At 37.0% G+C, this 57,671-nt stretch carries 51 protein-coding genes and 2 riboswitches (2 of these 53 running past the window's edge); of the genes, 17 read left to right on the top strand and 34 right to left on the bottom strand.

Annotated features, from left to right (window positions below; all coding sequences use genetic code 11):
• The 5 genes from AAJG31_RS16395 to AAJG31_RS16375 all read right to left on the bottom strand — a co-directional run.
• Window positions 1-571, bottom strand: partial view of a NosD domain-containing protein gene (locus tag AAJG31_RS16395; RefSeq protein ID WP_279496294.1) — the beginning only. 701 nt of this gene lie to the left of the window's left edge; 571 of the gene's 1,272 nt are visible here — the first part of the coding sequence; it begins with the start codon at window positions 569-571; the stop codon falls past the left edge of the window.
• Window positions 572-629: 58 nt separating this feature from the next.
• Window positions 630-1,253, bottom strand: coding sequence for a hypothetical protein (locus AAJG31_RS16390; protein ID WP_279496296.1), 624 nt, complete (start codon window positions 1,251-1,253; stop codon window positions 630-632).
• A gap of 205 nt (window positions 1,254-1,458) precedes the next feature.
• Window positions 1,459-1,779, bottom strand: coding sequence for a hypothetical protein (locus tag AAJG31_RS16385; RefSeq protein WP_048395004.1), 321 nt, complete (start codon window positions 1,777-1,779; stop codon window positions 1,459-1,461).
• A 159-nt stretch (window positions 1,780-1,938) separates the two neighbouring features.
• Entirely contained in the window at window positions 1,939-2,763 is an 825-nt protein-coding gene (nadE, locus tag AAJG31_RS16380) for an ammonia-dependent NAD(+) synthetase (RefSeq protein ID WP_048395002.1), read from the bottom strand.
• An 18-nt stretch (window positions 2,764-2,781) separates the two neighbouring features.
• Entirely contained in the window at window positions 2,782-4,242 is a 1,461-nt protein-coding gene (locus AAJG31_RS16375; protein WP_082148178.1) for a nicotinate phosphoribosyltransferase, read from the bottom strand.
• A gap of 312 nt (window positions 4,243-4,554) precedes the next feature.
• On the opposite strand from AAJG31_RS16375, the gene AAJG31_RS16370 reads away from it, so the two are divergent.
• Both AAJG31_RS16370 and AAJG31_RS16365 read left to right on the top strand, forming a co-directional pair.
• A complete protein-coding gene (locus AAJG31_RS16370) occupies window positions 4,555-4,896 on the top strand; it encodes a P-II family nitrogen regulator (RefSeq protein ID WP_016995352.1) in 342 nt (113 codons plus the stop codon).
• A gap of 14 nt (window positions 4,897-4,910) precedes the next feature.
• A complete protein-coding gene (locus AAJG31_RS16365; RefSeq protein WP_279496301.1) occupies window positions 4,911-6,209 on the top strand; it encodes an ammonium transporter in 1,299 nt (432 codons plus the stop codon).
• A 179-nt stretch (window positions 6,210-6,388) separates the two neighbouring features.
• Here AAJG31_RS16365 and AAJG31_RS16360 read toward each other — a convergent pair whose 3' ends face one another.
• On the bottom strand, window positions 6,389-6,889 hold the full coding sequence (locus tag AAJG31_RS16360; protein ID WP_279496303.1) for a methylated-DNA--[protein]-cysteine S-methyltransferase: 501 nt from the start codon (window positions 6,887-6,889) through the stop codon (window positions 6,389-6,391).
• 94 nt (window positions 6,890-6,983) lie between these two features.
• On the opposite strand from AAJG31_RS16360, the gene AAJG31_RS16355 reads away from it, so the two are divergent.
• The 3 genes from AAJG31_RS16355 (at window position 6,984) to AAJG31_RS16345 (ending at window position 9,513) form a co-directional block, all read left to right on the top strand.
• Window positions 6,984-7,715 (top strand): phosphate ABC transporter ATP-binding protein, encoded by a 732-nt coding sequence (locus AAJG31_RS16355; RefSeq protein ID WP_016995349.1) that lies wholly within the window; start codon window positions 6,984-6,986, stop codon window positions 7,713-7,715.
• The gene (gene fetB, locus AAJG31_RS16350) at window positions 7,712-8,464 is read left to right on the top strand and encodes an iron export ABC transporter permease subunit FetB (RefSeq protein WP_279496304.1); all 753 of its coding nucleotides are present in this window, start codon (window positions 7,712-7,714) and stop codon (window positions 8,462-8,464) included. Before AAJG31_RS16355 ends, fetB begins: the two co-directional genes overlap by 4 nt.
• 74 nt (window positions 8,465-8,538) lie before the next feature.
• Window positions 8,539-9,513 carry a proline dehydrogenase family protein gene (locus AAJG31_RS16345; protein ID WP_279496305.1) on the top strand — a complete coding sequence of 325 codons (975 nt, stop codon included), beginning with the start codon at window positions 8,539-8,541 and terminating at the stop codon, window positions 9,511-9,513.
• A 44-nt stretch (window positions 9,514-9,557) separates the two neighbouring features.
• Here the strand turns inward: AAJG31_RS16345 and AAJG31_RS16340 are convergent, their stop codons facing one another.
• The 10 genes from AAJG31_RS16340 to AAJG31_RS16295 form a co-directional block, all read right to left on the bottom strand.
• Window positions 9,558-10,169: a response regulator transcription factor gene (locus AAJG31_RS16340; protein WP_048394990.1), complete on the bottom strand. Its 612-nt coding sequence runs from the start codon at window positions 10,167-10,169 to the stop codon at window positions 9,558-9,560.
• Between the two features lie 16 nt (window positions 10,170-10,185).
• Window positions 10,186-11,193 carry a sensor histidine kinase gene (locus AAJG31_RS16335; protein WP_175400777.1) on the bottom strand — a complete coding sequence of 336 codons (1,008 nt, stop codon included), beginning with the start codon at window positions 11,191-11,193 and terminating at the stop codon, window positions 10,186-10,188.
• A 271-nt stretch (window positions 11,194-11,464) separates the two neighbouring features.
• Window positions 11,465-12,496 (bottom strand): fatty acid desaturase, encoded by a 1,032-nt coding sequence (locus tag AAJG31_RS16330; protein ID WP_279496308.1) that lies wholly within the window; start codon window positions 12,494-12,496, stop codon window positions 11,465-11,467.
• A 109-nt stretch (window positions 12,497-12,605) separates the two neighbouring features.
• A complete protein-coding gene (locus tag AAJG31_RS16325) occupies window positions 12,606-13,106 on the bottom strand; it encodes a GNAT family N-acetyltransferase (RefSeq protein ID WP_112116726.1) in 501 nt (166 codons plus the stop codon).
• Between the two features lie 94 nt (window positions 13,107-13,200).
• Window positions 13,201-16,632 carry a methionine synthase gene (gene metH / locus AAJG31_RS16320; RefSeq protein WP_279496309.1) on the bottom strand — a complete coding sequence of 1,144 codons (3,432 nt, stop codon included), beginning with the start codon at window positions 16,630-16,632 and terminating at the stop codon, window positions 13,201-13,203.
• Window positions 16,625-18,472 (bottom strand): bifunctional homocysteine S-methyltransferase/methylenetetrahydrofolate reductase, encoded by a 1,848-nt coding sequence (locus AAJG31_RS16315; RefSeq protein ID WP_279496311.1) that lies wholly within the window; start codon window positions 18,470-18,472, stop codon window positions 16,625-16,627. Before AAJG31_RS16315 ends, metH begins: the two co-directional genes overlap by 8 nt.
• A gap of 89 nt (window positions 18,473-18,561) precedes the next feature.
• Window positions 18,562-18,662: riboswitch (SAM riboswitch) on the bottom strand.
• Window positions 18,663-18,761: 99 nt separating this feature from the next.
• Window positions 18,762-20,156: a protoporphyrinogen oxidase gene (locus tag AAJG31_RS16310; RefSeq protein WP_279496313.1), complete on the bottom strand. Its 1,395-nt coding sequence runs from the start codon at window positions 20,154-20,156 to the stop codon at window positions 18,762-18,764.
• 239 nt (window positions 20,157-20,395) lie between these two features.
• Window positions 20,396-21,688, bottom strand: coding sequence for a globin-coupled sensor protein (locus tag AAJG31_RS16305; protein WP_054548863.1), 1,293 nt, complete (start codon window positions 21,686-21,688; stop codon window positions 20,396-20,398).
• Window positions 21,689-22,318: 630 nt separating this feature from the next.
• Window positions 22,319-23,605: a tetratricopeptide repeat protein gene (locus tag AAJG31_RS16300; RefSeq protein WP_066038129.1), complete on the bottom strand. Its 1,287-nt coding sequence runs from the start codon at window positions 23,603-23,605 to the stop codon at window positions 22,319-22,321.
• A 72-nt stretch (window positions 23,606-23,677) separates the two neighbouring features.
• Window positions 23,678-24,694: a YdcF family protein gene (locus AAJG31_RS16295; protein ID WP_054548865.1), complete on the bottom strand. Its 1,017-nt coding sequence runs from the start codon at window positions 24,692-24,694 to the stop codon at window positions 23,678-23,680.
• Between the two features lie 184 nt (window positions 24,695-24,878).
• Here AAJG31_RS16295 and AAJG31_RS16290 point away from each other — a divergent pair, with 184 nt between their 5' ends.
• Complete coding sequence (locus AAJG31_RS16290; protein ID WP_048394976.1) at window positions 24,879-25,340, top strand: hypothetical protein; 462 nt, start codon at window positions 24,879-24,881, stop codon at window positions 25,338-25,340.
• Entirely contained in the window at window positions 25,328-25,615 is a 288-nt protein-coding gene (locus AAJG31_RS16285; RefSeq protein ID WP_004224435.1) for a DUF2653 family protein, read from the top strand. Before AAJG31_RS16290 ends, AAJG31_RS16285 begins: the two co-directional genes overlap by 13 nt.
• 49 nt (window positions 25,616-25,664) lie before the next feature.
• Here the strand turns inward: AAJG31_RS16285 and AAJG31_RS16280 are convergent, their stop codons facing one another.
• From AAJG31_RS16280 to AAJG31_RS16265, 4 genes are all read right to left on the bottom strand, one after another.
• Window positions 25,665-26,033 carry an ion channel gene (locus AAJG31_RS16280; protein WP_048394973.1) on the bottom strand — a complete coding sequence of 123 codons (369 nt, stop codon included), beginning with the start codon at window positions 26,031-26,033 and terminating at the stop codon, window positions 25,665-25,667.
• Between the two features lie 88 nt (window positions 26,034-26,121).
• Entirely contained in the window at window positions 26,122-27,747 is a 1,626-nt protein-coding gene (locus tag AAJG31_RS16275; RefSeq protein WP_048394971.1) for an S-layer homology domain-containing protein, read from the bottom strand.
• A 109-nt stretch (window positions 27,748-27,856) separates the two neighbouring features.
• Window positions 27,857-29,023 carry an endonuclease Q family protein gene (locus AAJG31_RS16270; protein WP_279493176.1) on the bottom strand — a complete coding sequence of 389 codons (1,167 nt, stop codon included), beginning with the start codon at window positions 29,021-29,023 and terminating at the stop codon, window positions 27,857-27,859.
• A gap of 72 nt (window positions 29,024-29,095) precedes the next feature.
• Window positions 29,096-29,266, bottom strand: coding sequence for a hypothetical protein (locus AAJG31_RS16265; RefSeq protein ID WP_175400775.1), 171 nt, complete (start codon window positions 29,264-29,266; stop codon window positions 29,096-29,098).
• A gap of 181 nt (window positions 29,267-29,447) precedes the next feature.
• Here AAJG31_RS16265 and AAJG31_RS16260 point away from each other — a divergent pair, with 181 nt between their 5' ends.
• The 3 genes from AAJG31_RS16260 (at window position 29,448) to AAJG31_RS16250 (ending at window position 30,768) form a co-directional block, all read left to right on the top strand.
• A complete protein-coding gene (locus AAJG31_RS16260) occupies window positions 29,448-30,026 on the top strand; it encodes a TetR family transcriptional regulator (protein WP_048394966.1) in 579 nt (192 codons plus the stop codon).
• A 74-nt stretch (window positions 30,027-30,100) separates the two neighbouring features.
• Complete coding sequence (locus AAJG31_RS16255; RefSeq protein ID WP_048394965.1) at window positions 30,101-30,454, top strand: SMR family transporter; 354 nt, start codon at window positions 30,101-30,103, stop codon at window positions 30,452-30,454.
• Complete coding sequence (locus AAJG31_RS16250) at window positions 30,454-30,768, top strand: SMR family transporter (protein ID WP_259951111.1); 315 nt, start codon at window positions 30,454-30,456, stop codon at window positions 30,766-30,768. The genes AAJG31_RS16255 and AAJG31_RS16250 overlap by 1 nt, the downstream gene beginning before the upstream one ends.
• An 81-nt stretch (window positions 30,769-30,849) precedes the next feature.
• Here the strand turns inward: AAJG31_RS16250 and dapF are convergent, their stop codons facing one another.
• The 3 genes from dapF to AAJG31_RS16235 are packed head-to-tail and all read right to left on the bottom strand — an operon-like array spanning window position 30,850 to window position 33,603.
• A complete protein-coding gene (gene dapF, locus AAJG31_RS16245) occupies window positions 30,850-31,707 on the bottom strand; it encodes a diaminopimelate epimerase (protein ID WP_259951110.1) in 858 nt (285 codons plus the stop codon).
• Window positions 31,708-31,759: 52 nt separating this feature from the next.
• Window positions 31,760-32,551, bottom strand: a complete 792-nt coding sequence (locus AAJG31_RS16240; RefSeq protein WP_279493185.1) for a heme ABC transporter ATP-binding protein — start codon at window positions 32,549-32,551, stop codon at window positions 31,760-31,762.
• A gap of 5 nt (window positions 32,552-32,556) precedes the next feature.
• Window positions 32,557-33,603 carry an iron chelate uptake ABC transporter family permease subunit gene (locus AAJG31_RS16235; protein ID WP_048394957.1) on the bottom strand — a complete coding sequence of 349 codons (1,047 nt, stop codon included), beginning with the start codon at window positions 33,601-33,603 and terminating at the stop codon, window positions 32,557-32,559.
• Between the two features lie 145 nt (window positions 33,604-33,748).
• Window positions 33,749-33,936: riboswitch (cobalamin riboswitch) on the bottom strand.
• Window positions 33,937-34,089: 153 nt separating this feature from the next.
• On the opposite strand from AAJG31_RS16235, the gene AAJG31_RS16230 reads away from it, so the two are divergent.
• Complete coding sequence (locus AAJG31_RS16230; protein WP_048394956.1) at window positions 34,090-34,686, top strand: biotin transporter BioY; 597 nt, start codon at window positions 34,090-34,092, stop codon at window positions 34,684-34,686.
• Window positions 34,687-34,789: 103 nt separating this feature from the next.
• The gene (locus AAJG31_RS16225; RefSeq protein ID WP_048394955.1) at window positions 34,790-35,359 is read left to right on the top strand and encodes a YdhK family protein; all 570 of its coding nucleotides are present in this window, start codon (window positions 34,790-34,792) and stop codon (window positions 35,357-35,359) included.
• Window positions 35,360-35,401: 42 nt separating this feature from the next.
• Here the strand turns inward: AAJG31_RS16225 and AAJG31_RS16220 are convergent, their stop codons facing one another.
• The 6 genes from AAJG31_RS16220 to AAJG31_RS16195 all read right to left on the bottom strand — a co-directional run bounded on the left by AAJG31_RS16220 (window position 35,402) and on the right by AAJG31_RS16195 (window position 40,721).
• The gene (locus AAJG31_RS16220) at window positions 35,402-36,103 is read right to left on the bottom strand and encodes a response regulator transcription factor (protein WP_048394952.1); all 702 of its coding nucleotides are present in this window, start codon (window positions 36,101-36,103) and stop codon (window positions 35,402-35,404) included.
• Window positions 36,081-37,475: an ATP-binding protein gene (locus AAJG31_RS16215; RefSeq protein WP_175400776.1), complete on the bottom strand. Its 1,395-nt coding sequence runs from the start codon at window positions 37,473-37,475 to the stop codon at window positions 36,081-36,083. Before AAJG31_RS16215 ends, AAJG31_RS16220 begins: the two co-directional genes overlap by 23 nt.
• A gap of 483 nt (window positions 37,476-37,958) precedes the next feature.
• Complete coding sequence (locus AAJG31_RS16210) at window positions 37,959-38,501, bottom strand: NADPH-dependent FMN reductase (RefSeq protein ID WP_048394950.1); 543 nt, start codon at window positions 38,499-38,501, stop codon at window positions 37,959-37,961.
• A 63-nt stretch (window positions 38,502-38,564) separates the two neighbouring features.
• The gene (locus tag AAJG31_RS16205; protein ID WP_004224402.1) at window positions 38,565-39,182 is read right to left on the bottom strand and encodes a nitroreductase family protein; all 618 of its coding nucleotides are present in this window, start codon (window positions 39,180-39,182) and stop codon (window positions 38,565-38,567) included.
• Window positions 39,183-39,252: 70 nt separating this feature from the next.
• On the bottom strand, window positions 39,253-40,236 hold the full coding sequence (locus tag AAJG31_RS16200) for a ring-cleaving dioxygenase (protein ID WP_048394949.1): 984 nt from the start codon (window positions 40,234-40,236) through the stop codon (window positions 39,253-39,255).
• A gap of 50 nt (window positions 40,237-40,286) precedes the next feature.
• The gene (locus AAJG31_RS16195) at window positions 40,287-40,721 is read right to left on the bottom strand and encodes a MarR family transcriptional regulator (RefSeq protein ID WP_004224400.1); all 435 of its coding nucleotides are present in this window, start codon (window positions 40,719-40,721) and stop codon (window positions 40,287-40,289) included.
• 152 nt (window positions 40,722-40,873) lie between these two features.
• Here AAJG31_RS16195 and AAJG31_RS16190 point away from each other — a divergent pair, with 152 nt between their 5' ends.
• Entirely contained in the window at window positions 40,874-42,868 is a 1,995-nt protein-coding gene (locus AAJG31_RS16190) for a catalase (protein WP_048394948.1), read from the top strand.
• 47 nt (window positions 42,869-42,915) lie between these two features.
• Here AAJG31_RS16190 and AAJG31_RS16185 read toward each other — a convergent pair whose 3' ends face one another.
• The 3 genes from AAJG31_RS16185 to AAJG31_RS16175 form a co-directional block, all read right to left on the bottom strand.
• Entirely contained in the window at window positions 42,916-43,389 is a 474-nt protein-coding gene (locus AAJG31_RS16185; protein ID WP_231595732.1) for a YusW family protein, read from the bottom strand.
• Between the two features lie 96 nt (window positions 43,390-43,485).
• The gene (locus AAJG31_RS16180) at window positions 43,486-45,693 is read right to left on the bottom strand and encodes a YcdB/YcdC domain-containing protein (RefSeq protein WP_279493198.1); all 2,208 of its coding nucleotides are present in this window, start codon (window positions 45,691-45,693) and stop codon (window positions 43,486-43,488) included.
• A gap of 128 nt (window positions 45,694-45,821) precedes the next feature.
• Window positions 45,822-47,111 (bottom strand): glycoside hydrolase family 18 protein, encoded by a 1,290-nt coding sequence (locus AAJG31_RS16175; protein WP_269899053.1) that lies wholly within the window; start codon window positions 47,109-47,111, stop codon window positions 45,822-45,824.
• A gap of 487 nt (window positions 47,112-47,598) precedes the next feature.
• Here AAJG31_RS16175 and AAJG31_RS16170 point away from each other — a divergent pair, with 487 nt between their 5' ends.
• Both AAJG31_RS16170 and AAJG31_RS16165 read left to right on the top strand, forming a co-directional pair.
• The gene (locus AAJG31_RS16170; RefSeq protein WP_048394944.1) at window positions 47,599-48,018 is read left to right on the top strand and encodes a hypothetical protein; all 420 of its coding nucleotides are present in this window, start codon (window positions 47,599-47,601) and stop codon (window positions 48,016-48,018) included.
• 12 nt (window positions 48,019-48,030) lie between these two features.
• Window positions 48,031-53,121, top strand: a complete 5,091-nt coding sequence (locus tag AAJG31_RS16165) for a DUF4132 domain-containing protein (RefSeq protein ID WP_279493200.1) — start codon at window positions 48,031-48,033, stop codon at window positions 53,119-53,121.
• 43 nt (window positions 53,122-53,164) lie between these two features.
• Here AAJG31_RS16165 and AAJG31_RS16160 read toward each other — a convergent pair whose 3' ends face one another.
• Together AAJG31_RS16160 and AAJG31_RS16155 are read right to left on the bottom strand one after the other, a co-directional pair.
• A complete protein-coding gene (locus AAJG31_RS16160; RefSeq protein WP_279493201.1) occupies window positions 53,165-53,896 on the bottom strand; it encodes a hypothetical protein in 732 nt (243 codons plus the stop codon).
• Window positions 53,889-55,226: an ATP-binding protein gene (locus AAJG31_RS16155; protein ID WP_259951103.1), complete on the bottom strand. Its 1,338-nt coding sequence runs from the start codon at window positions 55,224-55,226 to the stop codon at window positions 53,889-53,891. The genes AAJG31_RS16160 and AAJG31_RS16155 overlap by 8 nt, the downstream gene beginning before the upstream one ends.
• A 149-nt stretch (window positions 55,227-55,375) precedes the next feature.
• On the opposite strand from AAJG31_RS16155, the gene AAJG31_RS16150 reads away from it, so the two are divergent.
• Entirely contained in the window at window positions 55,376-55,837 is a 462-nt protein-coding gene (locus AAJG31_RS16150) for a hypothetical protein (protein ID WP_009374122.1), read from the top strand.
• A 524-nt stretch (window positions 55,838-56,361) separates the two neighbouring features.
• On the top strand, window positions 56,362-57,671 hold the 5' portion of the coding sequence (locus AAJG31_RS16145; RefSeq protein WP_054548886.1) for a methyl-accepting chemotaxis protein. The gene runs 439 nt beyond the window's last position; 1,310 of the gene's 1,749 nt are visible here — the first part of the coding sequence; its start codon is at window positions 56,362-56,364; its stop codon lies off the right edge, out of view.

Here is a 57,671-nt window from a genome sequence, read left to right as displayed (position 1 = left end):
GTGTTCCATAACGGCTATTTGTTACCTTGTTTCGCTGTACATCTATTCGCGTCCCTTCTTCAACATATATACCATCCTGGACTTGTTCGATCGTATTTTGATCGATCACGACATCTTCACTTTTAAAAATCGCAATTCCATTTCCTTTTTCAGCAAAGTGAGATTCATTTCCAATGATCCTATTTTCTAAAATTCGAATATGCCTTGATTGTTGAAGATATATACCAACTCGGATATCTTTTAGTTCAATAGCTCTTAGCTCTAAATTATCCGTCTCATTAGCAACAATTCCTTTATTTTTTGCTGTTATCCTTATATTTTCTATAGAAACATTCGATACATGTTCAATTTTTAATACAGGTTCATCATTTTGAGCATAAAGCTCAGTCCCTTTTTGTCCGTACAGTTTGATCGGTTTCTTCACCGTGAAATTCCCTTGGTAACGACCAGCAGGAATATGAATACTATCTCCAGCTTTTGCTTGATCGATAGCATATTGAATATCAAATTCTGCATACGCCGTTTGACTTGTCATGAGAAAAAATAAAAAGAACAACATGATTTGCTTCATCACTTTCCACCTCCTCATTCAGCAAGAAAAGACTAGAGGATTTCCCCTAGTCTATGATTTAATGACCGTGCCCTTCTTGATTCATCTCATTCGAATGCATAGAACCGGATGCATCTTTTTCATCCTCAGCCTTTTTTTGCATCATTTTCTTACGTCTCTCCAATGCATCATCTTTAATTTTTTGTAGTTCCTCCACATAAGCTTTCGAATTTTCTTGCATATATTTATCTGCTTCAGCCTTGTCCACGAAATAAATATAGCCCCAGTTCATCGGAGATTTCAGCTCTGTTTTTATAATTGTTACATCTTCAATCTTTGCCCAATCTTTCGACACAAAATCACGTACAAATTTTTCGTTTTTTTCTTCATTAGCAACCTCTGCATTTAATAAACAGCCAATATCGTCATAAAAAGCGATTGTTCCATCTTCTTTTATTGCCTGTGCTGAAAATACACCCATATCATGGTCTTTCATATAAACTTTCATATTACACATTTCACAAGTTGTCTCTTCTTCTGGCTCTTGTAACCGTGTATCTACTAATGAAGCAACTTGCACGGTTTCTGATTCATTTTTCGTAACTTCGTGCTCAATTTCCGTTTCTTCTACCTGTTTTTTTTCGCTACCACAAGCTGCAAGTACAAATAATAATATTAGTGCAGGTAACCATAATTTTTTCACAACTTTATCCTCCAAGTTTAGTTTTTTGTTGCCACCTCCTACATTACAGATTAGTTGTGAAATTAGTTAAAAATCGCTGTGAAGAAATGGAAAAATTACCTTGAACATTCCATGAACATCTTCACTTCAAATATTTTGAATTTAGTACTTTCATTTACTTCCCCTCAAAAATAAAAACTCTCCACACTGATGTGGAGAGTTTGGCTTATATGGAAGAACGGTAACTATTGAGACGCTTCTTTTGTTTGTTTAAACGACTGAGCTTTAATGCCGTCTCATTTAATTCACGGCGAATTTCCAAATCACTAGCGCTATCTATATGGATAGGTGTAATCGGTTGCTGCTGTTGTGAATTAACAGAAATAGTTGTTGAATTGTACGTCTTCTCTTTATTTTTTTGTAATCTATTCCGAAATTGCTTTTGTGGATTTTGCCCAAAGTTATGGCTGAGATCACCAGCATGTAAATACTGTTGTTCCTGCCGAAAAACACTACTTGTCGTTGCACTCACTCTAGAAGTCCTCATAAAAAGTTACCCTCCCCTACATTTTATTATCCTTATAGGTAATTATATCGACATTATATGCCGACAATTAACAACATAGAACCATAATACATAAAAAAAGAGCGAAAAGAGCTATTTTTAAAAGTGAAACCACTTTCTTTATAACCCTTTTCGCTCATCTTACTTCCAAAAATCATCAAATATTGTAATTGGCATATGACGTTTATGTTGGGAACGCAAATAATACCCTTCTAATCTTTGGCGAGGTTCTTCTGGAATTTCTTTCCCCTCTAAATAATCATCTATTTGATCATACGACACACCTAGCGCCACTTCGTCTGGCAATGAGGGACGATCTTCTTCTAAGTCTGCTGTAGGCACCTTTTTATAAAGATGCTCAGGGCATTGAAGTTCTGCTAACAATTGCTTTCCTTGTCGTTTATTTAAACGAAAGATTGGCATTAAGTCTGCTCCACCATCCCCGAACTTTGTATAGAAGCCTGTAATAGCTTCCGCAGCATGATCTGTTCCTAATACAACCGCTCCATTCATTGCAGCAATTGAATATTGGACCTTCATACGCTCACGAGCCTTTTCATTCCCTTTCACAAAGTCATTCAGCTCAACCCCCGCATTTGTTAGAGCTCTCACACTAGCATCCACTGCGTCTTTTATATTTACTGTATAAACCTTCGTTGGCTTTATATAATCAATGGCATCTTGGCAATCCTGTTCATCAGCTTGTACGCCATATGGTAATCGTACAGCGAAAAACGAATACTTCATTTCTCCCTCTTCTGCATTTAATTCATCAATAGCCAACTGCGCTAGTTTTCCTGTTAATGTTGAATCTTGACCACCAGAAATACCAAGAACAAAACCTTTTACAAAACTATAGCGTTTTGCATATTCCTTTAAAAAATCAATTGATTTACGTATTTCCCTCTGTACATCAATGTTAGGCAGTACGCGTAATTCCTCAATAATTTGTTGCTGTAAAGTCATTGCACCCGTCACTCCTTTTTACATTCGTTTAACCATCGCATGCACTTCTTCAATATTACGCATCTTATTATCCCAGCATTTTTGACTGAGATCGACCGGATATTCTTCAGGATTCATCGCACGCTTATATTCATCCCACAACAGCTCTAAATTCTCCGCCGCGTAATCACGCATTTCCTCTAATGTAGGGTTTTGATAATTGATCGCTCCATTTTTAATAACATGCTGATGTAAATTTTTTGCTTCAAAATTTGTGACAAACTTTGAGACAAACGTATGAATCGGATGGAACATTTTGATACGTTCCTCAGCTTGAGGATTTTCATCGTGCATTGTGATGTAGTCTCCTTCTGCCTTTCCATTCTTTTTATCGATAATACGATAGACATTTTTCAAGCCTGGCGTTGATACCTTTTCCGCATTAGCTGAGATTTTTATTGTATCTTCAAGTTGCCCTTCGCTATTCTCGATAGCCACCATTTTATATACTGCACCTAACGCAGGCTGGTCGTAAGCTGTAATAAGCTTTGTACCAATTCCCCAAACATCCACTTTTGCTCCTTGAGCTTTTAAATTTAAGATGGTGTATTCATCTAAATCGTTTGAGACAATGATTTTGGCATCATGGAAGCCTGCAGCATCCAACATACGACGAGCTTCTTTTGATAAGAAAGCAATATCGCCGCTATCTAAGCGTATGCCAATAAAGTTAATTTTGTCTCCTAGCTCTTTAGCTACTTTAATTGCAGTTGGCACCCCTGATTTCAATGTATTATAAGTATCTACCAAAAACACACAATCGCGATGACGTTTTGCATAAGCATGGAATGCATCGTAATCATTTTTATAAGCTTGTACTAATGCATGGGCATGTGTACCAGAGACAGGAATTTTAAAAAGTTTACCTGCTCGAACATTACTTGTGGAAGCAAAACCACCGATAAACGCGGCACGTGTTCCCCAAATAGCAGCATCCATCTCTTGTGCACGCCTTGTACCAAATTCCATCGCCACTTCATTTTTAATAATTTGCTTGATACGGCTAGCCTTTGTAGCAATTAATGTTTGATAGTTAACAATATTAAGTAAGGCTGTTTCAATTAGCTGCGCCTCTACTAATGGAGCTTCAATTCGGACGATTGGTTCATTAGCGAAAACCAGTTCCCCTTCTACCATGGAATACATTTCTCCAGTAAATCGGATGTTCTTTAAATACTGGATAAAGTCATCTTTATAACCTACTTCATCACGTAAATACGCAATATCCGATTCACTAAAATGAAAATCACGTAGATAATCAAGCATTCGCTCTAACCCAGCAAATATGGCATAGCCATTACCAAAAGGTAATTTTCTAAAATACAATTCAAAAACCGCTTTTTTATTATGTATGCCATCCGCCCAGTAGGATTCTGCCATATTGATTTGATATAAGTCTGTGTGTAGCGCTAAGCTATCATCTGCATAGTTCGATCTCAAAAGAAACCCCTTCTTCCGCTTTGATAATTAGTCCTAGTATACACTATATACCCAAATTCTTGCGTATTACATTCCCTCTTGTAGATGTTAGGTTTTCTAACATAAATAGTCAGAAAATTTAGAACCGTACACATTTTAGACACAAATTTTAGTACCGCTTTCATTCCCTTTATAAAAACCTTTTTTCTAAAATACTTCGAGACTAGAAATATTCTATGTAAACTAACCTTACATAGAATTCAAAAAAACAATTGCACTGTTTTTAATACCGTTTTAACATGTAAATTAAATTTACGCAAGGAGCTGGTACTCATGAAAAAAATTGAAGCAATCATTCGTCCTGAAGTTTTTGGAGCTGTTCGGGATGGTCTTGCACAGGAAGGAATTGCAGGGTTAAGCGTTTCTGAAATCGCTGGTTGTGGTCGTCAGCTAGGTCGAACAGGACTCTTCCGCGGCAATACGTATGAAATTGAATTTTTACCTAAATTAAAATTAGAAATGATTGTAGACGATGGCAAAGTTGATGCCATTGTAGAGATTTTATTGCGTGAAGCAGCAACCGGTAAAGTTGGGGACGGGAAGATTTTCATTTATCCAGTAGAACAAGCAATTCGTATCCGAACAAAAGAAGTCGGATCGATTGCAGTAGAATAAAGGGGGCGATATAGATGGATGAGGTACTATTATCTGTTAATTTAATTTGGGTGATGCTTGGCACTATTTTAGTATTCTTTATGCATGCAGGTTTTGCTATGGTTGAGGCTGGATTTACCCGCTCAAAAAATGCAGTCAATATCATCATGAAGAATTTTCTTACCATTTCTCTTGGTGGGATCGTCTATTTTTTATGTGGCTATGCCATTATGTTCGGAGACTCAGTAGGTGGCATTTTCGGCACAAGTGGCTTTGCTTTAAAAGGAGTAGATGATCTTTCTTTCTTTATCTTCCAAACGATGTTTGCTGCAACTGGTGCAACTATTTTATCGGGGGCTGTTGCAGAACGTACTAATATTTTCGCTTATGTTGGAGTTATTATACTTATGTCTTTAGTTGTTTATCCTGTAGTAGGCCACTGGGTTTGGAGTGGTCAAGGTTGGTTAACAGATTTAGGTTTTGTTGATTTTGCTGGCTCGACAGTTGTCCACTTAACAGGGGCTGTTGCAGCATTTGTCGCAGCAGTTATGGTTGGACCTCGACTAGGCAAATATGAAAATGGTCGAGTAAATGTTATTACAGGACACAGCATTCCATTAGGTGCATTAGGCGTATTTTTACTTTGGTTTGGTTGGTTCGGCTTCAATGGCGCTTCTACATTAGCTGCTGATCCAGAGCTAGTTCCTAGTGTTATTGCTAATACGTTTTTTGCAGCTGCAGCTGGTGTCGTTGCCACTGCTTTCTATACAAAATTTCGATACGGACATATCGATGGCTCTCTTACATTAAATGGTGCATTAGCTGGGCTTGTAGGGATTACTGCTGGTGCAGCGAATGTCAGCATTTTTGGCTCACTTATCATTGGTTTAATTGCTGCCCCTTTACTTGTGGAAGGTGTACGCTTCCTAGAGTGGAAGCTAAAAGTTGATGATCCTGTTGGAGCAATTGCTGTTCATGGTATTTGTGGTATTTGGGGAACACTGGCAGTTGGCCTATTTGATATTGGTGGGCAAGGCTTATTTTATGGTGGGGGTTTTGGTCTATTAAGTATTCAAGCAATCGGCGTTATTGCAACTATTGCTTGGGTTAGTGTATCTGTAGCTGCAGGTTTATTGATCATCAAAGCATTTGTCCCATTACGAGTAACAGCTGAAGAAGAAATTGCTGGATTAGATGTAATGGAACACGGAACGCCTGCCTACGAATACCAAGATATTTTCAAAAGCTCCGCTGTACGAGGCGAAACCTTCGCTCATCGTTTAACACATTTCGGTAAAACGCAGAACAATGTTCAAGAAGAACAACATGTATAGCTAGTTCATCTGCTCCTTTATCTCTGGATAATGGGGCAGATTTCTTTTGGTGCACTCCTACATGTGAAACTGTTCGTTTACAGAGAAAGAAGGTTACTTTGTTTGAAGTGATCCAATCCATAGAAAAAGCGCTCTTTCCATTATTTCGCAAGAGACTAACATTTACCGCTTCACTCGTTCTATTCCTTCTCTAACTCAAGTAAAAATTGTTTCATAGCTAAGCCGCTTCTGAAGCCTGTTAATTGACCATTTTTGCCAATAACCCGATGACATGGAATAATTGCCAGGATTGGGTTTGCTCCAATAGCAGTCCCCACCGCTCGAACCGCTTTGGGATTACCAATGCGTTGAGCAATATTTCCATAAGTTGTTGTTGTACCATAGGGTAATTCTTTTAATGCATCCCACACTGCTAATTGAAATGCTGTCCCTTTCACATGGATTGGAAGATTAAATTCAATAAGTTCCTTCTTAAAATAGGCTGTTAACTGCTCTTTATATGGGAGCAACTTTTCTGAATTCTCTTCAAAACAATATCCTTTAAATGGTTTTATAGCCCACTCCTTTACTTCATCGAATGGTGCATTTGGTGTACCTATATAAACAAGTCCTTTGTCTGAAGCCACAACATACATATCGCCTTGTTCATATGTTAATGTATCGAAATACAATATTTCCATTCCCAAATCCCCTTCTTTCTTTTATTTCAACACCATCTTCCAGTCATTTCATGCTACAGTTATTTTACTGACTAAAGTAAAGGAGTTTCAATAGATGAATATGTTATATGAACCTGCCATTCACTTTCAACAAGTTCATTTTTCAGTAAATGACAAAATGATATTAAAGTCAATTACTGGGTCATTTCCGAAAGGGCAAATCACCACTCTCGTTGGCCCCTCTGGCGCTGGTAAAACAACATTACTTAAATTATGTAATGGCCTTCTCTCACCATCAAATGGGCATATACTCGTCGATAATCAACCTATTTCTACATATGATCCAACAGCTTTAAGAAGGCATGTTGGTATTGCTTTACAGGCAGCTCCTATGATAGCAGGTACAGTGTTAGAGAATCTTGCACTTCCCCGTACACTGCAAGGACAAAAACTTTTGCAGCAGGAGGCTATTCAATATTTAGAGGACGTTGGGTTAAACGAAAGCTTCCTGCATCAATCTACAAATGATCTATCAGGCGGACAACGTCAAAAGGTATCCATCGCTCGAACACTTATCAATAAATCCTCTATTTTATTATTAGACGAAATAACGTCTGCCTTGGATCGTCAATCCGTACAGGATATTGAAAAATTGATTGTCACCATTAACAAAAAATACAATGTTACCATGATTTGGATTACCCATAATTTGCAACAAGCGCTAACGATTGGTCACTATACATGGGTTATGATGAATGGGGAGCTCGTTGAAACTGGTAAAAGTTCATTACTCGATGCACCAACAAATCCACGTGTTGCCGAGTTTGTACAGGGGGTAAACAAATGACATATACAGCCTTATCCCTGACATTAATTTTTGTTTGTATCCCTTTACTATTATCCAAAATATTAAAATTAGACCTTGAAAAAGATACGCTTATTGCAACATTACGCTCCATCATTCAATTGCTTGCTGTCGGCTATATATTAAAATTTGTGTTTGATGCAAATAGTTATAGCTATATTTTACTGATGGTAGCACTAATGATTATCGTAGCCACGTTAAATGCACGAAAAAAAGGAGCAGGTATTAAAGGAATCACCTGGAAGATAGCACTGACTCTTGTCATGATAGAAATAATTACACAAGGTGTTTTGCTAGGCTTTCATATTGTTCCAGCAACCGCTCAGTATATCATTCCCATTAGCGGGATGCTAATTGGTAATTCCATGGTGCTATCCATTTTATTCTTAAATCGTTTTACAGCTGAAATTATTAACCATAAGTATCAAATGGAACTAATACTATCCCTGGGTGGCACACCAAAACAGGCTATTCATCGCCAATTAATTAATGCCATAAAAGCTAGTATGATTCCTACGATTGAGAGTCAAAAAACAATCGGGCTAGTACAGTTACCAGGTATGATGAGTGGTCAAATTATTGGGGGAGCCGACCCTATTCATGCAGTCCAATTTCAACTTTTAATTATCTTTGCTCTCTTAACTACTGCAACATTATCCAGCGTTATGATTGGCTTTTTAAGTTATCCTGCACTATTTAATGAACGTATGCAATTACTCGAAATGAAATAATTGTTAGGCTGAATATAATATAGTTTAAAAAATTTATGTTATACTAAAAAGAAAATGCAGTTAGGAGAATGACCATGTTATTACGCGATTTTTTCATCCACTTATCTGAGAACCAACTATTAAATAGTGCTGCAAAGAAATATGGCCTAAAATTAGGAGCACAAAGTGTAGTAGCTGGTACAAATATCGAAGAAACAATTGCAAGCATCAAAGAACTAAATGCACATAATATTTCTTGTACAGTAGATAACCTAGGTGAATTTGTTTCAAGTAAAGAAGAAGCGACTGCTGCTAAAGAAAAAATCCTTACTGTGATCGAAGCTATTCACGAAAATGGTGTAGCGGCACATATTTCATTAAAGCCATCTCAATTAGGCTTAGATATTGATGTTGATTTTTGTTATGACAATCTGTATGAGATTGTAGAAAAAGCCGCTTCATACGATATCTTTGTTAACTTTGATATGGAAGACTATGGACGTCTACAAACTTCCTTCGATATGGTGGAAGAATTATCGAAAACATTTAATAATGTTGGTACAGTCATCCAATCATACTTTTACCGTGCAAAAGATGATATTGAAAAATTTAAGAACTACCGTTTACGTATCGTAAAAGGTGCTTATAAAGAGCCAGTTGAAGTAGCCTATCAAGACAAATTAGATATTGATTTAAACTTTATTGAGTTGATTGAATATCACCTACTAAATGGTAAATTTACATCAATCGCAACTCACGATCACAATATTATTGCGCACGTAAAACGCTTTGTAGCTGATCATAATATTCCGCTTGATAAATTTGAATTCCAAATGCTATATGGTTTCCGTACAGATATGCAAAAAGAACTTGCAAAAGAGGGCTATAACTTCTGTGTGTACGTTCCATTCGGTGAAGATTGGTACGGCTATTTCATGCGCCGTTTAGCTGAGCGTCCTCAAAACCTTAATCTTGTCACAAAACAAGTATTTACGAAAAAAACGAATACTTTTCTTGCAGTAGCAGCAGGTGCATTCGTTCTTGGCCGTTTAACTAAACGTAATAAGTAAAAAAAAGAGAACCTTTTTGCTTATGATGCAAAAAGGTTCTCATTTTATTTATTCCATCCTTTTTCTTTAAAGCGTGCAATGGCCTCAATTCGATTGCCGACGTTTAGTTTTTCTAAAATCGTCGAAATATAGTTACGAACTGTGCCAGCAGACAAAAACAGCTCAGCAGCAATTTCCTTTGTCGTCTTGCCCTCTGCTACAAGTGTCAGAACTTGACTCTCTCGCTCCGTTAAAGGATTTTCACTATCATCTTCATAGACAAAATCAACGAGCTCTGGCGCATAAATGCGTTTACCGTCCATGATTGTACGGATTGCGCTCACTAACTCCTCTATAGGGCTATCCTTTAATAAATAGCCTCTGACACTCGCTTTTCTAGCACGTTCGAAATAACCAGGTCTAGCAAATGTAGTTAAAATAATGACTTTACAACCTGAGCCAGTGCTATGCATTTCTTCTGCTGCATCTAGTCCCGTTTTCACTGGCATTTCAATATCCATAATACAAATATCAGGCTGATGCTCTTCCACAAGCATCAATGCTTCCTCACCATTTTTTGCTAAGCCAACAACCTCCATATCCTCCTCCATACTAAGTAAAGAGCGAAGCGCGCCTAATAGCATCCCCTGATCTTCAGCAATCACAATTCGTATCATGTCACAATCCTCTTTTCTATATATTCTTCAGATTGTCTTTGACATTCTGATGCGTAATAGCTACTGGGATAGTTACCGTTAATGTGGTGCCCTCAACACTTTCAATTTTGAAGGACCCATTAATAAACTCTAAACGTTCCCGCATTCCTTTCAATCCATTACCAGTTCTCCAGGCTTGTTTTTTCGTAATGCCCTGTCCGTTATCTCGCACTACTAAGTAAACTTCTTTAAAATTTTGATGGAAGGCAATTTCACATTTTGTTGCTCCACTATGTTTGACAACATTATTAACCGCCTCTTTTAAGCACATAGATAAAACATTCTCTACAAGTGGTGGAACTTGCAGTGCGTTTTTATCCCCCTCAAAGACAAACTCCATTTCAGCTGCCTTTAGTATTTGTGAAATACGCATGATCTCATCTTCAAATTTTGCCGTGCGCATATCTGAAACTAATTCCCGAACCTCTTTTAAAGCAATACTAGCCGTCTGGCGTATATCCTTAATCTCAATCAAGGCCTGCTGGGGATTTCGTTCAATCAGCCTAGAAGCTAGATCACTCTTCAAACCAATCATGGACAATTTTTGTCCTAATGTATCATGCAAATCTCGAGCTATTCTTTGTCGTTCTTCAAAAACAATTAACTCAGCAATACGTTCATTGGCTGTTTCTAACTGTCCCTCTAAATTTTCACGTTTATTTTTGGAATAAAGCGTTAGCGGTAAAAGGACAACAGCTAAAATAGTTAATACAACGAAAGGCAACTGCGATAAAAATAGGTTGAGCTCTACAAAGAATCCAGCACCAGTTGAAATAACTGTAAAGCCAATATGTAGACCATACATAATATAAAAGCCGACGGGTCTTCGGATATTCCCAATAAAAAATGCTGTAAAAATGGACAAATAGACATAGCCATACAAGATGGTCATAATAATGTTTATGACCATTTCAAAGCTAATCCACATATAAACTAAACCGCTTTTCGAATTCATGGCAAATCGATAGAAGATAAAATAGAGCATTAAAAATGTAATGCCTATCGATATTTCGATATAAGATGATTTCCTAAAAATGAAGAAAAACGGTAGGAAACAAAAAATTATCCACAAATATACACTGAGCATCGGACTATTCGGAATAATACTATGCCATTTCCTCAACATAATCTCACGCTCTTTCCTACTTTTCCCTTATTATAACAAGAAAATTAAATTTATGCCTGTACATGCTTTGACCCATATTCTTCTCTTTACATAAAACAGCCATCTCTCTTGCAGAGATGGCTGTTATCAACTAAGCGGCAATACTGCCTCTTTCTTTACGTTTTATAATTTCATTTACTTCTTTAAACGTTACAAATTTACCTTGATCTTCATCATATAACTTGTAACGTAGTGATTCTAAACTCGTACGTAAAGTAATCGTTGTTGCCATGTGTAATGGCGGTGTCTCATTGTGTGCCTTTTCAAGATTATAATTAGGTACACGAGGAGCTAAGTGATGAACATGATGGAAACCAATATTCCCTGTTACCCATTGTAAAAGTTTTGGCAATTTATAATAGGAGCTTCCTTCAACTGCGGCTTTCACATAATCCCACTCTGAATCGTGTTCAAAATAAGAATCTTCATACGTGTGCTGGATATAAAATAACCAAATTCCTAAAGAACCTGCAATAAATAAAGTAACGCCTTGCACTAATAAAAACGCTTGCAAGCCCATGAAGAAAATTAAAGCGGCACAAATTCCCACAATGACAATATTCGTTAAAATTGTATTGAGACGTTCCTTCTTCTTCGCATCCTTACGATTAAAACGATTTAAGACAAGAACCATATAAAGTGGGCCTAATCCAAACATCACAAATGGATTACGATAGAAGCGGTACCATAGACGTTGCCCTTTTGAGGCTTGCATATATTCTTCAACTGTCATCATATCAATATCACCGATACCACGCTTGTCTAAGTTTGAGCTTGTTGCATGGTGAATTGTATGTTCACGTTTCCATTTTTCATAAGGGAATGATGTTAGCACCCCAGTAAAAAATCCAACCCAGTCGTTTGCCTTTTTACTTTTGAAAAATGAGCCGTGTGTACAATCATGAAAAATAATAAAAGTTCGTACGACAAAACCTGCTGAAATAGCACTTAAGCCGACTGTTAGCCAAGGTGATACATCCACTAACAAGTAACCAGCCACCCATAATGCAATTAACGGTACAATTGTATTTATAATCTGAAAAACACTTTTACGCGTATCTGATTTGGCAAATGGCGCTACATCTTGGCGTAACTTTTTTGTTTTTTCTTTAATAGTTGCCATCTTTTACTCCCTCGTTTCTTTTTTTCTTATGACCTCATCATAAAACAAGAATACAAGTCAGTAACAGACGCAAACATCACAAAAAGGATATGACATTTGTCATATCCTTTTATGATTTCGGTCCAGTCAAATGAAGTTGATAGAACACAAGGTCTAGCCATTGTTCAAATTTATAGCCTGCATTTTTAATGGTTCCTGCATATTCAAAGCCTAATTTTTCATGTGCTTTAATACTACCAATGTTTTCTCCATCAATACCAGCAACAAGCGTTTTGACACCATTTTCTTCAGCGATCGCTATCAGCTTGTTCATGAGCTTTGTCGCAATCCCTTTTTGATAATGTTCTTTATGCACATAGACAGAGTGCTCCATTGTATATTTATAGCCTGGGTAAGGACGGAATTGACTATAGGTAGCAAAACCAGCGACAAGCCCATTATCCTCAAATACAAGTAAAGGATTATCTAATGCTTGTTGCTCCCTAAACCACTGTACTTTTTCATCTAAAGTTTGTATGTCGTATCGATAGACAGCCTTGCTTGTTAAAATAATATCATTATAGATAGCCAAAACCTCGGGAATATCTCTTTCTTCCATGAATCGTATCATTCTGCTCACTTCCCTTAACCAAATGTTTTCTTCTATAAAGGAACAGAGATAGACAGTCATTGAATAGACTATCTATCTCCTCTTATTTTATGCCTTAAACATTGAAGTAGCGAGCATCAGGATGAGCAAAAACGATTGCAGATACAGATGCTTCAGGCTCCATCATAAAGCCTTCTGTAAGATGGACACCAATATCCTCAGGTTTTAATAGGCCGAATAGTTTCTCTTGATCCTCCAAGTTCGGACATGCAGGATATCCGAATGAAAAGCGTTGACCTTGATATTTTGCAGCAAAACGATCTCTCATAGTGAAATCTGTTGCATCAGGGAAGCCCCATTGGTCACGAATTTCCTGATGCATACGTTCAGCAAAGCCCTCTGCTAATTCTAAAGCAGTCGATTGCAAGGCATGACTTTCAAGAAATTTCCCATCCTCTTTTAACTGGCGTGCTTTAGCCATAACTCCTTGACCTGCTGTTACAACCATGAGTGCAATATAGTCCATTTCACCGCTCTCTACCGTTTTTAAGAAATCTGCAAGACATAAAAATGGCTCAACCTGCTGACGAGGGAAGGTAAAACGTTCAATTTCTGTCTTACTATCGGCAGGATCATACACAACGACATCATCACCATCTGCTTGAGCAGGGAAAAATTGATACAAACCTGATGGCTTTAATAGATCACTTTTTAAATAATCATCTACTAAATCCTTGAGCTCTGTTGCTCTTGAATCGCCCGCATCAAGCAATTGCTGAACTTGCCCTTTCAAGCCTAGATGGTGTCCCAGTAATGTACGCATATTAACATAAGGGTATAAATGAGATACAGAATAGTCTTTTTTCACATGACGTCGTAAATCCGCTGGTAAAAATACTGGCGCTCCTTTTACTGTTCGTGCAGGCTTTATTGTTACCTCTTTTGCCGGACGAGCAGCTCGTTTTTCATCGGCCGCTAAACGTTTTTGACGGGATTCTTCAATTTCTGCTAAGAAATTTTCACGTGTCCCTTCACCCATTAATAGATTCGCTTGCTCTAAGCCTTGCATAGCATCCTTTGCATAAATAACAGGACCACCATATTCATCTGCAATTTTTGTTTCAGTAAAACGACGTGAAAGTGCAGCACCACCAACTAAAATAGGAACATCAATTCCCGCCTCTTTAAAATCCTGAGCAGTAATAACCATCTGTTGCGCTGATTTCACGAGTAAACCTGACAGCCCAATAAAATCAGGTTTTTCCTTACGAATCGCTTCAATCAATTGGGCAGGAGTTACTTTAATGCCCAAATCGACTACCTTATAGCCATTATTACTTAATATAATATCAACAAGGTTTTTCCCAATATCGTGAACATCACCTTTTACTGTAGCAAGTACCATTTTCCCTTTTCCAGCACTCTCTTCATCCTTCTCCATGAATTGCTCTAAATGAGCCACTGCGGCCTTCATCACACCTGCTGATTGTAAAACCTCTGCTACAATGAGTTGATTATCATTAAATAATCGACCTACCTCAGCCATGCCCTCCATTAAAGGACCATTAATTATATCAAGTGGCGCCTCGAAGATTTCCCGTGCAGCGTCTAAATCCTCAATTAGCCCTTCTTTTGTACCTTCTAATATATAGTAAGCTAAACGACCTTCAACCGTTTTTGGAATATCAGCTTCCGTTTTTTCCTTCTTTTTATCTCGATAAAAATCTGTAAACACTGCTAATGTTTCATCATTTGTATTAAAGAGCAGGTCATTTGCGAGTTTGATTTCCTCTTCAGGGATGGATGCATAACGCTCCAATTTCTCTGTATTAACAATGGCATAATCTAAGCCCGCCTGTGTACAATGATAGAGATAAACAGCATTCAGTACTTCACGACCAACAGGTGGTAAGCCAAATGAGATATTACTTACGCCAAGTACAGTCAATGTCTGCGGCAATTTTTCTTTGATGAGACGAATGCCTTCAATCGTTTCTAGCGCTGAACCAATATACTGCTCATCCCCAGTTCCTACAGGGAACATTAATGGGTCGAAAATGATATCCTCTGGTGCAATCCCCCATTTTTCCGTTAAAAGTTGATAGGAGCGCTCGGCAATTTCGAGCTTTCGATGACGGTCAACCGCCATCCCCTTTTCATCTATCGTTCCAACAACTAATGATGCACCATATTTTTTCACGAGTGGTAATACTGCATCAAATCGTTCTTCACCATCCTCTAAATTAATAGAGTTAATGATGGCTTTCCCTTGTGAAAACTTTAATGCTTCCTCAATTACTTTTTCATCAGTTGAGTCAATCACAAGAGGCACCTTAACCTTTTTTACAACCTCCTGCATAAATCCACGCATATCGGCTAATTCATCGCGATCAGGGTTGGCTAAACAAATATCAATAACATGTGCACCATTTTTGACTTGAGCACGTGCAATCTCTGCGGCCTCCTCAAATTTCCCGTCAATGATTAAATTCTTAAATTTACGAGAGCCGATTACATTTGTTCTCTCCCCAATAAATAACGGACGCATAGAATCGTCATACAATAACGGTTCAATTCCTGATACCGCATGACCATGTGTTTTTTCTGGTAATTGACGAGGTTTTTCATCTTTTAAGATCTCACGAATGGCTGCAATATGAGCGGGTGTCGTCCCACAACATCCACCTACAATATTAAGCCAACCCTTTTCTGCAAAGCCTTTTAATTTTTGCGATAGCGATTCTGGTGATTCGTGATAACACCCTTCTTCATCTGGTAAGCCAGCATTTGGGTAACAGCTAATATAGCCTGTTGAAAGCTCTGCTAATGAACGAATGTGATCCGTCATAAACTCAGGTCCCGTCGCACAGTTTAGGCCAACTGATAATGGTTTAATATGCTCGATCGAAATATAAAAGGCATCAATTGTTTGCCCTGCAAGCGTTGTACCCATCGGTTCTATTGTTCCTGAAATCATGACAGGTAGCTCTTTTCCCGTTGATGCAAAAGCGCGCTTTACGCCAAGTGTGCCTGCTTTGACATTGAGCATATCCTGACTTGTTTCTAATAACAAAACGTCGGCTCCTGCCTCAATTAATGCTTTTGCCTGTACATAAAAATTTTCCTCTAGCTCTTCAAATGTAATACCACCTGTTACTGATAACGTTTTTGTTGTTGGCCCTATAGCCCCTGCAACAAAACGTGGCCAATCCGATGTGGAATAACGATCCACTGCTTGGCGAGCAATTTCCACTGCACGCTTATTAATTACTTCTGCTTTTGTGCCAAGATCATATTCATTTAACACAAGAGGCGTCCCACCAAATGTATTTGTACAAATAATATCTGCGCCTGCCTCTAAGTATTTATGGTGAATTTTTTCAATAACATCTGGTCTAGTAAGCACAAGATTTTCATTACAGCCATCAAGTTCCTCGCCACCAAAATCCTCTGCTGATAAATTTTCATTTTGTAGCATTGTTCCCATTGCGCCATCAAGAATTAAAATACGTTTCTCTAGTTGCTCTTCAATCGAGTGCTTAGCCATGTATACTTACTCCTTTTTTCTGTTCATCCAATTGCTCTATATATTTCATCAACTCTAGTGTCACATCGTAACGTAAAAATGGTGTAATAAGGTAAATCCCATTGAAATATTGCGTAGCCACTTCTACTAATTCTTTGGCAATAGCAATCCCTTCCAATGTTGCCTTTTCTTTATCTTCTCCACATGCTTTCATTCTTGTTAAGGCATCTTCAGATAATTTGATACCTGGCACTTCATGATGTAAAAATTCAGCACTTTTATAACTCGTAACAGGCATAATACCGATGTAAATTGGAGCTTGTAAATGCTTTGTTGCCTCATAAATCTCTACAATTTTCTCTTTCGTATATACTGGTTGAGAAATGAAGTAGTCTGCCCCATGCTCAATTTTCTTCTCCAAGCGTGTCACAGCACGATCTAACACACGGACGTTTGGATTAAATGCAGCAGCAACTGAGAAATTTGCTTTTTTACGAAGTGGCTTACCTGAGAAAGAGACCCCTTCATTTAATTGCTTAATTAATTGGATTAGCTCCATGGAAGATACATCATAAACACTTGTCGCACCTGGGAAATCTCCTACTTTCGTTGGATCACCTGTAACGGCCAACACATCATGAATACCTAAAGCATTTAACCCCATTAAATGAGATTGTAGACCAATTAAATTACGGTCTCGACATGTAATATGAGTTAGTGGGCGTACACCATGTGAGCTCTTCAACAATGCGCCCATTGCAATATTGCTAATACGTGGAGAGGCCAATGAATTGTCTGCCATCATAACTACATCTGCACCTGCATCATATAATTGCTTTGCTCCTTCAAGGAACCCATCAATCTCTAAATGTCTAGGCGTATCCAACTCTACTATGACAGAGCGTTCACGTTTAACCTTTTCATGAAGAGGCTCATACTTTGTTGGCTCCGCTTCCCGAACAATCTCAATCTTTTTAGGCTTCGCATGCTTCTCCTGAACCGGTGATAACTCTTCTAAATACTTCTTTGCTGCTGCAATATGTTTGGGTGTTGTACCACAGCAGCCCCCTATTAAACGTACACCTTGATCACGCAATTCAACAGCCGCTCGACCAAAATAATCAGCTTCTGATTCATAAACGACACGCCCATCCTCTAAGTCCAGAAGTGATGCATTTGGATAGGCCGACATAAATGCCTTATTAGGAAGTTCTACACCTTCAAATGCCTGAATTGTATGGTGTGGACCTAGTCGACAATTGACACCAACAATATCAGCACCTAGAGCTTCAAGCTCATGGAGAGCATTATTTAAAGACATCCCATTTTGTAGAACACCGGGCTCATGCATAGAAACTTGTGCAATAATCGGCAATTTTGTTTTTTCTCGTAGCATCTTTAAGGTTGCTGTTAATTCTTCAAAATCATAATAAGTTTCAAGTAAAAGGCCATCTGGATTCCCTGCAAGTAAGACGCTTGCTTGTTCTTCAATAGTCGCTAATATTTCATCCAAGGTTGCATCACTTTTACGAATTCCCCGAATACCACCAATTGTTCCTAAAACAAATTGACCGCCATCAGCCGCTGCTCGTTTTGCGATGGTGATAGCAGCTTCATTAAATTGTTGGACACGTGATTCCAATCCATAGCGAGCTAATTTAATGGCATTTGCACCGTACGTATTCGTTTGAATGATGTCAGCACCAGCCGCAATATATTCTCTATGAATCTTTTCAATTAACTCGGGTCTCTGAACATTCATTTCCTCATGGCAATACTCCAATCCATAGCCATATAGCACTGTGCCAAATGCACCGTCTGCCGTCAATACATGCGTTTTTAACCTTTCAAGCAATCCCATAAAATTAGCCTCTCTTCCTATGTCTCTATATAATAAAAAGCCTTCTTTCATAAAAAAAGAAGGCTTTAACGATTCATCATTGTTGTTCCTTCTCATCTTCGACTCAACGGTCTTCTGGATTTAGCACCTGACAATAAAGTTGGTTGCTGAAGCTTCAATGGGCCAGTCCCTCTGCTTCTCTTGATAAGAATTAAGTATGAATTTTTTAAATAATTAAAAGAATCATATCGTTTACTGACGAATGAGTCAAGACTATTTCACATAACAAAGTTTTTTTCCACTTAAAACCTTAGAAATTGGCAAGTTCCTTTGCAAGCTCTTCACCAATTTTTTTCCCGTTTTGAATGCAAGCACCAATACCTACGCCAAAATACGAGCACCCTGCAATCGATAAATTAGGATATTTCTCATGTAATTCTTGTAGTAATCCTTGTAATGCTTCACGATGCGCTAGATCATATTTAGGCATTTGATCAATCCATTTTGTTACATTCACAACGGTTGGCTGCTCCTCTATTCCTAGGCTCTTTCTCACATCTTCTAAAGCAACTGCTGCTAATTCTTCATCCGTCATGGCGCGTAGTTGCTCATAGGCTGGATTGATGCTCTTATAAAAGAGTCGCACAAGTAATTTATTTTCTTTCGATGTATGCTTCCATTTACGACTAGTCCAAGTTGCCGCATTACAAGTTACGTCTGAATTATGGGAAACAATATAGCCCGTTCCATCTGCTGGCAAATTAGCGTCTGGCACATCAAAACCTAAATAGATAGTAATCGCTGACGCTGTCGTAAATTGGTCAAAATAGCGGTTTAAAGATTCATCCTGTAGCAGATTTTGTACAGTATCGTTCGGTAATGCTAAAACGACATAATCTGACTCAATAATTTCACCATTAGCTAAGGAAATTGTGTAGTTCTTATCTTGTTTTTGAACATTTAGTGTAGTAACACCCTTGATAATTTCTACATCGGATAAGGTTTGTTCAAGTCGATCAATTAAAGAAGATAAACCATTTTTAAAGGATATAAATTTTTTGTTCGCTGCTTTAACAAATTGCTCACGATTCGCATCAAAGCCTTTAATAATACTTCCAAAATCATTCTTATAATCAATTAAATACGGTAAAGTAGAGCCAATAGAAAGCTGATGTAAATCTCCCGAATAAACACCTGCAAGGACTGGTGCAATTTGGTTTTTCACCAGTTCCTCTCCTAAATAGTAAGTTAAAAATTCACCGATAGAACTTTCCTTTGTGAAGCCATTGTTTGGCAATGTTAAATCCTTCAACGCTTCTTTTTTTCCCTGCTCGGAAATAAGTGTACTTTCCTCTAAGGATGCTACACTCATCGGTATTCCGAAAGTTGAATCTGCCGGAATAGCATGTAACTCATTATTCGTATAAATATAAGAAATACCTGTTTCGTTGTAAACTAATTCCGCCTCAAAATCAAGCTCCTGCACGAGTTCCATAACGCCTTGATGACGGGCTACAATAGAATCAGCACCCGTTTCCATGATGAAACCTTGTTCATGTGCTGAATATAATTTGCCTCCTAAATATGTATTTTTTTCTATAAGCACTAGACGAACATCTAAATTATGTTCCTTCACTTGACGTTGCAAATAATGCATTGTACATAGTCCTGTAATACCGCCGCCTAAAACAACAACTGTTTTCATCATAACCGCCCCTATTATTCATTCTTTCTACAGTATAATCCTTTTTCATTGAAAATTACGTTAAACCCTTTACAAATTTAGCAAAAATAGAGCTATTTCATCAGTGAAATAGCTCTTACTTTCTGAATCTCTATAAAATTGATTCTCTATAGCGATAACTTCACAACAAACATTTAAATAGGTACTATAGTGTTTATTACGTCTAAAAATATGAAAAATAGAATGTAAATGTTAGTAGTCTATCCTTTTAAATTTTGCGCAAAGCTCGCTAATTTTTCAGCTGAATTTGTTACCTCAGTAAATGAAGTGCCTAATTCACTTAATATGCCTACAATTGCTTGTATTTTTGTTGCCATACACTCATTTTGATCTTTTGCTTCTGTCATGGCTCCCAATATACTCGTAAATTGGCCTTCAGTTTGTAACATATTTTCTTCACCTGCTGCAACTTCATCTTGAATGTTGGTCAAAGAATACTCTAATTTCTCTGTTCGTTCACCTGTCTTTTTCAATAACAAAGCCACCGCTGTAACAGATTCTTTTGTCTGAATTGATAATTTACGTACTTCATCGGCCACTACGCTAAAGCCCTTTCCCGCTTCCCCAGCACGTGCTGCTTCAATTGCAGCATTTAAAGCCAAAAGATTCGTTTGATTCGCAATATTGGTCACAACACTCATAATTGTTTCCATTTCCTTAGACATACCTGATAATTGTTCAATATTCTCTTCTATATCATGAAGAGAATGACTAATATTGAGCATATTTTGTGATTGATTTTTTAAACGCTTGCGACCCTCAAGTGCTTGGTTTTCAGCCAGCGTAGACACATCGAGTGATTTTTTTGCCAAATGTTTAATTTCGTCAGATTGCTTACTTAAGCAGCAAAATGAATTATTGGTTTCCTGCGAGATAGCTGCAAGTGCTTCCGAAGAATCTACAATCTGTCGTTCAATCGCTTCTTTTTCATGAACCATTTTTTCTTTCAGTTGTTCCACAGTGTTTTCAAAAGCTTCTAAAACGAGTTGTTGCTCAAAATTACAAATTTTCGATATAGCTCTGATCGTATTAAATTGATCTTGTGGAAATTCTATATTTTTTTCGACTAAATCAATAAATGATATCGATAAATCTTGGAATGCGCAGATATACCACTGTGTTCTAAGCCCAATGTGGACATGCACCTTTGCAATTTTTACACGCCTTTGGTAATACATCTCATCAATGGTTCCGTTAAACATTTCAATAATATGTTGCCGTAATGTTACTTTAAGCTTTTCTACAGAACTATGATGACTGATAATATCTACCAAATGATGCTCTGTTCCAATCATGTTGTAAAAACGGTTTACGATGTGATCTACATTATCCATAACTATTGGCTGGAAAGCTTTTAAATATTGTAAGTCGTTCTTCGTTAAGTTCAGCATTTCAATTTGCTTCGCCATCGATTGACGAGAGGACAAATCCATTTTCACTGTGTATTGCTGTAAATCCAATACCTTCGTCTTTCTTTGTTTTTGAAAAATCACACATCTTCCCTCTTTCATTCCGTTTACTTTCATCAGGCTGAGAAACATCAAATCCCTTTTAACATATTGATGGATACACGAAAAAATACCGATAAAATCTGATTAGTCAGATTTAATGGTTACATTCGATAGCGCAATTCCGTATGACAAACTTCCTCCAAAAGTATGTCGGGTACCCATTTGCTCAATTTATCCTAAGGTCATTTGCTCTCAGCAAACAGATATAGTCCCTACATGACTAACAGTAAATTATTTACGTATGCTTCTTTTCAAAATCACTCATTTACATTAATCATTTTATAAATGACTGTCAACCTTATTAATACCATTATTTTACACAAAATGTATAAAAAGTCCTTGTTGTTAAATAAAGCGTAATAAACTATAAAAAAGCTACCACAATATTATTGGGTAGCTTTTTTAACTATTTTTTTGTTTATTATGCTTACTTGCTTTATATTTATTCTACTTTTTTATCGATCATCTTCAAATTTCACTATACTAATATTTTTTATCCTCAATCATGATCTATCTAAATACTCGTAAACAGCAGTCTGTTTTAGACCAAAATACCCTCATACCGTAGCAACATAAATAATTCTAAAAGCCTATGTTTTTTTAACACTAAATTTACAATCCTTTAAGTTCCTGTAATATTTTAGCCGCTTCTTCGGATCCTGCATCTGCCGCGAGTCCATACCATTTAATAGCTTCTTTCAGATTTCTATCTAACCCTGTATCTTTATTAAAAATATGCCCCAACTGTAGCTTGGCTTCCACATCTCCTTGAAGTGCAGCCTGCTTAAACCAATGAATACCTTTTTCGAGATTGCGTATTCCTGCCAGACCATTACTCCATATATAACCTAAATCATAAAAGGCGTCTACATGATATTGCTCCGCAGCTCTTTCATACCAAAACAGACCACGATTGACATCTTTCGCTTGGCCTAAGCGCCCCTCTAAATAAATTCCACCAAGTCGATATTGTGCTTCCACATACCCTGCCTCAGCTGATTTTTTATAGGCGTTAAAAGCTTCTTTCTCATCTACCTCAACGCCTAACCCCTGCTCATAAATTATTCCTAACGTAAACATTGCCTCTGCCACATTCTTTTGTGCAGCATAATCAAACCATTTTTTTGCTAATGTATAATTCGTTGCTACGCCCTCGCCATTAAAGTACATATCTGCTAAATTATTGGCAGCATCCGCATGTCCCTGCAAAGCTGCTTTTTCATAGTATGAAAAGGCAAGGGAATAATTTTCCTCCATACCTATGCCCCCAAAGCAAAAATTCCCAAGCATATATTGAGCATCTGCATTTCCCTGGGCAGCGGCTAGCTCAAACCATTTCAATGATTTTTCAGGTTGAAAATGTTTACCCTCTCTAGAATTATAGTATTCACCCAGTTGATATTGGGCATCCCCATCCTGCTCTTCAACCGCTTCTTTATACAAATCAATAATGAGCTCATGATCTAAGTCCTCTTCATCTAGAGCAGCAACTTGTTCATCTTGATGGCGAAAATACCACTCTACAATATCAAGCACATCATCTACTACTTCTATACTGTTTTTTAACTTTTCTAGCGAAGAAATTTGCCAAATGAGTATATAGATAGGCTGTGGAATGGCATCGCGCAAGACATCATCATATTCTGCCAACAGCGTTAATACATTCTCCTGTATCGATTGAGATTGCACTGTATGGACAATCTGTAAATGACGTTGTTGCTGTTCTTTTAATAACCCTCGTACTACTTGATACAGTATTTTCTGCAAGGCTGTTAGGTTAACTTCAGCGAATGTAAGTAATTTTATATTTTGAGCAAACCACTGATCTTGAGTTTGTGTAAGATTTTGTAGGGAAATTATTCGTTCTTTATTTCGCTTGGCTAAAATTTGCTCGTACATTATTTTCCTCCCTTGCACACTATGTAAAAAAACTGCCTTACCACTATTATATGGAAGACAGTTGAAGTTTGGTTACACATATGCTCTCAATAGTAAGCCTACGAATAGCGTAATAATTAAAAATACTGTGACATGGGTCCATTTATACATGGCTAATAAACCTATAAATTCTCGTGTGAATGCATTAGGAACATAGTAAAAAGCAGTTTTTGAGCCAATCCCCTCGGCATCTAATGCTGCTTTCCTAGCATAAATACTTGCGCGAAACACATGGAAATTATTCGTAACAAAAATGGAACGATAGTTCTCTCCATGAGAATGGTGGTCCATTATTTGCTTTGAAAAGATCATATTTTGTTCTGTATTGGCTGAACAATCCTCCATTATTATCTTGTCAGTCGGAATATGATGTACTTCTATTAGGTATTGTTTCATTGCATATGCTTCTGATACCTTTTCATCATTTCCTTGACCACCAGAGACAATGATATAAGGCTTCATCTCATACTTTATATATTGCTTTACTGCTTCATCTAAACGGCTTGCTAAAAGTGGAGGTACTCTATCGCCAATTAATCCTGAACCTAATGCAATAATGTAATTTGGTTTATAACGTATTGGTGTAAGAAGATACAATATTGAATAAGCAAGGACACTAGTGTATAAGAACATTGTATAACCAAAAATCAAAAACGCATAGAAGAAAAGAATATGCCAAAATACATTTTCAATTTCAATAAAAATGACGAATACATACCATAACATCATAATAACAAAACTTAGCCCTAATATGGCTAACATTAAGTTACGGAATTTGCGTCCTTCCTTTTCCAATAATACTTTACTATTGAAAAACATGGCTATTGATAAAATAAACATAATACTTGGAAAGCTTCCTAATATAATGAATATCCCCATTTCAGAAATAATCCCCTGATCATTTGGTAGCAATAAAGGATAATGAATAATAAACGCTCTGACAATATATATCCCTATCACGCCAAGGGCTACAACGTTGAGAAAGCGCCTTTTTTCTGTTAGGTACAAAATGATAAAAATGGTAAGGAAGATTGATAAAGTTAGTAGCATTTTTTCACTCCTTCCTATTGCATAATTTCTACAATCATTACATCTGCCACTATTTGTCCATATTTTTTGATATAGCTTAATTTTTGAAAGCGTTTGTTTTATTTTTTAATATAGTTCATGTAATATTACTATATAAGAACTAGTTTATGATTAGATTAAAAATTATATTGGAGGAATGTATGTAATGAAAAAAATTCTTGCCGCTCTTTTTGCAGCGACACTGATATTTTCGACTGTTGGTGCAACATTATTTATTTCTGATACGCCAACGGCAGAAGCTAAATCCTATAAATCGGGTAAAAAGGGCTTCTCTAACAATAATAATAGCTCGAATATCCAAAAGTCGGATACTACTAAAGATCAAAACAATGCAACAACAAATAAAAACAACTCAACATCTACTAATAAAGCAGATACTACTAAAAAAGGTGGTTTTTTCTCAGGTGGTCTGATGAAAGGATTAATGCTTGGCGGACTTGCTGGATTATTATTCGGTAGTCTATTTAGTGGTATGGGTATACTGGGGAATATTTTAGGTTTACTTATTAATGTGGCAGCAATTGTTGTTATTGTGATGCTTGTTGTGAAGATAATAAATATGTTTAAAGATAAAAAGCGCAAAGAGGAAGCACAATGGCACAAATAATCAACGAACAAGATATTATTAATGCTATTTGTTTATCTCAAGCCTACTATCAAAACATTCGCCCTGAGGATGTTCTTGTTGAATTAACTTACGAGGATGATGCAGGTTTTGGTGCAGAGGTCGAAGTCAACGGTCAAATCGAGGTGCTTAATACAGCAGCCATGATTGGTGCCTTACGTGTTTGGATCAAGGATGTTCTACACGGTGATCCATTCTCGACAGGGATTGAATTAGTTTTAGATGACGAAGAAGGCATTATTGCCAAACTATCATAAAAAAATAGCAGTACAATGAATCGTCCAAAAAATTCATTGTACTGCTATTTTACTTTTTCAAACGTTTTTTAACCTCTTCTTTTTCTTCTTCATTCAGAGAAAAATCTACGATAGAGCGTCCCAGCATTAATAACATGATAAACATTACTCCTGTACCAACAATTAAATAAATCATTGTAAATACTTTAGAATAAGCCGTTGTTGGATATAGTCCTGTTTCGACTCCAGTTGGAATTAAGCTCACTACAGCAAAATACATGGCATCCAACCAGTACCATCCTTCTGTCCCCTTGTAGAATAGAGTTCCTGATAGAATGATTAAAAATAGTGTAGTAAATAATGATAGGAACTGTGGACGTTTAAAGGACCTCCACAGTCCTTTTCCTAATCTTTTAGCAGATAATATAAATGACAGCATCCCATTCTCCTTTATTTAGATAGACTATACTTCGTTTTTTACGAAAACATCAAAAGGTAGAGGAGACAATCCCCCTACCTTTTAATGATTATTGAATGAGTAGCTGACTAAGATTGGTAAATATTTTAGCTGCTTGACCTCTTGTTGTGACAGCCTCAGGTGAAAATTTCCCTCCATCCCCTGTCACGATTCCTAATTCATACAGCATTGTGATTGCACGTTTGGTTTCTGCATTATATGAAGCGACATCTACAAATGGCACATTGCCTTTTGCAATATACGGCTGATTAGATTGCTGTTCATAAGCGCGATGAATCATTAAAGCTAATTGAGCGCGTGTCACAGGGTGTCCAGGCTTAAATTTCCCATCTGTTCCTTTAATAAGACCATGTACATATGCTGCCGCAATTTCTGCCTGTGTTGCTGCATCATAATTTTCGATATCAGTAAATGGTGCTTTTTCTTCTGTAGTTAAGCCAAGGCTTCTTACAAGAATAGCTGCAGCTTGGGCACGTGTTACACTACTCTCAGGTCTAAATGTCCCATCAGTATAGCCGTTCATTATACCTATATTTGCAGCTGTTTGAATATAATCTTTTGCCCAATGATTCTGTGTATCTGTAAAGCTAACTGTTCCTTTCGTAGTGAAAGTTACTGTAGGATTTTGAACACTTTCATTACCAGCAGCATCAATTGCTTTGATAGATACATTGTAGGTTGTATTTTCTATTAAATCTTTGAGCGTAATTGTAGTAGTGTCAGCATTTAATGTTGAAGTTAATTTTCCATTCACATAGACAAGGTAATTTGCTACGCCTACATTATCTGTCGCTTCTTGCCAGCTAACCTTAACAGTTGTACGATCTTTTACCTCTACTCCAATAGCCTGCGTGACATCCCATAAAGAGCTTGTTTTAATGATTGGTAAAAATGCTTCATTTGCTACTGCTAAATAACCAGCTTCACTTAAATGAATATTTTCAGGGTTTGGTAGATAGTTGGCAACATCCTTTGCAACAACATCATATGTAGGAACAAAAATAGCGCCCGCTTTTTCAGTAGTTGTTTTAATTGTTGCATTCAATGTAGCTAATAACAAATTAAATTGTTTTTGTAAGTTCTCACTATAGTATGGGAAGGAATTATAATAGCCCATTACATATACTTCAGCTTGTGGATTAATCTTTTTGATTTCAGATAGAATAGTAGCAATGTTCGATACAGCTTCTTTAGTAGCTTTTATGATAGCCACAGTGTCAATTCCCGTTGCTTGAGATTCTTTTAATATTGGCAATAGATCATTTGCCCCAGCTGTTAATGTGATGATTTCAGCTTCTTTAATAGAAGCCCGTAACTTTGCCTGTTCGTCTGTATAGCCAAAACCAGTCACTGTTTTTGCAACATCATTTTGTAGATCAGCTAAAACATTTTTAGTTGTGTAGCCTGACATAGCAAAGCCCTTATTAAAGGAAGTAAGGAAGCCATCTTGCTGTAATGCCTGTGCAATAAAATCGGTATAGCCTAATCCAATTACACCTACTTCATTCATCCCATGTGCTAATGAATCACCAAGTGCCACATAATCGGTTTGTACAACCCAACTTGGTGCTATATGGTCACCCTGTCCTTCTTCTGCACTAGCTGCTACAGGTATAGCTAATTGCAAAGCCAATACACTTGAAGCCAAAAAACGAAATTTCTTTGATAATCGCATTTACTCTCTCCTCTACTTATAAAATAGTCGTTATTTTCATTATTTTACTAGAGGAACGATAAAAATAGGTTAAATTACAACAATCTTTTTGAAACATTTCATTTTTTATCTAATCAACCTGTATCTTTCCATAAATCCCACCACCACCAACTTCAATGGCTAATTGACCCGTTCTCGCTAAATCGATTAAATGGGCTAGTTTATGTGGCATAATTTGTTCAAGCTGGTCGATTGTTACACGATGCAAAATATTCATTTCTGTACCAAATGCTTCGATTAAACGTTCCATCATTTTAGGACCAATACCTGGAATGAAATCAAGTGGTATCTGATGAATATAAGGTGGTCTATTTCGTTTATTGGGAAAGTCTTCAGATAGCTCCTGTATACGGGTAGCTACTCCCTTTATAATTTGAGTACTCCCACATTCTGTACAAATGGTAGCCTCTTTACTTAGCTGTTGACTACATTTTGCACAAACTGTTTGATGATATTTGCCAAGCAAAGGGTTTAGGCCATAATTGGCTATTACCGCTCGTCCCTCTTGCTCATGCAGGGCCATTTTTAATTCTGTAAAATTCGCTTCTGCTAATCGTAACTTTTGATACTCTCGTGCTAATTTCCCAAGCGAATGTGCATCAGAATTGCTAACGAATGTATATGCTTGTAATTCTTTAATATGACTTACCATATTTGTATCAGAGCTTAAACCTAATTCAATACCATCAATAAGCTGCGGATCAAAGACTTCAGTTAAACTTCGACGAACCCCTTTGCCAAACAAGCTTTTAAATGGTGTAAATACATGTGCAGGAATAAAAATACCTCCCAATTCATGTACCTTTTGCTGCAAGGTCTGACCATCACAATAAATACGCTGTGAACTTAAATGGATATTCTTCATATGTTGTGACATCCATTCTGAGAACAGCTTCATGAGCTCTAGTGTAGGAAAGTAAGCAAGCACATGAATAGGACCCTGACAATGTTGATCATAAATTTCGATCTCTGATCCGGGAATTAAAGTTGTTTCCTGAAATCGCAGACCACCTTCTTTAAGTTCTTGTAGTTCTCCGTGTTCAATCATCCTCACCATTTCTTCGATTACTTCAGGTGAGTGACAGTCAATGATCCCAATGATGTCTAATCCCTTTCTTGCACTAGCCGTCTCTAAAATTCGTGCTAATGTTAACGTTTTACTGCCAGTAATTTTCACTGCCCTTCCACTAGAAGTACGTCCAATATGAATATGTAAATCAGCATAGAATTCATTCAATTCAAACACTCCTTTAAATACATTCTATAAAACGAAAATACCTTACATTACTGCAAGGCATTTCTCACTTCATTATGATGGATGATTTGTAGTAGTGCTATTATTTGACTCAAAAGCGCCGGAACCGTGTGATGGTGTGGAGGAAGCATCATAGGCAACTAATGTTACACCAATCTTTTCTTCAAGCTCATTAATTTTTTCTAGTTGCTGCGGGTCTAATTGTGCAAACTTAATTTCTTTCATGGTCATCAATCCTTTCAATTATACAATTCCCCGAAATATAGAAAATATACTCCTTCGCATAATTGTGGAATTACAAACGAACATTGGATAATAAAAATGACTGATAATCAGTCATTTTTATTGACATTATTTTTCTTATTCTATAACATAATAATTAAGTAAGGCAAAAGTGAGGGATTGCATGTCAAAAGAAGAAAAAATTATTCAAGCTGCCATTGAGGTTTTTCGAGAAAAAGGTATAGAAAAAACAAAAGTTTCAGATATCGTTAAAGCTGCTGGGATCGCTCAAGGAACATTTTATCTTTATTTCCCATCACGCCTTTCTGTTATGCCTGCTATTGCAAAAAATATGGTAGAAAGAATTATTGCTACCTTAGATGAAGGTATTTCAAGTCATAAGCCCTTTGAACAGCAACTTGAAGAGGTTGTGGAAATGGTTTTCTTAATCACGAAAGATTATGGAGATATCGTTGCACTTATTTATGCAGGTATTGCGCAAACTGAGCATTTAAAAGAATGGGAAAATATATATGCACCCTATTATGACTGGATGAGTCATTTCTTATTATCTGGCCAGCAACAGGGAATGATACGTGATTCAATTGACCCAACACGTTCTGCTAAACTGATGATTGGTCTAATTGAATCTGCTGCTGAACAAATTTATTTATTTGATGATAGCAAGGACGAAACAATGAAATTGCTCAAGCTTGAGCTTATAGACTTCCTATCTCACGCACTTGGCCTACGTCACCCATAAAAGTGACGTTCTCTTTTACCTCGAAAATGACTGAATGTCAGTCATTGCATTACCTAATAGAAAGGATTTTATTGATGAAAAAAGAATGGATGTACGTCGTTTTAACAAGTTTATTTGAATTGCTTTGGGTATTTGGCTTTAACGTAGCAAGCTCATGGTGGCATTGGATAATTATTGTGACAATCATTGCTATAGATTTTCATTTCTTATCGAAGGCTTGTGAGAGCTTACCTACTGGTACAGTCTACGCTATTTTCGCTGGAGCAGGTGCAATCGGTACCACATTAATGGATATTTTCATTTTCGAAGGAGAATTTAATGCCATTAAAGGACTGTTCATGATTATTTTATTATTAGGTGTGATTGGTCTAAAATTAGCGGATAATTCCTCTAAAGAGCAGATGCAAACGAAAGGAGAGAATGTATAATGGGTTGGATACTTATTATCTTAGCTGCATTGTCTGAAATTATAGGTGTGGTTGGCTTACGCTTCTATAGTCAGCATAAAACATTACGAAACTTAATGTTATATATTGGTGGTTTTGGTGTGTCTTTTGCCCTTTTATATGCATCCTTCAACTATTTGCAGTTAAGCATTGCCTATGTTGTTTGGGTAGGAATTGGTACTGTTGGAGCTGTACTCGTAAATATCATTTTCTTTGGCGAATCTAAAAATCTATCACGTATTATCAGTATCATAGCAATTATCATAGGTGTAGCAGGCTTAAAAGCAGTATCTTAATGGCTTTACAATATAGGACGCCACTCTTAAATCGGAGGCGTCCTGTATTCATTTATTTAAAATGGCATGAAATGGGAGTAATTAAGATAAAAATTCATAAATACCATCCGCTATAAATTCTGCAGGTCCACGCATCCAGATATGGTCATTGTCAGCCCATCGAATGACTAAGTCACCGCCCCTAAGTTGGACTACTATCTCTTCTTCCTTCTGACAAAAACCATTTAATATAGCAGCCACTACCGCTGCACAAGCACCTGTCCCACATGCCTCTGTTATACCCGAACCTCGTTCCCAAACGCAGCATTTTAATGCCTTCTCATGAACAACCTCTACAAACTCAACATTGCAACGATAAGGAAATCTCATATCGTTTGCTATAATACCGCCTAATGTTCTTAATGGTGCTTGCTCGATCGCATTCACAAAAACTACGGTATTGGGATTGCCCAAAAACAAAGCTGTTACTAAAAGAGATTGTTGGGGTAAAGGAAATATTTCATTGATGACAAGCTCATTTGGGTTTCCTAACATCGGAATGTCTTTGCGCAATAAGAGAGGTTTGCCCATATCGACAATCACTTCTATTACACGATTGTCTTGCACCACTACCTGTGCCAGCATAATCCCGGATTTCGTTTCAATCGTAATTAGCTCTTGTCGTACAATATGACGTTCAAAAATATACTTAGCAACACAGCGAAGACCGTTACCACAATTTGTCCCCTCAGATCCATCTTTATTAAATACACGCATACCACAGTCAGCAATTTTAGAGGGTTGGATAATAATCAATCCATCTGAGCCAATACCAGTATGGATATTGGCCATTTTTTGAGCCAATTCACAAAAGATATCTTCCTTGTAATCATGTTGGAAAAGATCAAGGTAGATATAGCTGTTGCCAATACCATGCATTTTCGTAAAGGCTATTTGCATACAGTCACTCCTTAAAGGATGTTTTATGTATCTAATAGAAGATGACACTTTTCTATATTTGGCTAACCCCCTTCGTGAACTGTTCAGGTACATATGTAAGATACGGCTTCCCTGTCATTGGATGTATTTGAATATCCGCAAAAACACCAAATACATCTTGCAGCACTGTTGGCGTAAGTACTTCCTCTGGTGTACCATGACAAACTATTCGCCCTTGCTGTAAAACGTAAATTTGATCGCAATACATAGCAGCAATATTCAAATCATGTAAAGCTGCTACTACGGTTAAATGCAAAGTCTGAATTAAATCCATAAGTTGAAGTTGATGTTGAATATCTAAATGATTCGTCGGCTCATCTAATATTAATATCTGTGCTTGTTGAGCGAGTGCCCTTGCAACCATGACACGTTTTTTCTCGCCACCAGAAAGCGAACTAAAGCTTCGTTTCTCTAAATGCGATATGCCCGTTTGCCTAAGAGCCTCTTTAACAATTTGAAAATCTTTCTCTTGATCAAGCTCTAACAGCTTTTTATGTGGGGTTCTTCCCATACTGACTAAATCATGCACAGTGAAATCAAATAATACGGGTGTCTCTTGGCTTACAACAGCCAAATTTTTCGCAATTGCTTTGCTTGATTGCTTTAATATATCTTGCTCATTTAATACTACCGATCCACTTTCAGGTTTTAGGAGACGATACATATTTTTTAACAATGTTGATTTTCCGCTCCCATTAGGACCAATTAATCCAACAAATTGCTTTTCTTTTATTTGAATACTTACATCATGCAGTATACGCTGATCGTAAATGGAGAATGATACTTTTTTCGCTTCTAATGTCATGGAAGTTAATCTCCTTCACCGAAAGAATAATTGTTACGACGGAGAAGCCAAATGAAAAATGGTCCTCCACAAAAAGCTGTAATAATACCAATTGGCATTTCCTGAGGAGCAATAATAATTCGAGCAAAGGCATCTGCCCACACTAAGAATATTCCACCTATTAAAGCACTGATAGGTATTACGTATTTATAGTTTGAGCCCACAATTAAACGCACAATATGGGGAATAATCAATCCCACAAATCCTATAGAACCACTAACTGCGACAAGCACACCTGTTAATAGAGATACTAGTAGTATTAACTGAATACGGAATTGCTGAAGATTAACGCCTAATGTCACTGCCGCCTCTTCTCCTAGTAATAATAAATTTAAATTGCGATAGTGTAGCCACAGTAGCCCAAATACAATAAAGAATACGAAAGCTGGAATCACAATATTATTCCATTTGGCTCCAGCTAAACTACCTAGCATCCAAAACATAACAGCCTTTAAGGCCCCTTCTTGCTTTGACATCATTAAAATAAAGTTAGAGATAGCCGTTAAGATAAAGGACACAGCCATGCCTGCCAATAGCAAGCGGAAAATAGAGACACGTCCCCCAACACGTGATAAGAAAAAGACAAGTGCAATGGCAAGTAATGAACCAAGGAATGCGGATACTGAAAGAGCGTAAATACCTAAAAATGAAAAGGCTCCTAAAATAATCACAGAAGTAGCTCCGACAGCTGCCCCTGAAGAAATCCCTAGAATATACGGGTCTGCAATAGAATTACGTACTAGTGCCTGAATGGCTGCCCCTGCAATAGCTAACCCCGCTCCTACTATCGCAGCTAGCAAAACACGAGGTGCTCTTATTTGCCAGATGATGATTTCCTGAGAGCGACTCCAATCTTGCTCGATCGAATTTTGTATAAAAGGAATTTTAGAAAGAATAACTTTCCATACATATAACGGTGTAACTGAAACTGAGCCAACCATTACAGCAAAGGTCATTGAAACAATTAATACCATGAAAAGTACGAAGGAAAATAACATAAATTTTTTATTCATCTGTTTTAAACTCCTACTGAATATTGATGAATGAAGCAATAAAAAAAGGTATCCCATGCGAAAATGCGCATAGAAATACCCAAGATTAAACAAAGTCAGAAAAATATCCAGCTATTGTCCGTAATTGCTTGCATCCTCGTGGGCATTACAGGTATTACTAAATGGCAGGTCTCCTGGCTTCGATTCACTATCCTATAATTGCCTTCCCATTCTTAAACAGTGGCAAATCATATTATAGGATTCCTCGTTACAGTTGCGGGACAGCGTCGGACTTCCACCGACTTCCCTTTTAAGTGACATTCAAAATGTCACACCAATAGTATTTGAAGTTATAAAATTGTGACGGTTCTATCATACATTTTTATAGATAGATAGTCTACTTCAATTTAATTCAACAATTGAGTTAACTTATATAAATAATAAGGTTGACACAAATACATTCGTTTTTTACACTAGCAGTAATAACTTATAAAACGAGGTGAAATCATGGCAACTGTTACACAACATAGTCACCATAAGTTAAGAACTGTTGACATTACCTACATTGGATTATTTACAACGTTAATGATGGTGGGTGCTAATATCACTTCCTTTGCACCTTTTATGGTAGTTGGTGGTGTACCCATTACGCTTCAAACCTTCTTTGCAATTTTAGCAGGGCTTATTCTTGGTAGTAGAAAAGGTGCGCTCGCCTGCACAATTTATATGTGCGTAGGATTGGCAGGAGCTCCTGTCTTTGCTCGTTTCGGTGGTGGAATTGGCCAAATTTTAAGCCCTACCTTTGGGTTTATTATTACATTTATATTTGCGGCATTTGTTGCGGGGTTAATCGTAGAACGAAGCGGAACAAAGAAAAGTTTTATCGTAGCTGCTTTGGTAGCAACGGCTATAAATTATTTGATAGGAACAAATTGGATGTTTTTTGCCTATAAGCTATGGGCAAGTGCGCCAGAGAATTTTTCATATAAGCTCGCTTGGCTTTGGATGATTCCTCCACTACCAAAAGATATTATTTTAGCTATTTTTGCTGGTATCTTCGCCCATAGATTACAAAAAACATTGAAGATCATGCCCATTCAATAGCATATCTCCCCGCCAGACTAAAGAAATGTTTTTCATAGGTTATATCCATCGTTTCTGCACATTTATTTGCTACATTAGGAGCACATAGTGAGGAGGATATCATATGAAATTCAATAAAAGATGGTCAGTCGGACTATTATCAGTAGTCGCTCTAATTAGTTTATCGGCTTGTACAGAGGATCAAACAAAACCTGCGTCCACTTCTAATGAAGCTGCTGAAGAAATGGATCATTCTACAATGAACCATTCAAGTTCTGGCGAAGTACCAGTAACGTTAAAAAAAGCTGAAAATCCGAAATTTCCTATAGGAAGCACAGCCATTATTACAGATGGACATATGGAAGGTATGAAAGGGGCCGAAGCAACAATAGTAGGTGCCTATACTACAACTGCCTATGTTATTTCCTATGAGCCTACATCTGGTGGAAAGCGAATAGAAAAGCATAAGTGGGTAATTCATGAAGAATTAATTGACCCACAAGAAGCACCACTGGCTCCTGGAACAGAAGTAAAAACGGACGCAACACATATGGAAGGTATGGAAAATGCGACTGTCCTTATTGACGAGGCTGTGCAAACAACTGTATATATGGTTGATTATACTTCCACTACAAGTGGTGAAGCTGTAACAAATCATAAATGGGTAACAGAAGAAGAGCTTAGTCCAAAATAATAGAAAATAACCTCTACCTTCAATTCTGGTAGAGGTTATTTTCTAGCTTTTATGTTCCATTTGCTTTCTCTTTGCAGACTTATGCCATTTATAGCCGATGCCCCAAACGGTTTGCAAGTAATCATCCGCCGGAAAACCACTTTTTCTTAATTTTTCTCGTAAATTACGTACATGTGAATCAATGGTACGATCTTCAATCGTTACATCATATCCCCAAACGGCATGTATAAGGTGTTCTCTAGAAAATGCTCTATTTTGATAATCTAAAAATAGGGCGAGCATGGCAAATTCCTTTGGTGTTAATGGAATTGCCTTATGTTGAAAATATACTTCAAAGGACTCTCTATCTAAACAAAGCCCTTCAAAGTTAATCACTTTTTCTTCAGATATCGTTCTTCTTAATACAGCATGTATGCGTGCTAACAATTCTTCCTCATCAAAAGGCTTTAAAACGTAGTCATCAGCACCAAGATTTAAACCTTTTACAATATCAGCGTGTTCTCCTTTTGCAGTAAGCATAATGATAGGAACATCCCAAAACTTCCTAATTTCCTGGCAAACCTGCCACCCATCCATCTCTGGCATCATAATATCCAAAAGAACTAAATCCACATGCTCTTCTTCTAAAAAATGCAATGCCTCTTGTATAGAAGACATTGCTCTACAATTAAATAGTGGTTCCAAATAAAGGGTTAATAAATCTAACATTCTTGGTTCATCATCAATGCATAAAATCGTTTTCATTCATTTCTACTCCTTTAAATGATAATTCAAAAGTAGTCCCTTTATTTATTTCACTTCTAACCTTTATTTCTCCCCCATGTGCTTGTACTAGCTCCTTGACAATAGCAAGCCCAAGTCCAGATCCACCTAAAGCACGACTACGTGATTTTTCCACTCGATAAAACCGATCAAAAATATACGGTAAATCCTTCTTTGGAATTCCTTTCCCTGTGTCTTCAACGATGATGCTTAAAATTCCACTGTCTTGTTTTACAGTGACTGTAGTCATATCTCCTGGTGCACAATAGATTAATGCATTATTTAATAGATTAATCAGAATTTGCTCAAGTCTTGCTTCATCTGCACATAGTGTTAAGCCATTATCACAACGTACAACTAAATAGATACCTTTATCTTGAAAAGCGGGACTTAATTTTTCTTCAATGCTTGTAAAAAACGGCTCTAAATGTAAGCAATGTTTTTCAATTACAAATGAGTTTTCATCCATTTTCGCTAAATCAAATAAATCTTTGATTAATCTAGAAAGTCTATTTGTTTCTTCTATTATAATAGCTAAATACTTTTGACGATCTTGCCCTGTTAAATCCCGTTTAGCAAGAATGTCTGTATAGCCTTTAATAAAAGTTAGCGGTGTACGAAGCTCATGTGCAATACTCGATAAAAACTCCTTACGCTCTTGCCTTAGATGATTTAAATCATTGGATAAAAGCTGGATAGCATTTGATAAATCCCCAAGCTCATCTTTTCCATTCGTAGAAAGAGCAACTGTAAAATCACCCTTACTCATTTTCAATGTAGCCTCTTTCATTTGAATAAGTGGCTTAGCCAGCTTACGAGATAGAACAACAATGACTGCAATACTGACTAGACCAGATACAATACCCACGATGAGAAAATGCTTATTCAGCCGTTTCATTAATGCATGGATGGAATCGGTATTTTGAAACATAAATACATAGCCAATCGTTCCTTGCTGATTTTGAATAGGGCTTATAGTCGCAATTGCTTTAACTTCTTGCCAATTGTCTTGTAAAACCCTTCCTTCATAAGGTATTTCCCCCTCTATTTCACGAATCAGATCACTGATTTCTTGATGTGGCTGTGAGGATGCAAGGATTGTCCCGAAATGGTCAGTCACCACGACATCTGTACTTGCTTCTGATTCCATAAGAACGACATGTGCTAGTGTTTCATTATTGAAGTTCTGTTCTAATATAGTACGATGTGAATTTCCTCTCGCTTGTAAACGCTCTAGTTCCTCTTCCACTCTAGAATTCGTCAAGGAAACATGCAAAAAAAACATCATAAAGGTTTCAATACAAAACAATGTGATGAAGAAGATAATGCCCAGCTTTAATGATAATTTTCTCATCCGTAACCACCATTTTAGAATTTCTTAAAAGTATATCTTGAAAGTGTGAAGATTTCATGCAGAAGTAGCATCTTTCCAAACAAAAAATGCCCATAAGTATATTGTATACCTATGGGTCATAGTATTGAACATTCATTAGAATTTGTATGAAAAAGGCTTGCCGTTTCACAAGAATTACCATCTTAGCAAAGATTTTATGGGTAACTAATCACTTCTCCAAGTGCCTATCATTTCTCTAATGGGCTATTTTATCCGCTACTGCTAATATGAAAAATAATCTCTTGATGTATGGTTGATGGGAGAGGAGCTAGCGTCACAGAGTAGACCCTAGAGCGAACGGAATTGAGGGAAGCGGCATCGGACGCTAGCGGAACCGAAATCAACCATTCGCCTTAACAAAAGAGCTTTTTTTGCTAGTGACATCCTCTTTTTTTCAACAATATAACCCATAAGTATATTGTATACTTATGGGTTATATTTTAATTAAACGTATTTTTTTGCCCAACTTAAGAAATTATCAATAACTACGTCAAGGAATTTCACTGTACCTTCATCAGTTAAATTGCCTTCTTCATCAAATTTAGTGTGAACAGCACCAATATAAACGTCATTACCGCTAAGTAATGGTGAGTTAATGCCTGGAGAGAATAAAATATCACGTAAATGTAATTGTGCTTTTACAGTACCTAAATTCCCCATTGATGCACCCATAATGATAGATGGTTTGCCAATCATTACTTTATCTACACGAGATAGCCAATCAATAGCATTTACCATAACCCCAGGAACTGTACCATTATATTCTGGTGTAACCCAAAGTACAGCGTCTGCAGCTTTTACTTTTGCTTTAAAATCAAGAACTGCTTGTGGAGCCTCATTTTCAATATCTTGATTATACATTGGTAGGTCCTTTAAGCTTAATACTTCAAGATCTAACTTTTCTGTATAACGTTTTTGAATAAATTGAGCTAATTGCATATTATAAGATTCTTTACGGATACTACCTACGATTGCTACTACTTTCATGATGTTTCCTCCTAAATGTACATTATTCATAGTATTTGTATAGCTATTGTATTTTATACCATTTCAATAATAAATGGCAAATTCTTCAACTGGCTTGCGATACCCACGTAATCGACGACTGCTTTCTTTTTCTTTTCCAATAGTAATCATTAAGGCTATTTCATGTGTTTCTGGCACATTGAAAAGCTCACGCATTTTCTGATTATCAAAGCCAATCATTGGGCAAGTGTCCCAACCACGATTTTTCGCAGCTAGCATGAATAACATTGCAGACAGAGAAGCATTACGAATGGCTTCATCTTTCATGAATCCTTCACCGCGATCCTCATAAAATCTTGTATTCTCTGCTACAATATCCTCTAGTTCACCCGCTGTAATTATGCCTAAATCCACCATGCCCTGACTTAACTCAGCAGTATTTTTATATGCTTCCTTGTCACCTAGTACAAGAATTACACCTGAAGCTGAATGTACTTTATATTGACCATATGCTGCCTCTCTCACCTTTTCTTTCATATCCTCATCCAGCACAACAATATAATTAGCATGCTGTAAGTTAAATGCTGAAGGGGCAAGCTTAACATCCTCCAAAATAGGGCGTATATCTTCTTCAGTCATTTTAACGTCCTTGATAAAATTATTAGCAGAGCGACGCTTATCAATCAGCTTGGAAAATTCCATTTTTTTATCCCCCAATACAGTTATGTATACATCCAGTGGGGCTTTGCTTTCCCAACTGGATGAAATTGTGTTACTCATATTCTTTATCGAACATAATGGAACTTCTTACAGTGTCAATCGGACGAACAAGACTTTCAATCTGTTCACGTTTTGGTTCTAAAAATGGTGGTAATGACAGTTTTTCTCCTAATGTTTCATATGGTTCATCGCCCATAAATCCTGGACCATCTGTAGCCAATTCAAATAAAATCTGCGGAGCTACTCGTGCATACAATGATTCAAAGAAATGACGATTTACATAGCCAGAAGTGTGGAAACCAAAACTTTCGAAACGTGCAGTCCATTCATCTAATACCGAACGATCCTCTACACGAAAGGCAGCATGGTGAACAGTACCAAAACCTTGACGAGCAACGGGTAACACTGTGTTGTGCTCGACAATAATCTGGGCGCCATTTCCTCCCTCGCCTACTTCAAATAAATGGAAGTCCCCTTCATCTGCAATCTCTGTAAAAAGCATTACCTTTTCTAAAACATCCTTAAAGTATTTAAAATTAGCGACACGGACAAAAACTGGTCCTAAACCTGTAATGGCATACTCAAGTGGGATGGGGCCATTCTGCCAAGGCGTACCTGCCGCCACACCTGTATTGTGCTCATCAGAAATTAACTGATAGTGCTGATCATCAAAATCTACGAAAGATAGTGTTTTTTTACCAAACTGTTCTTTCATACCTGTATGCTTCACATTTAAACGGTCAAAGCGCTTTATCCAATAATCTAAAGCAGCATCCGTTGGTACACGGAAAGAAGTCTTTGAAATTTCATTTGTACCATGTACACCTTTTGGGATATTAGGGAAATCAAAGAACGTCATATCTGTACCCGCACTACCCTTATCATCTGCAAAGAATAAATGGTATGTTTGAATGTCATCCTGATTCACTGTTTTCTTTATTAAGCGCATTCCTAAAACATAGGTAAAGAATTTATAATTTTCTTCAGCACTACTTGTGATAGCCGTTACATGGTGTACACCTTTTAAATGATTCATAGTATGCTCCTCCTATATATCTCGATATCGAGATATATATTTAAATTTTTTTATTGGTTAGTGGCGTTCTTGCCAACTTTTTTAAGTGATAAAATCATGTTGTCCAGCTCCTGGGCTTCCAATACTTCAAATATCTCATTTATTTTCTGTTCATGCTTAGGGAATATTTCTTCCATCAAAACCTGTCCCTCAAGCGTTAGTAATACGTACGTAACACGACGATCTCTTGGACATGCCTTACGGTACACATAGCCCTTTTGCTCGAGCTTATCAATCACATAAGTAATACTACTGCTTGCAATTAATATTTTTTTACCAATCATTTGAACTGGTTGTTCTCCATGGTGATACAAAAATTCAAGAACCGAAAATTCAGTTTGATTTAAATCGAATTGAAGTAAATCTCTTCTAGTTGCATCTTGAATCGTTTGATATGCTCGGAACAAGACCGTAAATGCTTTTAAGTTACGATTGTTTTGCTTCATACGACTCCCTCTTTTTACTTCGAATTTAATTATCTCTAATTCGAGATAATAATAACATATACATTTTTAAACAGCAAACAATTTGTTTCTTTATGTTTGTCATCTTTTCGTTCGGGTAGAAGGTAGTTGTAACTTATAAAGGAGGATTCTAAATGAAAAAAGATGTCAATCAAAAACAACAACAGCTAGAAGCATTCCGAGTAAGTGATAAAGATCAACCTCTCACAACCAATCAAGGATTAAAAATATCGGAAGATGAACATTCACTAAAAGCAGGTGAGCGAGGACCCACTTTACTAGAGGATTTTCATTTCCGTGAAAAAATGACTCACTTTGACCATGAACGAATTCCTGAACGAGTAGTACACGCACGTGGCTCAGCCGCTCATGGAATTTTTGAAACTTATGAATGCGCAAGTGATATTACAAAGGCTCAATTTTTAAATGGAAAAGGCACTAAAACCCCTGTTTTTGTCCGCTTCTCTACCGTTGCCGGGTCTAAAGGCTCTGCAGATACTGTTCGTGATGCACGCGGCTTTGCTACTAAGTTTTATACACAAGAGGGCAATTATGATTTAGTTGGAAATAACATACCAGTATTTTTTATTCAAGATGCTATTAAATTCCCCGATTTTGTACACGCTGTAAAGCCCGAACCAAATAACGAAATACCACAAGCACAAAGTGCCCATGATACTTTTTGGGATTTCATTGCAAATAATCAGGAGTCTGCTCATATGGTTATGTGGCATATGTCAGATAGATCGATTCCACGAAGCTATCGAATGATGGAGGGCTTCGGAGTTAATACTTATCGCTTTATCAATGCCGAAGGAAAAGCCCACTTTGTTAAATTTCATTGGAAACCCGTACTTGGGGTAAAATCATTAGTATGGGATGAAGCACAAATTATTGCTGGAAAAGATCCCGATTTTCACCGCAGAGATTTATGGGAATCCATTGAACGTGGGTATTTCCCAGAGTGGGAGCTTGGTGTGCAACTTATTCCCGTTGAAGATGAATTCAAATTTAGCTTCGATATTCTTGATGCCACGAAAATATGGCCTGAAGAAGAAATTCCAGTACGCATTCTTGGGAAAATGACCTTGAATAAAAATGTGGATAATTTTTTTGCAGAAACGGAACAAGCCGCATTCCATGTCGGGCATGTTGTGCCTGGCATTGATTTTTCAAATGATCCTTTATTACAAGGTCGTTTATTCTCCTACACCGATACACAGTTAATACGACTGGGAGGACCTAATTTCCATGAGCTTCCTATTAATAAACCAATTTGTCCATTTCATAATAACCAACGAGATGGCTATGGCCGACAAACCATTAATGTGGGACAAGTTAGCTACCATAAAAATTCCTTAGCCAATAATACACCACATCCTGTTTCTGAAGCAGATGGTGGATATAAGCATTATGAAGAAAAAGTTGAAGGGCATAAAGTACGTGCACGTAGTGAGAGCTTCAAAGACCATTTTTCTCAAGCAAGATTATTCTGGCTTAGTATGACAGATATTGAGAAAAAGCATATTATCGATGCCTTTAGCTTTGAACTTGGCAAAGTAAAAAATAAAGCGATTCGAAAACAAGTTGTAGACATGTATGCTCATGTCAGTTACTCACTTGCTTCAGCTATCGCTGAGCGTATTGGTATAGTTCCACCTGTAGAAGTGGAAGTACCACATATTCAACAAACTTCTCCTGCTGTTAGCCAAGTAATCAATGCAAAGGAAAGTGTCAAATCTAATAAAGTAGCTGTAATTGTTACAGAAAATAGTAGTGAAAAATTAAATGAACTTATTGCTACATTTTTAAGTGAAGATATCGTAGTTGAACTAGTAAGTAATAAACAAGGCATAGTAAGCGGTTATGAAATTCACGAAACATTTGCTACTACCTCCTCAGTTCTTTATGATGGGGTTTATGTTACAGGAGCCTTTCAGAATTCCTATGAACAAGCAAAAGCAGAACAGTTTATTGAACAAGCCTATCAGCACTGTAAAACAATAGGTTATACGGAAAATGTTTTATTTTTACAGCATATAGCCAATAAACATGGGGTTGCAACCGATCCAAAATCTTTTGTTCATGCCCTTGCTAAACATCGACATTGGGTACGAGAATGTAAATGAATGTAAAGCCAGCTAACTGATTAAATCAGCTAGCTGGCTTGTTTTTATTATTTAATTCGTTTAAATTCCTTTTCATTGCCGTCTACAAATTCGACATCCACTTCAATGGATTGATAGTTATCTTCAATATTGAATACTTTGATTACTTGATCAATCACTTCATCATTAGATGTTGTAGAATCAAAATTCAACTGCTTAAATAACGGCTCTAATTTAGTATAAGCTTCATCGCCCTGCAGTTTTTCATTTTTTCGATCATCTTCTAATTTTGCTTCTATTCCTGTTTTTTTATCCTCATATTCTACCTCATAAGACTCCGTTGCAGAGTAATCAACATCTAAAGAAAACTCTAAAAAATTAAATGTCACTTGGTCAGTTGGCGTCTCACCCGTCTGTTGAGTAGCATTCTGATCTGCTGGAGCATTTGCAGGCACATCTTTTACCTCATCCTTATTACAGCCGTAAAGAATAACAGTCATTAAAGAAATCACTAAAATAAATTTCAATTTCAATTTATTCACTCCTTTCTTTACATATTATTTCCCCATTCTTCTACAAACTAACCTAAAAAGGGCATCTCCTACAAATAAGGAGATACCCTTTTCATGGAATGCGACTTAATAATAGAAGTTACGATCCACTTTATTTTCTTGAATAGCTTTTGCTAAACGAACTGTTGACACAGCCAAATCGGCATATGACACACTCTTGGTAGCATTAAAGTTATTTTGCTGTGTATCAATCAGCCCCATCCCATTTGCTATTGCTATATAGCCTGTATACGCTGGATCAATAGAAGCTGCATCCGCAAAGTTTAATTTGTAAATATCCTTATACTTTGCAACATTCTCCAATTGCATTGCTTTAACAGCCCATACTGCTAGCTCTTGACGAGTCAATGTTTCATCCAAAGCGAATTGGTTTGCTGGCTGTAAAATTCCCATTCTTACAGCTTGTTCAACCACTCCATATAATGGATGGTTTTTATCGATATTGCTGAAGGTTTGCTTTTCACCATCGCCACTACCAAAATGGCCATATGTTAAAGATTTTAGTAGAATCTTTAATGCTTCTCCCTTTGTCACAGCAGCATCAGCATTAAAGTTTGCTATATCTTTTATCTCTAATACATTTTGATGTAGAAGATAATTTAATTCATTGGCTGCTGTTGGGTGTGAAATAGATTGCTTTTCTTTTGAGCCATCTACCTCATACAACCATTCACCAGTAATTGCATCAATTTGATTAACTAAGCTACCGTTGTAAGTTGGAGCATAGACTAGATCATAATGTTGTTTACCTTCAGTATCCTGCTTTACATATTGTAGTTGTAATGTAAGGGCCTTACTATATGCTTCTTTTGCTTTATCAGCAGAGATTACTTGACTAAGAGAAGGCCAGTTATTAATCTTTTGTTTATTAACATTCAATGAACGTAATGATCCATCAGAGCCAATACCTACGTTTATTTCATCTCCAACAACCGCAATTCCGTTTACGATGCGTGGGAAGGAGAAGTAATAATCTTTACTATAATCATCATGTACAGGATCATCAATTGGCATCGAATACTCATGTAAATAGGATGGAGCCCATTGCTTTAAGTATTCAACAGCCTTTGCTAATGCCGCATCCTTAGAGAGGGTAGTTGTTTTGTCAGTGTTGATAAAATCTCTCATAATATCGTGATACTGTACGATATCGCCTGTTGCCTTATTAATTTCTAAAGAGGTACCAGACCCGCCATTATTGTACATATACATGTAATTTACTGTATAAACCGTTTCACCATTGTCATTTTCTCTTTCGTCAACCATATCAATAGTGAGCTTTGCCTTGTCTTCATCAACTTTTAATAAATTTTTAGCGAATTCCTCAACTTCTGCTACTGTCATACCGCTTTTTCTTGGTGGTAATTGCTGTGAGGATATTTTCTCAGCCCTTTTCGTCTTAGGAACTTGTGTAGAGAAGCCATTCGTTGTTTGCCATTGACCCGTTAATGCATGTACACCATTAAATCCTGTTGCTGGCATATAGACAAGCTTCACATTACGTTGATCGCTAAAATAGTCAACGTAATAACGAAGTTCAACTGCTAAGTTATCACGTACTTGTGCAACAATTTCTTCCTCATTTTTTTTCTGGCTTGAGCTATCAAAGGTTGCTTTACCAATTGATTCTGTATTTTTATACATTCCTGTTATTTGACCATTAGCAAGAACATCTATAGTGATACTTTGATCGCCAATAAGCACTCCATTATAGGTTGGTGAATAAACAAATGAGTAGGTAATAGGTTGTGATAATGGACGATTAATGTCATTGTAATAACCGAAGCCATCTTCACGGAGTTTATAGTTCTCTATTTTCGCAAATTTTCTTAGGAAGTCATCTGCAATTTTTTTTGCTTCAGTCTCTGAATATTTTGCGGGATATACTGCTTCAGCGATATTAGCTGGCTGATAATAGAAATGTTCTAACTCTAAATCTTCACCTTTAAATGTAAAACCACCATATACATCTTTACCATTTACCGTTTTATGGAAGTTCAAATCATAACGGACCGTTGTATCATCTCTAAAGAAATGACCGCCTCCAGAATTAAACTCATTATCAGCTACAAATTTGAACTCTTCAGGGAATAGTGCACGTAATTTGTTAATTAGCATACCTTTTGTCACTTTCGTCTCTGAGGCAGCCAACTGTATTGCAATACGCTCTGAAGGTTCTTTCACATTTGCAGAAGCTTGTGAAACGGGTGCTAGAATACCAACAGAAAATGCAGTAGTTGTTAAAATAATACCTAACTTTTTAAATTTACCCAAAATATACCTCCTAAAATACTATTTACCATAATTATAATATATTTACCCATAATTAGAAATGAATTTTACAGATAATTTCCTCTTCGAAGAAAATACATTGGGCAATCCGTCCTTTTTTCTTCATTTTCTCATTTCTTTACCACATCAAAATTGGCACCAATTAACACCCAGTTCTGAGGGAATGGTAGTCCTAATTTCCAATAACCAATACCACGAAGGTTATATTGTTTAATGAGATTGAATTTAGCTTGAATAGATCTAGCATCTTCAAACCATACCATATGCGCCCTACCTTGCTCATCATAGTATTCAAAAAATGGTGCTTGGGCTCTCCAATCATACTGAATTGCTGCATTATAACGTTTAGCAATTTCAATGGCTCGCTGTGGACTAAGCGCTTCTGCATACGGTCCCCCCTGAACAAAAGGTAACGTCCAATCGTAGCCATATAAATTTTGCCCTAACATAATTTTGCTTGCAGGTATTTCACTCACCGCATATTTTACAACTGCTTCTACCTCTGGGAGAGGTGAAACGGCCATTGGTGGGCCAGCTGAATATCCCCATTCATAAGTCATGAGTAAAACAAAGTCCACGATTTCCCCATGTGCTCTATAATCATGTGCCGCTGTCCATGGTCCTCGTTCACTATCACTTGTTTTAGGAGCTAATGCTGTAGACACTGTATATCCTTGAGCGTGAAATTTTTCTACAGCTCTTCTTAAAAAATTGTTATAGGCTTGTCGTTGATCTGCTGGCAAATTTTCGAAGTCAAAGTGGATATCTTTAACATCCCCAAGTCGCTTTGCTTCTGCAAGAATATTATCAAATAATAAATCTTGAACAGCTGTACTTTGAAAAATATCTCTCGCTAATTCACCACTAAAACTAAAATTCTCCAAATTAGAAATAACCATTGCCATTGATGCTCCCGTATCATTTGCAATTTGTGTCACACCTTGGCTTGGTGGCTTCTGTAAAGTACCATCACGCCTAGCCTCATAGCTAAATAAAGCTAAATATGTTAAATTAGGACCCGCTTCCCTCGCTTGATTCAAGAGTGCTTCACTAACTGATGTTCCTCTCGGCTCTAAATAGGCTAATGTTTCTGCCCTTGTTTTTGGTGGCTGTGGGATATATAATCTCGTTCCAACTGCTAATGGTTGATTTGGATTAATGCCATTTACTTGTGCAAGTGTTACATAATTAATACCGAAACGTTGGCCAATTGACCATAGGCTATCACCTGGCTGTACATAATAAAAGCTTCCGACAATCGGGATTACAAGAGCTTGCCCCACAACTAAACGATTTGGCTCTGGAATTTGATTGGCATCTATAATGCTCTGAACCGTAGCCCCATACGCCTGTGCAATTCCCCATAAAGACTCGCCAGCCCGTACAACGTGTATTTGAATGATTTTGCCTCCTTCTAGCTTTATAAAATCATACCTATAAAGCTTATGAAATCAGAGATGAAAAGATGTCTCTTAACAACTCCACAAAAGTACACCACTATTTATAGCAAATAAATAGTAGGCTGTATTATGTCACCTATTTAATACTAATGAGAATAATCTTCGTTTACGAGATTTCATGAAAGAATGTTCTTTTAAATACGTATGTCTAAAAAGTTACCTGAGTAATATATTCTGCTTCTTCACCGTTATTAGAATAAAAAAACGCAAAATGATACTTATCTTGATAACAATAATCGTACAAATGTTCTATTTTCCGCATAATCTTCAGTAAATTTTTACCCACTTTCTACCCTACAAATCAGTTGTAGCAGGCTACTTTTGATAACACTTTTCCCAAATTTTTTTACGCAACTAGCGTCGTATGCCTTATTCTTTTCCCTGTTCTCACTCTTGTATAATGAAATTATTGTAAGGAGGTGTTAGATTGCGTTTATTTTACCAGCAAAAAGTAATCGGTAAGAAGTCTCGTAAACTTGAAAAAATTTCATTTTCAATTGAAGAGCCTGTCATAACGTTACAAGATTTACTTGTTCAGCTTGTTACACAGCAGGTTCAACAATTTAATGAGAAAATGGTAGATACACCACTTCATGTTTATTTATCGGATCAGCAACTAGAAGAAGCTGCTCAATATGGCAAAGTACATTTTGGAGAAAAGAAAAAGGATACTGTACAGTCAGTGGATCAAGCTATTTCCACAATGCTTCAAGCCTTTCAGGACGAGCTGTTTTTAGTCCTTCATAATGAAGAATCTTTAGATTCTCTTTCTACACCATTAAACATACAGGAAGACGATGTCTTTACATTTATTAAACTTACTATGCTTGCAGGACGAATTTGGTAAGGAGGGATTTATATGACACTTTCACATGAACAAAAAATACATTTTCAAAGTATAGTTGATTCTGCACCTATAGCAATACAGCCTTTAGCAGCTGCATTGTTAAAATACATGGACAATAGAGATTATGACATTGAAACGCTTATAGCTGCTCAGCAATATTCCTCACTTGAAGAACTATTTAGTGGACCATTATTTGAAGTGCTTACCATGTTTTCTTCACAAGAACGTGCACTTAAGATCAAGAAACTAGCATTACGCTTTGATGCTACAATGTTCCAAAGAGGTGTTTTACGTCGATCTTTTCGTTCTTCTCAACCAGTGCAAGACCATCTGTTTCAATGTTTACAGTTAATAGAAGAAATGCTGACATTTGAGGAAATTACTTTGCAGGAGTTGTTAACGAATCATCGTCAATATGAGCATGGAACCTATCCAAACTATAGCTCCTATGTCTTAAAGAATGAAAATACAAAAGTAATGGGTTTTAATGTCTTTGAGCAGTTGCTTGCTGAAGAACTATCATTAGAAAACCCGTCAATTGAAGAAGCAGTAGAAGGTATTTTATTTGATGAACATCAAAGTAGCTTTTTCGGCCATCCATTCATTCGAGGTATTTTTAAATCAAGTAATCATCGGATGCATGATGCACTTGGCAAACTCTTATTAGCAGCTGCACGACAAGAAGGTTTACGACAGGCAATAGTAGAAAATATTGACCATGGCAATCTTGATGCACAACTCAACATGATGAAGCTTATTCAGGAACATCGCCTAACACGCTTCTCCTCTGTAATTCGAGCAGTCGATACTTGGATGGGACTTGGCTATAATAGTTTCGAAAATCAAAAAATAACAGAGGAAGTTCTTGCATTAGCCATCCAAGCAATCGAAGAAGACAGCTTTGTTGAGCAATTGTTAAAAAGTGAACGTACAATTGATATTTATGTTGTATTATGGGCTACTGCTACAAAGGACTATACGAAGTTAAATGACCTTGTAACAATACTCTTAAAGCGTGACAAGCATATCCAACTTACAACGCTTGCCTTTTTGAAAAACTTATCGAAAATTTCCTTCACTGCGCCATTTGTAAAGGATTTAATCTTATCAACAAAAGATATCGAGTTGTTTGCCTTTGCATGGGGCAATTTTCTTTATGCTAATCACCATATTAATAGTGAGTATGCAAGAGACAATGAATGGGCGCAAATCCTTCAAACCTTCATGCAAGAAAACACACAGTTACAAGGGATTGAATACCTTTTATTTGAACAGCTTGAGTGGGCAAAAAATGAAATTACGAAAGATGGACTTAACATTACAGGTAAACCTCTATCCTTTGTCCATGTCCATTTGTCATTAGAAGATTTAATTTCAACACAAATTATTTTAGCCCATCATGTACAAGACGAGGCATTATTCCAACGAATTATTGAGCATGCAGATTCTTACTCACCATCTAGCAGAATCGGCCTACTGAATATTTATTGTCTTGACCCTGTCACAGAAGGTCAACGTGAATTTTTATTTAATTCATTACGGGATCGCAGTTCCATCAATCGTTCTCTTGCGTTAAAGAAAATACATGCTCTAACACCAACAGAAGAAGAAATAGCAAAAATTGAAGATCTTTTAGCTAATAAATCAGGTGCACTTCGTAAAGAGGCTATTTCACTCTTAAAAGTTCAGGCACAGAATAATCTGTTACAAAGTGCTGAAAGGCTGATAAAAGATAGTAAGCAGTTAAAGAGACTTGGAGGGCTTGAATTACTACTAGTAGCCTCTAAGCAATACAACTTAGCAAGCGAGCAAATTACAGCTTTATGCTCCTTATTACCAAAAGTAACTAAAAACGAGCAAGTTTTGTTAGAGCAATTAATTACAAGGGATGTCCCTGAGTATAACGAGAGTAATGGCTTTGGCTTGTATACACCACATCCCCCTATTCAATATGGCTGTATTTCGGATGGAGCCATTCAAATGAATGGTGTAGAGCCTTGGCAACAGCTTGCTCCACTTTATGTACAGGCACCTACACCTTTTGAAAAATTCTTTCAATATGATGTTGATAAGTTATTATCTAAGCTTGAACAGCTTATTCAGGTTTTAGATCAACATGCTGAACTAGAATATGAAACATACCAATGGAATGACACTCCCATTAGCACTACATTAGGACAAAGATATAGTGTAATGGCAACTAAATCGGATAATCAACGACATGCTAGTCTTGATGCTTATCCTATCCCCGAAGAAATTGTTCAATGGATGAAGACAGCATTATTTAGTAATGAGGACTTAGCCTATTTTAATTTTTACCATAATCTATCAGAATACCCTGCTGCTCATGATCTTTCCGAAGCAGCTCATACACTAATCAAACCGTTCTTCCAATACAAAGATTTAAAAGTACGTGTTGCGCAATTTAATTCCTTGAAATATGACGATACAATTCAACAGATTTTCTCAGTGCTATCCCAAGACATCGACAAAATCTCAGGTGATACAGTGCTGCATCAGGAAGCACTTTCATTACTCGAAAAGCATGCACCCGAATTTAATCGCTTCGAACAGGCAGTAGGCATAATGTTACAGATATTCAAACAAATCCCTGCTGATCAGTGGCAACTTGATGTTCGAGAGAAGGGTTATTATTACTATCGTTCCACTTCTACTATTATCGATTTAGATGTCGTTGAGTCATTCGTTGATCGATGCTGGTCTGATTACTCAACCTATGGTGAATATGTCAAAATGCTAGCTGTTAATGAAGAGCTAACAAAGCGTATGAAAAATGCAAGCTATAGCCCAAACGTCTACAATTTATCTTTGTTCCAATATTTAGACGCCATGAAAGTTGGTTTATTTACGCAAGATCACTTATTTGAAGCCATATTTACCAACACGCTCGCTTCAGAAATATTTAATGAGCCAACTAAGTTACAAGAACGCTATCAACAATCGTTTGAAGATTTAACAGATTTCTTTGCTATTCGTGAACAAGCGATTGATCGTATTTTAGCCATAGAGCTAAAACGTGGTGATACGCCTACTGCTGTAACAAAGCTTGCTAGTAGCATTTCTTATTTTGAGGGTATTGATTATTTCTTACAGATTCTACAGGCACTTGACGGAGAAAAGCTTGCGAGAGGATATATTTGGCAGGCAGAAACGAAAAAGGATGTATTCTCCCGATTGCTAACTAACTGTTACCCCAAAAAAGAAGAAACAGCGCAGCAATTAAAAGAAGCTTGGCAGAAAACAGACATTTCTAAAGAACGATTAATTGAAGCAATGATGTATAACCAGCATTGGATAGACCTTGTAAGTGAAGTGATTGGCTGGGATGGACTAAAAGAATCAGCCTGGTATTTTATTGCTCACACCACAGATTCTTTATCCGACTTTGCCAAAGATCAGATTGCCCTTTTCTCTAGCATCACTGCTGAGGATTTCCGTGATGGTGCATTCGATTTAGCTTGGTTCCAAAGCGCCTATCAAACACTTGGAGCTAAGAAATTCAAACTTGTTTATGATGCTGCAAAATATGCTTCTGAAGGAGCCAACCATCGTCGGGCACAGCTTTATGCCGATACAGCCATCGGTAAACTCAGTCCAAAAACGTTAATGCAAGAAATTCAAGATAAACGCAATAAAGATAAACTGCGCGCACTTGGTCTTATCCCTTTCATAAAATCAGATGACAAAGACGCCCTGACACGCTATCAATTTATTCAACAGTTTTTGAAGGAAAGTAAGCAATTTGGTGCTCAACGCCGCGCAAGTGAGGCTCGAGCAGCAAGTATCGCTCTAGAAAATTTAGCGCGCAATGCAGGGGATGGAGAAGCCACTCGCTTCACATGGCGTATGGAGTTATCTGCCTTTAACGATATGAAGCATTTATTTAAAGCACAACAAATCGAGCAAATTACAGCCCATCTACAAATAGAGGATGATGCCTCTGTAGCTATTATTGTTGAAAAGGATGGTAAACGTCTAAAGAACGTTCCTGCTGCATTAAAAAAGCATGCTGATATTGTAACCTTGCAGGAAGCCCGAAAAGACTTACAAGAACAATATAAACGAGCACGCCCAGCGCTTGAGCAAGCAATGGAATTAGAAACAGTATTTTCGGTCGAGGAGCTCATTCATTTATTAGCTCATCCGATTCTAGCTCCGCTGTTACAAAAACTACTATTTATTAGCGATAATTACGTTGGAATGCTGACATCAGAAGGTTTACAGCTTTTATCGGCTGACATTGTGAACCTTGCTCCTACGTCCTCTATAAAGATTGCTCATCCTTACCATCTTCTAGAGAGCGGTCAATGGAGACAGTGGCAATCCTATATGTTCGAGCACAACATTAAACAGCCATTTAAGCAAGTGTTCCGTGAGTTATATCTCATCAATGCTGATGAAAAAGCACAGAAACATTCATTGCGCTATGCAGGGCATCAAGTAAATCCTTCACAAACAGTAGCCCTGTTGAAAACACGTGGCTGGCAAATCAGCTATGAAACAGGACCACGTAAAGTATATTATAAGGAAAATATTGTGGCATCCTTGTATGCACAGGCAGATTGGTTTACGCCAGCAGAAATTGAAGCACCTGCAATCGAAGGTGTTTACTTCTATGATCGACTAACAGGCAAAGATATCGTTTTAGATGATATTCCAGCTGCGATATTCTCTGAGGTTATGCGAGATATTGATCTTGTTGTCAGCGTAGCTCATGTTGGTGGTGTAGACCCTGAGGCAAGTCATTCTACTGTTGAAATGCGCAGTATTATCGTAGAAGAATTGGCTAAATTATTGAAGCTAAACAATGTGGAAGTGAAAAAGCAACATGCCCTCATAGAAGGTAAGCTAGCAAGTTACTCCTTACATTTAGGAAGTGGTGTGGTGCATCAAATAGGCGGTTCCATGATCCCAATTATTGCTGTCCCATCTCAGCATCGTGGACGAATTTTCTTACCGATGGTGGATGATGATCCACGGACGGCTGAGATCATGACCAAGCTCTTATTACTATGTGAAGATACAAAAATTAAAGATCCAGCTATATTAACTCATATTCGAAGCTATGAGCAAATGCACTAACGTACTCTAGATAAAAACAGGTGACTCCATTCGTCACCTGTTTTTACTTTACATCTGTTTTAATCATTTCAAACAATAGCGGTACATTCGTGCCACGATGCAATGAATGACAGCCTTCCATTAAAAATGACCAACTTTTCTTTATTTTTTCCCTATAAGACAACTCTGAACTAACTGGGAGATAGGTGCTTAAATATTCCTCAATCGTGCATGTCAGATTGTCCATAAATTCATCTGCTTTTTGTATTTTTTCTGTTGGGATTTCATTGCGCTCATTCCATAAGACATGTTCTAAATTCGTAGAAAAATAAAATAATTGATAAGGTACTTTCATACGGTTAATGCTAAAGTGGTCATTGGCAATCAAAATTCTAGCATTCTTAGCCTTCATATCATTACGTTGTTCTATTTGTTCTTTGCGTTTATCCGACTTCACTAAAATAGCATCCTCTGTATAAAATAAGTTTTGCTCGATACGCTCATCTACCTTGACGCACTCTGGTGAGATAAAGCATCCATCTGCATCTGTAATATGAACAACCGCTGTTAAATCATTGGCTAAAAATTTATATTTTTCAAGATAGCTTTGAATCACTCGTACAACACTGTTTTTAATATTCGGTATTCGTTTGTGCGCATCCCACTTTGTTAAGATATCTTCTCGTTGTACATCAAAACGTATTGTGGAGTTCGCAAAATGAGCATCTAAATAATCCTCTAAAATAATTTGCTCCGTCTGCCCTTCCACAATAATCAAAAGTACTTTTTTAGTCATGTTGAACACCTGCTTTACGAAAAGCCCGCTTTATTTTAAATGTTTTAGTTTCCTTATATATCTCTTCCTCTTGCCCGCCAAGCTGGATAGCACGTAAATAGACATCTCTAGCGTTATTCACTTCTTTAATACCTTTTAGCTGCATATAACGGTGATGTTCATTTGTTGTCGTAAACCATAAATTTTTAATAGCTAGCACCTCTAACACACGTAGATTATGGGAAGTAAAAATAAGTTGCCCTTTTCCATCCTCATCTATCACTGTTAACAACTCACCTAACAAATATTCAAATACACCTGAATCTAATTCATCAATAACCACGCATGCATTCGGATTATTGTATACAGCAATTAATACACTAAGAATAGAAATGATCTTTAAAATTCCCTCTGACTCTGTTCGTAGCGGTAATTCCTGCTCCCCGCGCTGAGACAAAAATTCAAAACGAATTCCTTGCTCGCCACTGTCCATCATTTGCTTTGTAATGATATTAATTTTAATCGTCAGACCAGGAATAATTGCTGAGAGCACTTGATTACTTTGTTCAATAACTTCACATAATGCATAGAATGCATCCTCTGGTAATAAAGCTGGTCCATTTAAATCATAAGGAATAAGACCTCTTGTTTTCTCTAAATGAATACTGAATGGCATCATCCGTTCTTCAAATAGTGGGGCAATATTTTGAGTATTAACAACATGTAAGTCTCGACTAAAATCAACAGCAATATTTTGTAGCAACTGCATTTCTAGCTCAGAAAGCCGTTCCTGTAATAATGTCTTTATATCTTTATGGAATAAAAATGACATATATTGTTTTCTTGCTAACTGTTGAATAACCAGTAATTGAATTCGTGCTTGTTCACTCAAATCATCCAGTTTCGATTGACGAATTTGTACATCCCTCTCCGTCACAGCCACTAAAATCTTTGATCGCTTCCCTTTCGTGTTTTCTCGATAGGTAAGGCGCTCCAACGTAGTATATAGTCGATGTTGATCCTCCTGTAGCTCCACATAGTAATTCACAAAAAATGTACCGAATTGATTCTGAACTAGAAATTCTACATCCATGCTAGCTGTTTGCTCTCCTGCCAATATAAGTCGCTTCTTTTGAGAGGGCAACTTCACTTCAGCAAGCCATCCTGATAGAAGTGTCTTCAATAAACTAAATGCATCTACAATGGTTGTCTTTCCAGAGCCATTTTGTCCATATAGGCCAACAACATTCGCTTGTAGAAATGTCTCAAAATTTACTGTGAGAACAATCTCACCCTGTCGTACATTTCGTAAATTTTGTATGTTTATTTTTTTTATCTTAATAATTGCCATGTGCTAAACATCCTTTTAGCTTTTTCCCTTATTATAATGAAAATCGTTTTATTTTATAACAAATTCGAACTTAAGCATCCATAGCCTATAGCCTATGACAAAAATCGTAATAGGCATATGTTAGAAAAAATGAAGAAAGGTGTGTTTCATTGGTTTATCCTAGATTAGCCCCTGATGATTTTAACAGTCAATTTCGCCCAGGTATGAAAATATGGGTAACACTCCCTACTGGTACTTATTCAGGTACATTAATTCGGACATTCGGTACTGGAGGAAGAACTGCTGAAATTCAGTTAGATAATGGTCAAATAGTGACTGTGGATGTTAGTCAAATCACTGCTGCAGGTACAGGAACACCTCCTGGTAGTTCCTATCCGCCGCCATACCCACCACCATATCCACCATATCCGCCTCAACCTTATCCACCGCGGCCATACCCACCACAGCCTTATCCACCGCAACCTTATCCGCCACGTCCTTATCCACCACAGCCTTATCCACCGCAACCTTATCCGCCACGTCCAGGGGGGCAATATCCTGGTTTCCCACCACCATTAATACCAGGACTCCCTAATATTTTACCGGGCATATTTGGTAATCCGCGGCCTTAGCAACAATAGAAAAGGTTATTTCTTTATTTAAGAATAAAGAAATAACCTTTTTTCATTTTATTCCCATAACAATAATCATCAAATTCCTTTACATATAAGTCATGACAAAATAAGTAAAAAGCCCTAACAAGGAATTGGAAATTGGTATTTCAGCCAAATTTTTAATCAACTGAAAATAAGTTAGATCTGAGCATACTTCTTTTTTATACCAGGAAATATATAGCTTTTTGTAAAAATTTATCCTAACCTAAAAAATATATAGACTAAAAAACTATATATCATCATTTATTTATAGAAATCATGACTTGAAATAGTAAGTTTTCTGGGTTGTGAATCAATTTTTTTGGCAGTATAGTAGTTAAATGATAGGGGATAAATAGATTATTTTGCATTTATAAATAGTTAACACGCATCTGGACTTCTACGAATAACATCAACATCTTCAATGTGTAGTACATTGACTAAATTATCCATTTATAGTCCTTAGCTTGAAATATTTGCTATATCATATTAGGAGGAAAAGCATGAAAACACGCAAGAAGCAGCAAATGTCTATTAGTAAGAAATTAACTGCAATAGTAGTGAGTATTTTATTATTATTTGGATTAGTTACTTTAGGTCTTTCTTATTATATAGTAAGAAATAGTAATTTAACAGACATGAATCAATCTCTTTCTGACAAAGGCATGATCCTAGCCAAAACCATTGATATTACTACACTAAAATCGATATTAGAGAATCCTACAAATAGTAACCCTGATGCTCTACGATTAACTAGTGAAATGGATGCAATCAATGATAATTCAGATAGCATTACCAATCTATTTTTAATTACAGTTAACGGTGAAAATATTAATGCACCTGTTCTATCATCTAGTATACTTGAACTAGGGGCAGAGTATAACCAAGATATGATTGCAATGGGTTTATCTCCAGATTTCCTAGCAAGAATTAAAGAAGTCTTTGATACAAAAAAAGCAACAGCAACAGATATTTATAGCGATGAATATGGTAGCTATAAAACAGGCCTTACACCAATCTTGGATGAGAATGGGAATATGCTGGCTGCTTATGCCATTGACTATGACGTATCAATGGTAACAGGAAAAGCGATGTCTGAAGCCCTATGGACGTTATTAGTAACGGTTATTTTCTTAATTGGTTCATCCATTGCTGTTTACACTCTTTTAAGAAAAAAATTAACACCAATTCAACAACTTTCCTTACAATCTAAAAAAGTCGCAGAAGGTAATTTAGAGCTGGAACCATTACCAGTTACTTCAACAGACGAAGTAGGAATGCTCACACAAAATTTTAATTCTATGATCGATAACTTAAAAAATGTTATTAAGAGTACAACGATTGTTTCTGAGCGTGTTTCAAACACAGCCAATGTTTTATCTGTAAATATGCAAGAAGCTTCCGATTCATATAATAATGTAGCATCTTCCATGCAGGAGATTGCAAGTGGCGCTGATCTTCAAGTACAAAAGGCAAAAGAAAGTACAATTACCATTGAAGAAATGAATATTGGTATTCAACGTATTGCCATGACGTCCAATCAAATTTCAGAATCCTCGATTTTAGCATCAGAGGAAGCTGAAAGAGGGAATGAATCGACAAATAAATCTGTTGCACAAATGAATGCTATTAGCAAAGCTGTTAATCAATCTGCAGCTTCTGTTAAATTACTTGGCGATCATTCCAATAAAATAGAAGAAATCGTAGGAATCATTACAGGGATTGCTTCGCAAACCAATTTACTTGCATTGAATGCGGCAATCGAAGCTGCACGTGCTGGGGAGGCTGGTAGTGGCTTTGCAGTGGTTGCTGA

Source organism: Lysinibacillus sp. BS3, from assembly GCF_039614735.1.
GTDB classification, from domain to species: Bacteria; Bacillota; Bacilli; order Bacillales_A; family Planococcaceae; genus Lysinibacillus; species Lysinibacillus capsici.
The sequence above is the reverse complement of the archived record's forward strand: the minus strand, read 5'-3'. Positions and strand labels throughout refer to the sequence as shown.

Bases quoted from the DNA above. Each gene is read 5' to 3' on its own strand.
- AAJG31_RS16300 (WP_066038129.1), bottom strand. From the start codon at position 23,605: ATGTACGAGCAAATTTTAGCCAAGCGAAATAAAGAACGAATAATTTCC.
- AAJG31_RS16210 (WP_048394950.1), bottom strand. From the start codon at position 38,501: ATGAAAGTAGTAGCAATCGTAGGTAGTATCCGTAAAGAATCTTATAAT.
- AAJG31_RS16295 (WP_054548865.1), bottom strand. From the start codon at position 24,694: ATGCTACTAACTTTATCAATCTTCCTTACCATTTTTATCATTTTGTAC.
- AAJG31_RS16330 (WP_279496308.1), bottom strand. From the start codon at position 12,496: ATGGCAACTATTAAAGAAAAAACAAAAAAGTTACGCCAAGATGTAGCG.
- AAJG31_RS16225 (WP_048394955.1), top strand. From the start codon at position 34,790: ATGAAATTCAATAAAAGATGGTCAGTCGGACTATTATCAGTAGTCGCT.
- AAJG31_RS16315 (WP_279496311.1), bottom strand. From the start codon at position 18,472: ATGGGATTGCTTGAAAGGTTAAAAACGCATGTATTGACGGCAGACGGT.
- AAJG31_RS16220 (WP_048394952.1), bottom strand. From the start codon at position 36,103: ATGAAAACGATTTTATGCATTGATGATGAACCAAGAATGTTAGATTTA.
- AAJG31_RS16265 (WP_175400775.1), bottom strand. From the start codon at position 29,266: ATGAAAGAAATTAAGTTTGCACAATTAGACCCGCAGCAACTAGAAAAA.
- AAJG31_RS16310 (WP_279496313.1), bottom strand. From the start codon at position 20,156: ATGAAAACAGTTGTTGTTTTAGGCGGCGGTATTACAGGACTATGTACA.
- AAJG31_RS16205 (WP_004224402.1), bottom strand. From the start codon at position 39,182: ATGGAATTTTCCAAGCTGATTGATAAGCGTCGCTCTGCTAATAATTTT.
- AAJG31_RS16335 (WP_175400777.1), bottom strand. From the start codon at position 11,193: ATGCTCTATTTTATCTTCTATCGATTTGCCATGAATTCGAAAAGCGGT.
- AAJG31_RS16385 (WP_048395004.1), bottom strand. From the start codon at position 1,779: ATGAGGACTTCTAGAGTGAGTGCAACGACAAGTAGTGTTTTTCGGCAG.
- AAJG31_RS16355 (WP_016995349.1), top strand. From the start codon at position 6,984: ATGAATATGTTATATGAACCTGCCATTCACTTTCAACAAGTTCATTTT.
- AAJG31_RS16230 (WP_048394956.1), top strand. From the start codon at position 34,090: ATGGCAACTGTTACACAACATAGTCACCATAAGTTAAGAACTGTTGAC.
- fetB (WP_279496304.1), top strand. From the start codon at position 7,712: ATGACATATACAGCCTTATCCCTGACATTAATTTTTGTTTGTATCCCT.
- metH (WP_279496309.1), bottom strand. From the start codon at position 16,632: ATGGCTAAGCACTCGATTGAAGAGCAACTAGAGAAACGTATTTTAATT.
- AAJG31_RS16235 (WP_048394957.1), bottom strand. From the start codon at position 33,603: ATGAATAAAAAATTTATGTTATTTTCCTTCGTACTTTTCATGGTATTA.
- AAJG31_RS16365 (WP_279496301.1), top strand. From the start codon at position 4,911: ATGGATGAGGTACTATTATCTGTTAATTTAATTTGGGTGATGCTTGGC.
- AAJG31_RS16290 (WP_048394976.1), top strand. From the start codon at position 24,879: ATGAAAAAAATTCTTGCCGCTCTTTTTGCAGCGACACTGATATTTTCG.
- AAJG31_RS16345 (WP_279496305.1), top strand. From the start codon at position 8,539: ATGTTATTACGCGATTTTTTCATCCACTTATCTGAGAACCAACTATTA.
- AAJG31_RS16255 (WP_048394965.1), top strand. From the start codon at position 30,101: ATGAAAAAAGAATGGATGTACGTCGTTTTAACAAGTTTATTTGAATTG.
- AAJG31_RS16250 (WP_259951111.1), top strand. From the start codon at position 30,454: ATGGGTTGGATACTTATTATCTTAGCTGCATTGTCTGAAATTATAGGT.
- AAJG31_RS16160 (WP_279493201.1), bottom strand. From the start codon at position 53,896: ATGACTAAAAAAGTACTTTTGATTATTGTGGAAGGGCAGACGGAGCAA.
- nadE (WP_048395002.1), bottom strand. From the start codon at position 2,763: ATGACTTTACAGCAACAAATTATTGAGGAATTACGCGTACTGCCTAAC.
- AAJG31_RS16275 (WP_048394971.1), bottom strand. From the start codon at position 27,747: ATGCGATTATCAAAGAAATTTCGTTTTTTGGCTTCAAGTGTATTGGCT.
- AAJG31_RS16285 (WP_004224435.1), top strand. From the start codon at position 25,328: ATGGCACAAATAATCAACGAACAAGATATTATTAATGCTATTTGTTTA.
- AAJG31_RS16195 (WP_004224400.1), bottom strand. From the start codon at position 40,721: ATGAAGCAAAACAATCGTAACTTAAAAGCATTTACGGTCTTGTTCCGA.
- AAJG31_RS16370 (WP_016995352.1), top strand. From the start codon at position 4,555: ATGAAAAAAATTGAAGCAATCATTCGTCCTGAAGTTTTTGGAGCTGTT.
- AAJG31_RS16280 (WP_048394973.1), bottom strand. From the start codon at position 26,033: ATGCTGTCATTTATATTATCTGCTAAAAGATTAGGAAAAGGACTGTGG.
- AAJG31_RS16360 (WP_279496303.1), bottom strand. From the start codon at position 6,889: ATGGAAATATTGTATTTCGATACATTAACATATGAACAAGGCGATATG.
- AAJG31_RS16200 (WP_048394949.1), bottom strand. From the start codon at position 40,236: ATGAATCATTTAAAAGGTGTACACCATGTAACGGCTATCACAAGTAGT.
- AAJG31_RS16155 (WP_259951103.1), bottom strand. From the start codon at position 55,226: ATGGCAATTATTAAGATAAAAAAAATAAACATACAAAATTTACGAAAT.
- AAJG31_RS16340 (WP_048394990.1), bottom strand. From the start codon at position 10,169: ATGATACGAATTGTGATTGCTGAAGATCAGGGGATGCTATTAGGCGCG.
- AAJG31_RS16190 (WP_048394948.1), top strand. From the start codon at position 40,874: ATGAAAAAAGATGTCAATCAAAAACAACAACAGCTAGAAGCATTCCGA.
- AAJG31_RS16325 (WP_112116726.1), bottom strand. From the start codon at position 13,106: ATGATACGATTCATGGAAGAAAGAGATATTCCCGAGGTTTTGGCTATC.
- AAJG31_RS16165 (WP_279493200.1), top strand. From the start codon at position 48,031: ATGACACTTTCACATGAACAAAAAATACATTTTCAAAGTATAGTTGAT.
- dapF (WP_259951110.1), bottom strand. From the start codon at position 31,707: ATGCAAATAGCCTTTACGAAAATGCATGGTATTGGCAACAGCTATATC.
- AAJG31_RS16215 (WP_175400776.1), bottom strand. From the start codon at position 37,475: ATGAGAAAATTATCATTAAAGCTGGGCATTATCTTCTTCATCACATTG.
- AAJG31_RS16260 (WP_048394966.1), top strand. From the start codon at position 29,448: ATGTCAAAAGAAGAAAAAATTATTCAAGCTGCCATTGAGGTTTTTCGA.
- AAJG31_RS16240 (WP_279493185.1), bottom strand. From the start codon at position 32,551: ATGACATTAGAAGCGAAAAAAGTATCATTCTCCATTTACGATCAGCGT.